Below are 42066 nucleotides of genomic sequence, written 5' to 3' on the forward strand. Positions count from 1 at the left end.
ATCACTCCGGAGGAGGCCCTCGACCTCTACCGGTCGGCGCCCCTGCACGCGCTGGGCGCGGCCGCCGACGCCGTGCGCCGACGCCGCTACGCCGGCACCCGGGTGCCTCGGTCCGCCGCCCCGGGTCAGACCGCTATGTCGGGGCCCGCGTCCTTGCCCTCCAAGGCGGGGAGTTCCTCGTTCGGGACGGCGCCACCGAAGCGGCGGTCCCGCTGGGCGTACTCCAGGCAGGCCCGCCACAGGTCACGGCGGTCGAAGTCCGGCCACAACACATCCTGGAAGACCATCTCGGCGTACGCGCTCTGCCAGATCAGGTAGTTGGAGGTGCGCTGCTCGCCGCTGGGGCGCAGGAAGAGGTCGACGTCCGGCATGTCCGGGTAGTAGATGTACTTCGCGAAGGTCTTCTCGTTGACCTTCGCGGGGTCCAGCTTTCCGGCCGCGACGTCCTGCGCGATGCGCTGCGCGGCGTCGGCGATCTCGGCCCGGCCGCCGTAGTTGACGCAGAAGTACAGCGTCATCCTGTCGTTGTCCTTGGTCTGCTCCTGGGCGACCTGGAGCTCCTGGACGACGGACTTCCACAGCTTCGGCATCCGGCCCACCCAGCGGATGCGGATGCCCAGTTCGTCCATCTCGTCGCGGCGGCGGCGGATGACGTCCCGGTTGAAGTTCATCAGGAACTTCACTTCTTCCGGGGAGCGCTTCCAGTTCTCGGTGGAGAAGGCGTACAGGGAGAGGTTCTTGACGCCCATCTCGATGCAGCCCTTGAGGACGTCCATGACGACACCCTCGCCGACCCTGTGGCCCTCGGTGCGCGGGAGACCCCGTTCCTTGGCCCAGCGACCGTTCCCGTCCATGACGACGGCGACGTGCTTGGGCACCAGCTCGCCGGGAATCTTCGGGGGTGTGGCCCCGGAGGGGTGCGGCTCGGGGGTCTTGTATGTACGCCTGTTACGGCCACCGAGGATCCCGCGTACTGCCATGAGCTGTCTCGTCTCCCTGTGCCTGCTGTGCCTGTGTTACTTCTCTACGTATCGCAGCGAGCGCAGTCCGCGCTCCAGGTGCCAGTGCAGATAGGCGGACACCAGCCCGCTCCCCTCCCTGACATGCCGCGCCTCGCACGCGTCGGCCGCCTCCCAGTCGCCGGTGAGCAGCGCGCTCAGCAGGGCGACGGCCTCAGCTGAGGGTACGACGCTGCCGGGCACCCGGCAGTCGCCGCATACGACGCCGCCGGCCGCGACGGAGAAAAACCGGTTCGGACCGGGCATTCCGCACCTGGCGCAGTCCTCGAAACTGGGTGCGTAGCCGTTGACCGCGAGGGAACGCAGCAGGAAGGCGTCGAGGATCAGGTTCGGGGCGTGCTCCCCGCGGGCGAGGGTGCGGAGCCCTCCGATGAGCAGCAGGTACTGCTGGACCGCGGGCTCGCCCTCGTGGTCAGTGAAGCGCTCGGCGGTCTCCAGCATCGCGGTGCCGGCGGTGTACCGGGCGTAGTCGGTGACGATGCCGCCCCCGTACGGCGCGATGGTCTCGCTCTGGGTGCAGAGAGGCAGTCCGCGGCCGATCAGCTCGCTGCCACGGGCGAAGAACTGCACGTCCACATGGGAGAACGGTTCGAGGCGGGCGCCGAACTTGGACTTCGTACGCCGCACCCCGCGCGCGACGGCCCGCACCCGGCCGTGGCCGCGGGTCAGGATCGTGATGATCCGGTCGGCCTCGCCCAGTTTCTGCGTGCGCAGCACCACGCCGTCGTCCCGGAACAAGCTCATGCACCCATTGTCCTGTACCCAGCCGGCGGAGCGGGCCCGCCCCGGAAGACCGCCCGCGACGGGCGCCCCCGTTCAGCCTCCGTCAGCCGCGCCGCCGGCCGGTACCGCGAGCCCCGACTCGTACGCAACGATGACCAGCTGCGCCCGGTCCCGGGCGCCCAGCTTGCCCATGATCCGGCTGACGTGGGTCTTGGCGGTGAGCGGGCTGAGGCCCAGGGTCTCGGCGCCGCCGCCACACGATCGGTACGGCGCTCGCGATCAGCAGCACCCAGCCGAGCGCGTCCGGCGTCCGCGCCTGGTCGGTGGTGAGGGCGAGGACGGTGGAGAGCGCACCGGCGCCCCCCGCGACGAGGGCGTCGGTGCGCGTCTTGTGCGGTGCATGCAGGGGGTCGCGGTTGACGACCGCCAGGATGCGTTCGCGTCGGCGCGTGGATCGGGACACCCCGCCATCCTGCGGTACGCGCGCCGACACCGTCACCGGTTCCGTACGAGTTCGGGCGCGCGCGGCCCAAGGGTGACGGGAGTCCGGCTGAGCTTCCCCGGCCACCAGATGGTGCGCTGGAGTGCCACGCTCGCCGAGGTCACCAGGTAGGTGCGGACCAGGAAGGTGTCGAGGAGTACGCCGACCGCGATGACGAAGCCCATCTCGACCAGGCTGACCATCGGCATGTTCGTCAGGACGGCGAAGGTGGCCGCGAGCACCAGTCCGGCCGAGGCGATCACGCCGCCGGTGGTGCGCAGGGCGGTGAGTGCGGCGGCGGTCGGTTCGGCGCCGTGGAGCGCCTCCTCGCGGACCCGGTGCATCAGGAAGATGCCGTAGTCGACGCCGAGCGCCACCAGGAAGACGAAGGAGAGCAACGGCAGTCCGGGGTCGGCGCCCTTCAGTCCGAGGACCGGTTCGAAGACCAGCCCCCCGATGCCGAGGGCGGCGCCCCAGACGGCGACGACTGCGGCGACGAGCAGCAGCGGGGCGACGAGGCTGCGCAGCAGCGCGATCAGGATCAGCAGGACGGAGAGGAGGACGAGCGGGACGACGAGCTTCAGGTCCCGGGCGTCGGCCGTCTCCAGGTCCATCTGCTGGGCGCTGGGACCGCCGACATGGCTGCCGTCCAGTCCGTCGCGCAGGGCCTCGATGGTGGCCTGTTCGCCCGCGGACTCGGGGGCGTCGGTGGCGGCGACGGAGAGTTCGGTCCAGCCGCCGCCGCTGCGGCCGCGTTCGACGGCCGCGACACCGTCGGTGGCGCGGGCCTTCGCCATGGTCTCGGCCACCCGGTCGGTGGGGGCGATCACGGTGATCGGCTGGGTGGACCGCTCGGGGTAGGCGGCGGCGAGTGTCTCCATCGCGGTGATCGAGTCCGGCTTGCTGGTGAAGGAGTCCTCCTGCTTCAGGTCTCCGGGCATGTTGAACGCGCCGAGCGCCAGCGCCCCCAGCAGCACACCGCCGCTGGCGAGTACGGCGACGGGCCGGCGTCCGGCCGAGCTGCCCATCGCGGCGAACAGTGAACGCCGTTGCCCGGGTGTGCTGCCGTACGCGGGGACGAGTGGCCAGAACACCCGGCGGCCGAGCAGGACCAAAAGCGCGGGCAGCAGCGTCAGCATGGCGAGCAGCGCACAGAGCACGCCGACAGCGGCGATGGGGCCCATGCCGCGGCTGCTGGTGAGGTCGGCGGCGAGCAGGCACAGGAGGCCCGCGGCGACGGTGCCGGAGGAGGCGAGGACAGCGGGTCCGCAGCCGCGCAGGGCGGCGGCCATGGCGTCGTACGGCCGTGCGACGCGGCTCAGTTCCTCGCGGTAGCGGGAGACGAGCAGCAGCGCGTAGTCGGTGCCCGCGCCGAAGACGAGGATGGTCATCACGGCGGAGCTCTGGCCGGTGACGGTGACGTCGAAGCCCCGGTTGAGCCCGTAGACGACGGCCATGGACAGCGCGTCGGCGACGCCCGCGACGACGAGCGGCACCAGCCACAGCAGCGGACTGCGGTAGATGACGATCAACAGGATCGCCACGACCGCGACGGTCGTGTAGAGCAGCGGTCCGCCCAGTGACGTGTAGACCTCCTGGGAGTCGACGACCAGCGCCCCGGGGCCGCCCACCTCGACGCTCAGCCCGCCGCCGCCCTTCGCGACGTCTCGCACCTCGTCGACGAACGCCTTCCTGGCCTCGTCGTCCTGGCCGGGCTCGGTCGAGGAGACCGGGTACATCAGCGTCGTACCGTCCTTGGCGGGGACGCCCCTGGGGGTGCCGGTCAGGGTGTGGCCGCGCGCGAGCGCGGCGGCCTGCCGGTCCGCCGTGGCCCGGTCGGCGGCGGTCAGACCGCCGTCGCGGTGGTAGACGAGGACGAGATCGGTGGACTCCCCGCCGGGCAGCGCGTCCTGGATCTTCGCCACCTGCGTGGAGTCGGCGCTCGCCGGCAGGTAGTCGACGGCCCGGTTGGTCTGTACGTCGGCGAGCTTGCCCGCCAGGGGCCCGGCGAGCGCGATCACGGCGACCCAGAGCGCGAGGACCGCCCACGGCAGCATGCGTCTTGAGCTTCCCGCCCGGGGCGGTGTGCCGCTGTCTTCTGTTACGGCCCTCATCACGGGCCCCCCTTCAGCCGGTTGTCCGGTACGTGTCCAGACTCCCGGCCGCCGGGGGCCGATTCGTCGCACCGGGGGCCGACTTCGCGGCTACCGCCGGGGTGGGCGAAGGAGCGCCCGTACTCCCGCGGGAGTACGGGCGCGGTGCGCAGCGGTGTATGTCACGAGGGGGTGCGCGCCGCCGCGGCGAGCAGCCAGGCCGTGTCCTGCGGGCAGAGCTGCAGCGCGGCGCCGACCGTGGTCAGCACCTCGCGCTCCGCCGGGCTGTACGGGCCGTCGGCGAGCGCGATCCTGGCGCCCTGCAGGAGGATCGACTCGCGTCCACCGGGCGCCAGGTGCGGGGCGAGGGGTTCCAGCGCCTCGTGGAGCTCGATGGCGAGGGCGGCGCCGCACGCCTCGGCGGCGGCGTCGAACGCGGAGCCGTGTCCGATGTCGGCGGCGAGGACCTCGACCACGGTGGAGAGCTGGTCCTCGGTGCAGTCGTCGACCCCGGCGCCGCGCACGGTGGCCGCCGCCGTCTCCAACGCGGTGCGGGAGGCGGTGCCACCGGCGGCGAGGATGCCGAGCGCGACGATGTGGACGGCGTCCCGGAGCATCGCGGAGAACCGGGTGGTGGTGGGGTGGTCGAGCGCGTCGGTGCCGAAGTGGGTCCGGCAGGCGGCGCATTCGACGACGGGGCCCACGGTGCCGCGACGCAGCAGTGGCACGCCGAGCACGGCGAAGCGCCGACGGCCGGTGAGACGGCGGTAGTTGCGGTCACCGCCGCAGCCGGGGCAGAAGAACTCGCCGTCACCGACGGCGTCCCAGATGGTGCGGATGCCGCAGATGCGCAGCTTTATGGCGCGTTGTCCCAGGACTGACCGCACGTCGCACACCTCCGTAACTCCCCCGTGGCCCCAAGGGCACGGGAGGCGCCCCCTTCGGCAACATTGCCGTGTCGACGTGATGTTAACCACAGTCGCGATGTGACGTCAGCACCTCGCTCGTCACAACCGTCGGGAGATGGCCGAACCCCGCCTCCCTGGAGCGGGTGGGCGGGGTCCTTCGGCCGTACGGTTCTACGCCCTTTCGGGCGCGGGGTCAGCGGGTCGCGCGGTTGACCGCGGAGACGACCGCCTTCAGCGAGGCCCGTGTGGTGTTGGCGTCGATGCCGATGCCCCACAGAACCTTTCCGTCGATCGCGCACTCGATGTACGAGGCGGCCTGGGCGCTCGCGCCCTCGCTCATGGTGTGCTCGGTGTAGTCCAGCAGACGGGCGTCGATGCCGATGGCCTGCAGCGCTTCGAAGAACGCGGAGATCGGACCGTTGCCGGTACCGGTCAGCACGGTGTCCGCGCCGTCCACGGTCGCGTCGACCGTGATCGTGTCCTGGCCGTCGGAACCGGTCGTGGTCTGACCGGAGCGGATCTGTACGCGCCCCCAGGCGTTCTCCGGGTTGGGCAGGTACTCGTCCTGGAACGTGGACCAGATCTGCGCCGGCGTGACCTCGCCGCCCTCGGCGTCGGTCTTGGCCTGAATGATCCGGGAGAACTCGATCTGCATCCGGCGCGGCAGGTCCAGCTTGTGGTCGTTCTTGAGGACGTAGGCGATTCCGCCCTTGCCCGACTGCGAGTTGACCCGGATGACCGCCTCGTACGAGCGGCCGACGTCCTTCGGGTCGATCGGCAGGTACGGCACCGCCCACTCGATGTCGTCGACGGTCTTGCCCTGGGCGGCCGCGTCGGCCTCCATGGCGTCGAAGCCCTTCTTGATGGCGTCCTGATGGGAGCCGGAGAAGGCGGTGTAGACCAGGTCGCCCGCGTAGGGGTGGCGCGGGTGGACCTCCATCTGGTTGCAGTACTCGCTGGTGCGGCGGATCTCGTCGATCTGCGAGAAGTCGATCTGCGGGTCGACGCCCTGCGAGAACAGGTTCATCCCCAGCGTCACCAGGTCGACGTTGCCGGTGCGCTCGCCCTGGCCGAACAGGCAGCCTTCGATCCGGTCCGCACCGGCCATGATCGCCAGTTCGGCGGCGGCGACGGCGGTGCCGCGGTCGTTGTGGGGGTGGACCGACAGGCAGATGTGCTCGCGGCGCGACAGGTTGCGCGACATCCACTCGAACCGGTCCGCGTGGGTGGACGGCGTCGAACGCTCCACAGTGGCAGGCAGGTTGAGGATGATCTCGCGGCCCTCCTCGGGCTGCCAGACGCCGCAGACGGCCTCGCAGACCTCCAGGGCGAAGTCCAGTTCGGTGTCGGTGAAGATCTCCGGGCTGTACTGGTAGCCGAAGATCGTCTCGTCGCCGAGGATCTTCTCCGCGTACTCCATGACCAGCCGGGTGCCGTCCACCGCGATCTGCTTGACCTGCTCCTTCGAACCGCGGAAGACCACGCGGCGGAAGGTGGGAGCGGTGGCGTTGTACAGGTGCACCGTGGCGCGCCGCGCACCGACCAGTGATTCAACAGTTCGCTCGATCAGCTCCTCGCGGGCCTGGGTCAGGACGGAGATCGTCACGTCCTCGGGGATCGCACCCTCTTCGATGATGGAGCGCACGAACGCGAAGTCGGTCTCGCCGGACGACGGGAAGCCGACCTCGATCTCCTTGTACCCCATGCGTACGAGCAGGTCGAACATCTCGCGCTTGCGGGCCGGTGACATCGGGTCGATCAGTGCCTGGTTGCCGTCACGCAGGTCGGTGGACAGCCAGCGGGGCGCCACGGTGATCCGGTTGTCCGGCCAGGTGCGGTCGGGGATCTCGACGGCCTCGTACCGGCCGTACTTGTGGAACGGCATCCCGGACGGCTTCTGCAGCTGAGTGGCGTTGGTGATCGGCGTTGGCCGGCCGACGGCGTTCTCGGCGGGGGTCTGAGCGGGATTCGCGACGGTCATGACGTACGGCTCCTCGGGGTCCAGCGTTGGGACGGCCGACTGTGTCGCTGCAACACCAGACTCCGCGGGGAGGGGGTCGGCCTACGACTACAGGCCCTCGCCGCGGCAGCTAAGAAGAAGCAGCCCGAAACGCATGATGCGACGAGACTAACCGAGAGGCGCCCGAGACGTCGGTCGTGTATCAGTATGCGGGACCGGACCTCGGTAACGGGTAAACAGTGATCGATCACTCCATTTGTCCAATCCTTATGGCAAACAGTGACATCACGATGACGCAGTGCCACAGTCGAACTCATGCAGCCTCGACCTCAGCACGGGTTCCAGCCCGTCTTCTGCACGATCGTGCCGCCCCACGTACTCGACAAGCTGTCACAAGCCGACGACCCCGATCTGGCCGGTCCGGCCCGCCGCACCCTGGAGGGCGACGCCGCCCGGCGCACCCGCCGCCAGATGGCCACCCTCGTCACCCCCGCACCCGGCCCCGCGACGACGGACCAGCTGTCCGACAAGCCTGAGCGCACGCTCTACGACTGCCGCCACGGCACGCAGCTGCCGGGCTTCAAGGTCCGGGGCGAGGGCGAGGAACCGACGAGGGACGCGAGCGTCAACCGCGCGTTCGCGGGACTCGGCGCCACCTTCGAACTGCTGCTCACGGCATACGGCCGCCATTCGATCGACGGCAACGGGCTGCCGCTGATCGGCTCCGTCCACTACGACGAGAAGTACAACAACGCCTTCTTCGACGGCGAGCAGATGGTCTTCGGCGACGGGGACGGGGAGATCTTCCTCGACTTCACCGTCGCCATCGACGTGATCGCCCACGAGCTGACGCACGGGCTGACCCAGCACACGGCCAACCTGAGCTATTTCGGCCAGTCCGGCGCGCTCAACGAGTCCATGTCGGACGTCTTCGGTTCCCTGGTGAAGCAGTACTCACTGGGCCAGACCGCCGACCAGGCGGACTGGCTGATCGGCGCAGGTCTACTGGCCCCGCGGGTGCAGGGCGAGGCGCTGCGCTCGATGAAGGCGCCCGGTACGGCGTACGACGACGACGTGCTCGGCAAGGACCCGCAGCCCGCGTCGATGGAGGACTACATCCACACCACCGAGGACAATGGCGGTGTACACCTCAACTCTGGCATCCCGAACCGCGCCTTCTGTCTGTTGGCCACGGCACTCGGCGGCAACGCGTGGGAGCGGGCGGGACAGCTCTGGTTCGACGTCCTCACGGGCCGCCGCCTGGCCGCGGACGCGGAGTTCACGGATTTCGCACGCCTGACGGTCGAGGCGGCGAGGGACCGCTTCGGCGAGGGCGACGAGTTGGAAGCGGTACGGAAGGCATGGTCGGAGGTGGGCGTGCCGTCCGCGTAGGCCCGGTCACGGTTCCTGTCCTCGATCGCCGGAGCTCGGAGAAAAACAAGCCGCTCCGGCGATTGAGGAGCGGGGTCCTGGGCAGAGCCCCGGAAACAACCCGAGAGGAGTCGAACCATGCGGATCCAGGTCACCCGCACCGGCGGCTTCACCGGAATCGCCCGCCACCGCGAGATCGACACCTCGGATCGCACCGACGCCGCGGAGTGGGAAGCCCTGGCCGAATCCGCACTCGCGGCGGGCCACGACACCCCACCGCTTGGGGTGCCGGACGGCTTCCGGTACCGGATCACGGTCGACGACCGCACTGCGCACTGCGCGGATCCGCACCTGACCGACGCCCAGCGCGCACTGATCTCACGCGTCCTCAAGGAGGGCGCGTGAGATCGACGCACAACTGACCCGCCGCCGGACTCCGCCGGCGCTCAGAACCCCAGCTTGCGCAGCTGCTTCGGATCGCGCTGCCAGTCCTTGGCGACCTTCACATGCAGGTCCAGGAAGACCGGCGTGCCGAGCAGCGCCTCGATGTGCTTGCGCGACTTCGTGCCGACCTCTTTCAGCCGCTTGCCCTTCGGGCCGATGATGATGCCCTTCTGGCTGGGCCGCTCGATGTACACGTTCGCGTGGATGTCGAGCAGCGGCTTGTCCGCGGGCCGGTCCTCGCGCGGCAGCATCTCCTCGACGACGACCGCGATCGAGTGCGGCAGCTCGTCACGTACGCCTTCGAGCGCGGCCTCCCGGATCAGCTCCGCGACCATCACCATCTCGGGCTCGTCGGTGAGGTCGCCCTCCGGGTAGAGCGGCGGGCTCTCGGGGAGCAGCGGCGCGATCAGGTCGGCGAGAAGGTCGACCTGGCTGTCCTTCACGGCGGAGACCGGAATGATCTCTGCCCATGCGAAGCCGAGCTCCTCGCCGAGACGGGAGACGGCGATCAGCTGTTCGGCGAGCTGCTTGGAGTCGACCAGGTCGGTCTTGGTGATGACCGCGATCTTCGGGGTCTTCTTGATCCCCGCGAGCTCCTTGACGATGAACTTGTCACCGGGGCCGAGCTTCTGGTCGGCGGGCAGGCAGAAACCGATGACGTCGACCTCGGCCCAGGTGGTCCGCACGACGTCGTTCAGCCGCTCGCCGAGCAGCGTGCGCGGCTTGTGGAGGCCGGGGGTGTCGACCAGGATCAGCTGTGCGTCCTCGCGGTGCACGATGCCGCGCACCGTGTGGCGGGTCGTCTGGGGCCGGTTGGAGGTGATCGCCACCTTCTGGCCGACCAGAGCGTTCGTAAGGGTGGACTTGCCCGCGTTGGGGCGGCCCACGAAGCAGGCGAAGCCGGCCCGGTGGGGGGCGTTGTTCTCAGCCTGCTGCGCAGCAGCTTCTGGGTTCGGTCGAGCGCTCATGGCGCCCATTGTCCCCGATCCCGGCGGTCCCGCCGCACAGCGGGCGGCCTGCTGCCGTCTCAGGCCCTGCGGATGCGGCTCCGCCGGGCCCGTATCCACATCCCCGTACCGCCGCCGACGATCACCAGCAGGACCGCGGCCATCAGCCAGGGCAGTGCGATGTACCGGGCGGCGGCGGACTCGTGGGTGTCGCGGGCGCTCGCGGTCAGTTTGATCTCGCCCCATTCCAGCTGCGGCGCGTCGGCCCATTGCTCGGTCAGCCGGACCTCCTGGCGGGGCAGCAGCTCGGACGGGATCTTCTTCAGGTCGCGGGCGAGCAGGGTGCGGCCGAAGAGCCCCTGGGCCTTGAGGGCGACCTTGGGGTTGAGGGTGACATTCCCGCGGTTGTGGAGGGTGTACGAGATGACGGCCCGGCTCTCTCCGGTGCCCGGGACGAGCGGCTGGGTGTGCTTGACGGTGACGTCGTCGACGGACAGCGCGGACATCGCCGGTCCGTTCACCCGGAGATAGATCCGGGCGCCGACCGCTTTCCGGATGCCGACGGCGACGGCTCCCCGGTCGGCGGGGTCGATGCGTTCGTCGAGGGCGACGATGGCACCCGGGTGGTCTCCGGGCTCGGCGGTCTCCGGGAGGGTGACGGTGACCGGCACGGTGACGGAGCCGTGCGGTTTCACGGTGACCTTGTCACGGCCGGTCCTCGCCCAGGCGCCGATGGAACGCTGCTTCTCGTCCGGGGAGCGGACGGCGAACCCGCCGTCGCGTTCGGTGTTGTAGGCGTCGGCGGCATACAGCCGGAAGGTCAGCGGCTCGGCGGTCTTGTTGGTGACGGTGACCTTGTCGGTGAGGGTGGTGCCAGGGTCGGCGGAGAGATAGAAGTACGGGCGCTGTCCGTACTTCGTCGTGGCCGGGTAGACGGACCAGCTGCCGTTGTCCGCGGCATGGCCCTCGGGTGCGCCGAACAGCAGCAGAACGGCGGCCAGGAGGAGTACGTACAGCTTGCGCACGGTGCGGAACCCCCAGGGTGCTCGGTATGGACGAGGTGGGCCGGCCGGGTTCGCCGCCCGGCCCACCGGTCGGTCGGGGACCGACGCTCAGGTGAGGGTGAGCGTCAGCACGCCGGAGTACGTGCCGGTCGCGGTGTACGCCGGTACGTCCAGGGCGAGCCGGGCGTCGACGGTGAACTCACCGCCGGTGAACGCTCCGTTCGGGGTGGACGCCAGGGTGGCGCCCGCGCTGCCGACCGAACCCTCGGAACCTGCGGCGCAGGTGCTCGGGCTCCCGGGCTTTGTCGCGCAGGCCGGGGTCCAGCTGAGCGCGGAGGCGCCGATCCTCGCACCACCGGGGCCGCTGAAGTCGGTGATCTTGCCGGTCAGGGACCAGCCCGCGGGACCACCACGGAAGTCCTTGACCGTCACCGTCTGCAGGGAGCCGCGGGAGGCGCCGCCCGTGCCGAAGTCGACCGCCGACATCTCGACGGTGTCGCCGGCCTGGGTCATGGACAGGGTGCCCGCCTTGACGGACGAGGTGAGTCGCTGGCTGTCGCCGGGGATCTCCCCGCCGCCACCGGTGACGGTGTACGCCTGCGGGCCCGCGCCCTTGTCGGCGTCCCAGCCGGAGCCCTCGTACGCGACGATGCCGGTGGTCGCCGGATCGTTGACGGTGAGCTGTCCTGTGAAACCGCCGTGGCTGTCGGCCGTCACCATGATCGTGTCCGCGGTCTGGGTGCCACCGGCCCGGCCCGCCAGGGTGACGTTCGCACCCGCGGTGAACTTCGACCCGGTCACGGTGACCGGGTCGCCCGCCTTGCCGGAGGCCGTACCGAGCTGGATGGCACGCTCGTTGACCTGGCCGCCGCCGTTCGTCGCGATGACCGTCTGGGAGACGGGGGCGGGCGGGTTCGTCACCGTGCAAGGGGTGTCCAGCTCCATGATGTAGCTGGTGTGGATGTTGTAGTCGCCGGGTGAGAGCGTGATCTCACCGGGTGCGGTGACCGTGAAGGCGCCCGTCATGGAGAAGGACGGGAAGCTGCCCTTGCCGGGTACGGGGTCGTTCTTCTTGGGACCGGCGACGGTGACGCTGCCGCTCTGGGCGCCGCCGACGGTGACCTTGCCGGTCGGCGTCATGATGTCGGCGGGCAGGGCCAGATCGACCGGGTTGCTCGCGGCCGGCTTGACCACGGTGTACGTGATGTTGACCGTGTCGCCCACCTTCGGGGCGGCGTTGTCGACGCTGATCTGCGCCGTCGTCGTCCCGTCGATCGGCGGAATGCCCGCCATGGCCGGCGGGATGCAGTGCGTCGGGAAGTCCACCGCGACGGAGGCCGTCGCCAGGGCCTGCGCGGGGCCTGCGAGTCCTCCTCCCCCGGCGACGACGAGCGCGGTGACGCCGAGCGCGGCGGCCCAGCGGCGCCTGCGGTCCGGGTGTCTTCGGGTGGCGGATCTATGAATGGTCGGATGCGTGGTCGGACGCATGGAGCCCCCTCCTGCGGGACGCGGCGCAGAGGCTCTTCTGCGCCGGCAGGGGGCCATTGATGACGTCGGCCGAAAAGAAGTCAATGGCAGCGAAATGCCATGACTGATGGGCCATCAGATACTGTCAAGATCCCTGCTCCCAGGGATCCTGACGACATCCGAGGTCAGCCTGCCGTCACACTGACGCGCACCGCGCCGTCCGGTCCGGCCAGCAGCACCGGGGTCTGCGGCCCGCCGAGGTCCCGCACCGCCGCGCGGTCCGCGTCCGACGGGGTCTCCGCCTCGGAGACGATCGCGGCCGCCTCCAGAGAAGTGGCGCCGCTGGCCACCGCCATCGCGACGGCGGTCTGCAGGGCGCTCAGCTTCAGCGACTCCAGCTGTACGGTGCCCGCGACGTACGTCCGTCCGGTCTCGTCCCGTACGGCCGCGCCTTCCGGCACACCGTTGCGGACGCGGGCGCTGCGCGCCAGCGTGACGATCTTGCGGTCCTCGGGGCCGAGGTCGGTGCTCTCAGTCATGTGCCGAGCATACGAAGCGGACGGCCGGGACCGGCACGCGGGCGGTCACCCGGCACATCGAGCCGCGGCGGCCCTCAGGGGCGGCGGGCCTCCGCCGCGCGTGACGGGCCGCGGCCGGCCCCCGCGGCGGTGGAGGGGCGGGTCCGGAGCGGCGCCCCGGACCCGGTCCCGCTCTACCCCCGGTCCAGCCGCAGCCGCTCCGCCCGCGGCAACCCCGCCACCACCAAGTCGTACGAGTCCTCGATCAGCTCCCGCAGCAGCCGCCCCGGCACCCCCGACACCGTCACCGTGTTCCAGTGCCGTTTGTTCATGTGCCACCCCGGGGCGATCGCCGCGTGCTCCTCCCTCAGCCGCACCGCGTCATCCGGATCGCACTTCAGGTTGACCGTGAGCGGCCGTGCGTCCAGCGCGCTGAGCGCGAACATCTTGCCGAGCACCTTGAAGACCGACGTCTCCGGTCCGAACGGAAACTCCTCGACGCTCGCGTTGAACGCCAGGCAGAACGCCCTCAACTCCTGCGGGGTCATTCCGCTGCTGCCTCCTCCGGCGCCACCGGCTCCACCAGTACCGTGACGATCTTGTTCCGGCGCCCTGCCGGGGACTCCGCGGTCAGCCGCAGCCGACGCCCGTCGGGCAGATCGACGACTGAGGAAGCCCCGGCGATCGGCACCCGGCCGAGCGCCTTCGCCAGGAGTCCGCCGACCGTCTCCACGTCCTCGTCGTCGAAGGCGTCGACCCCGAACAGCTCGCCCAGGTCGCCGATGTCGAGCCGGGCGGTCACCCGGAAGCAGCCGTTCTCCAACTCCTGGACGGGCGGGAGCTCACGGTCGTACTCGTCGGTGATCTCACCGACGATCTCCTCCAGGATGTCCTCGATCGTGACGATGCCCGCCGTGCCGCCGTACTCGTCGATGACGACGGCGACGTGGCTGCGTTCCTGCTGCATCTCGCGCAGCAGATCACCGGCGTTCTTGGTGTCCGGCACGAACGCCGCGGGACGCATCGCCGTGGAGACCGGATCGGCCTCCGACTCCCGGTTGATGTGCGTCTTGCGGACCAGGTCCTTGAGGTAGACGATCCCGACGACGTCGTCCTCGTTCTCCCCGGTGACCGGGATCCGGGAGAACCCGGAGCGCAGGGCCAGGGTCAGCGCCTGCCGGATCGTCTTGTACCGCTCGATGCAGACCAGGTCCGTCCGCGGCACCATCACCTCGCGCACCAGCGTGTCGCCGAGCTCGAAGACGGAGTGCACCATGCGCCGCTCCTCGTCCTCGATCAGCGACTCCTGCTCGGCGAGGTCGACCATCGCCCGCAGTTCCGCCTCGCTGGCGAACGGACCCTTGCGGAACCCCTTGCCGGGGGTGAGCGCGTTGCCGAGGAGGATCAGCAGCTGCGGGATCGGGCCCATGATCCTGGCGAGCGGCAGCAGCACGTACGCCGCGGCCGTCGCCGTGTTCAGCGGGTGCTGCCGCCCGATGGTGCGCGGCGAGACGCCGATGGCGACGTACGACACGAGGACCATCACGCCCATCGCGACGGCCAGCGCCTCCCAGGTCTCCGGGAACTCCTTCAGGCAGACGTAGGTGACGAGCACACCGGCCGACGTCTCACAGGCGACCCGCACGAGCAGGGCGACATTGAGATAGCGGGTCGGGTCGGCCGCGACCTGTTCCAGCTTGTCGCTGCCACGCCGCCCGGAGCGCACCGCCTCAGCCGCCCGGAAGCTCGACGTGCGGGCGATGCCCGCCTCGGCACAGGCCGCCAGCCAGCCGAACACGACCAGCAGAACGGCACCCAGGACGAGAGGGACGCTCACGAGACGGTGGGGGCGGGCGAAGGACCGGTCAGGCCGTGCTCGGCACGCCAGCCGTCCACGATCGCCGCCTGGAGACCGAACATCTCGGCCTTCTCGTCCGGCTCCTCGTGGTCGTACCCCAGCAGATGCAGCACCCCGTGGACGGTGAGGAGCTGGAGCTCCTCGTCCATGGAATGCCGGGTCTCCGCGTCCTCGCCCTGCTTCTTCGCGACCTCCGGGCAGAGCACGATGTCACCGAGGAGCCCCTGCGGGGGCTCCTCGTCGTCCTTCGACGGCGGACGCAGTTCGTCCATCGGGAAGGACATGACATCCGTCGGACCCGGCAGGTCCATCCACTGGATGTGGAGCTGCTCCATGGCGTCGGTGTCCACCACGATCACCGAGAGTTCGGAAAGCGGGTGGATCCGCATCCGTGCGAGCGCATAGCGGGCGATATCGAGGATCGCCTGCTCGTCGACCTCGGTTCCGGACTCGTTGTTGACGTCGATCGACATGGTGCGCTGCGACTACTTCCGTTTGTGGCTGTCTCGGTTGTCGTACTTCTCGTACGCGTCGACGATACGGCCGACGAGCTTGTGCCGGACGACATCCTGGGAGGTGAGCCGGGAGAAATGCACGTCCTGCACGCCGTCCAGGATCTCCTGGACCTGACGCAGACCGCTCTTGGTCCCGTTCGGCAGGTCGACCTGGGTGACGTCACCGGTGACGACGATCTTCGAGTCGAAACCGAGCCGCGTCAGGAACATCTTCATCTGCTCCGCGCTGCTGTTCTGCGCCTCGTCGAGAATGATGAACGCGTCATTGAGCGTCCTTCCGCGCATGTACGCCAGTGGCGCCACCTCGATCGTGCCCGCCGCCATCAGCCGCGGGATCGAGTCGGGGTCGAGCATGTCGTGCAGCGCGTCGTAGAGCGGGCGCAGATACGGGTCGATCTTGTCGAAGAGCGTGCCGGGCAGGAACCCGAGCCGCTCCCCCGCCTCGACGGCGGGCCTGGTCAGAATGATCCGGCTGACCTGCTTGGACTGCAGGGCCTGGACCGCCTTCGCCATGGCCAGATACGTCTTGCCGGTACCGGCGGGTCCGATACCGAAGACGATCGTGTGCTTGTCGATGGCGTCGACGTAGCGCTTCTGGTTGAGCGTCTTGGGGCGGATCGTGCGACCGCGATTGGAGAGGATGTTCTGCGTGAGCACCTCTGCGGGCGTCTCGCCCTGCGGCTCCCCCTGCCCGTTGCCGCTCGCCCGGAGCATGGCGATCGAGCGTTCCACTGCGTCCTCCGTCATCGGCTGCCCGGTGCGGAGCACGAGCATCATCTCGTCGAACAAGCGCTGAATCAGGGCGACATCGGCTGCGTCACCCGTGGCTCGGATTTCGTTGCCCCGGACATGAATATCGGCCGCCGGGAACGCCGTTTCGATCACGCGCAGCAGCGAGTCGCCCGACCCCAGGAGCATCACCATGGGGTGTGCAGCCGGAATCATGATCTGGGCACGCGCCTGCGGCTGTGTGGGTGTCTGAGTCATGGGCCGGCCCTCGGGCCTGCACATACCTCCCGTTGCAGGGTTCTCGCCGCTCGACAACCTCTCGACTACCAAGCCTACGACTCCACACGGACAACACCGAGCGCTTTTTCGCACATGGTGCGAACATCTGTGCCCGCGTCACGCGGGGTGGCGGAAGCCGATCGTCGGTACGGCCCGGCGCAGCGGCCACGGCCGGGCGGCGGCGGGAAGCAGATGCTCCAGGAACGCGTACCGCTGGAGGGCCGCCGGATCCTGCCCGTCACAGGTGCGGACCCGCTGCCACCAGGCGGCGATCTCCGCCCAGCCCGGCGCCGACAGGGACCCGCCGAACTCCTGGACGGAGAGCGCCGCGGTCAGTCCGGCGAAGGCCAGCCGGTCGGCCAGCGGCCAGTCCGCCAGGGTGCCGGTGACGAATCCGGCGACGAAGACATCGCCCGCGCCGGTCGGGTCGAGGGCCTCGACCTCGATCGCGGGCACCTCGGCGGTGACACCGGTCGCCGCGTCCACCGCGTAGGCGCCCTCCGAGCCCAGCGTGACGACGGCGAGCGGCACCCGTTCGGCGAGGGCGCGGGCGGCGGCACGGGGGCAGTCGGTACGGGTGTAGCGCATCGCCTCCTCCGCGTTGGGCAGGAACGCCTGGCAGTGCTGCAGGTCGGGCAGTGCGTCCAGGTCCCAGCAGCCGGTTTCGTCCCAGCCGACGTCGGCGAAGATCCGGGCGCCGTGCCGGGCCGCGGCGGCGACCCACGGCTCGCTGCGGCCGGGGGTCAGCGAGGCGACGGCGGCTCGGGCGCGCGGCGGGCAGCGCGGGAAGGCCCGGTCCGCGCGCGAGGGGGCGGCGGGGGGCGGGGCCTCGTGTCCGTGCGAGACCATCGTCCGCTCGCCCTCGTACGCCATGGAGACGGTCACCGGCGAGTGCCAGCCGGGGACGGTGTGCGACATCGAGAGGTCGATTCCCTCGCCCTGTTCGAGGGCGTCCCAGCAGTACTCCCCGTAGTGGTCGTCGCCGAACGCGGCAGCGAGCGAGGTGTGCAGTCCGAGCCGGGCCAGCGCGGTGGCCATGTTGGCGACGCCGCCGGGGCTGGAGCCCATACCGCGGGCCCAGGACTCGGTGCCTCGGACCGGGGCGCTGTCCAGGCCGGTGAAGACGATGTCGAGGAAGACCGTGCCGGTGAGGAACACATCGCAGTCCGGGTCCTGCGGGGCACGCAGCCCGTCCAGCGGGTCGATGCCCGGATTGTCTGTGCTCACCTTGCACTCCCCGGTCGTGGCAGATCCGGCCAGTGTGCCCGATTCACCCCGGCATCCGGGGTGGGTCCGCGCCGTCGCGCCGGACGGGCGTGAGCCGGACCGGCACCTGACGCGCCCCGGGTCCGCGCACACCAACACTGACCTGCGCAAATATGCGCTGCTACCCGCTTCGTAAGGTAGCAAACACCCGTGTGGCCCAGATCACTCAGGGGCGCCTTTCGGTCGACTGTGCGCACTTGATACAAATTGGCCCGCACGCACCGTCGCCGATCGATACCGACGAGTGCCACGCCCCCCTGCTGCACCCCTCCCCGCCTTCCCTGCCTCCTTCGGCATGTCTTCAGGAACGCCCATGTCCCCGCGCCCTCGCGCCGCGTGGCCCCTGGTCGCCGTGTTCACCGCCGGTTACCTCGCCGCCTATCTGCTCCCCACCATCGTCGGCCGGCTCTCCACCTATCTGGGCCTCAGCGCGGCCCAGGCGGGTCTGGTCGGCAGCGCGCTCCTGCTGAGTTCGGCCACCGCCGGATTCACACTGGCGGGCCGGGTCGAGCGGTACGGGTCGCGGAGACCGGCGCGGGCCGGACTGGCGCTGGCCGTGGTGGGCTACGGGTGCGCCGCGCTGGCCGGTTCCGTGCCCCTCGTGGTCATGGGCGCGATGATCGGCGGGCTCGGCTCGGGTACGGCGACGGCAGTGGCCGCGGCCGGTATCGCCACGCAGCGCGACCCGCACCGGACCTCGTCCCTGGGCCTGCTGAGCGTCTCCGCGACCGCGGGCGCCCTCTATCTGACGATCCCTCACCTGGGTGGCGGCCACCGGCTGCCGTTCGCCTCGATCGCCCTGGTCGCCCTGCTCGTCTGGCCCGCCACCGCGCGGCTCGGCGGCTCGACGCCCACCGGTTCGACGGCACCGGTGGGCGGCCGGCTGCCGCACCGCCGCTCCGGTCTGGTGCTGGCGGGCGGCATGCTCGTCTGGTCGATGGCGCAGAACGCCCTGTGGGGGGTCAGCAGCCGGATCGGCGTGTCCCAGGCCGGGCTCTCCGAGGTCACCATCGGCGCGGTGTTCGCCGCCGCGCTCGGCGCCGGCCTGCTCGGCGTGATGGGCGCCGGAGTGCTGGGCGCCAGACTCGGCCGGGCCGTCCCGATCGGTCTCGGGACCGTGATCATCGCGGGCAGCATCGTGCTCAGCTCGTCGGCCGCCGGGCTCGGCTCGTTCGCCACCGGCGAGATCACGTGGAACACCGTCTACCCGGTGGTCCTGTCGTATCTGATCGGTCTGGCCGCGTCACTGGATGTACGGGGCCGCTGGGCGGTCCTCGCGGGCTCCGCGTCGTCCGTCGGCGTGGCCTGCGGCCCGGTCCTCGGCAGTGTGCTGTCCGAGACGGCCGGCTACCCGGTGATGGGCCTGATCCTGGGCGCCATGACCCTGCTGGTCGCCGCCCCGGTCACGGCCGTCGCGCTGCACACCGGCGGCCGTCCGCTGGTGCCCGGCTCCGTCCGCCGCCGGGGCGGCGCCCCCGCGGCGCTGCTCGCCGCGACCACCGGCACGCTGCCCGGCGCGGTGCCCAGGATGGGCGCGCCCGAACAGGCCGTCACGGAAATCAGCATGCCTGCGCTGCGCCGCAGGCGCCTCGGCAGGAACGCGTTCCGGACAGCCGGTCCGTCGGGCGCGGACGGTCAGAGCCTGCCGGGTGGCCTCTGATCGGGCGGCCACGCCCTGGCAGGCTCTCAGTCGAACGCGTACGCCTCGACCTCCGACAGATAGCGCGACCTGCGCTCCTCGTCGTGGTCGAGGAAGGCCGCCTCGAAGGAGTTCCGGGCCAGGGTGCGCAGCTGCTCACGCTCCAGCCCGAGCGCCTCGTGGACGGCATGGAAGGTGTCTCCGACGTATCCGCCGAAGTACGCGGGGTCGTCGGAGTTCACCGTGCAGAGCAGCCCGGCGTCCAGCATCGCCCGCAGCGGGTGCTGCTCCAGGGTGTCGACGGCGCGCAGCCGTACGTTGGACAGCGGGCAGAGGGTGAGCGGCACCCGGTCGGCTGCGAGCCGCTTCACCAGGCCCGGGTCCTCCATGCAGCGCAGACCGTGGTCGATGCGTTCGACCCCGAGGACGTCGAGCGCCTCCCGGATGTACTCCGGCGGACCCTCCTCCCCGGCGTGTGCGACCTTCCGCAGCCCGAGCGCCCCGGCCGCCTCGTACACCTCACGGAACTTCGCGGGCGGATGCCCGACCTCCGCCGAGTCCAGGCCGACGGCGCTGATCCGGTGCAGGTACGGCTTCGCGGCGTCGAGGGTCTCCAGGGCCGATTCGGCGGACTGGTCGCGCAGGAAGCACATGATCAGCTGGGTGGAGATGCCATGGGTCTCCTCGCTGCGGTCGAGCGCCCGGCCGAGTCCTTCGACGACGGTGCCGATCGGGATGCCTCGGGCGGTGTGCGCCTGCGGGTCGAAGAAGATCTCCGCGTGGCGGACGCCCTGGGCGGCCGCGCGGGTGAGGTAGGCGTCGGCGAGCTGCTCGAAGTCCTCCTCGGTGCGCAGGACGGCCATCAGCGCGTAATAGAGGTCCAGGAAGGACTGCAGGTCGTCGAAGAGGTAGGCGGTGCGCAGCTCTTCGGTGTTCGCGTAGGGCAGCTCCACGCCATTGCGTTCGGCGAGGGCGAAGGCCAGCTCGGGTTCGAGGGTTCCTTCGATGTGGAGGTGGAGTTCTGCCTTGGGGAGATGCACGGATTGCTCGCTCATTCTTGCTGCTGTTGATGCCGACTCGGGACGGGAACGCTGATCAGGTCCTGGGCGATGGTCAGTTCGCCCTCGAACCCGGCGGCGCGGGCCTGGGAGGCGAAGACACCCGGATCTCCGTACCGCTGCGAGAAGTGCGTCAGCACGAGATGCCGTACGCCCGCCTGGCGGGCCACCCGGGCCGCCTGTCCGGCGGTGAGATGACCGTGGTCGACGGCGAGCCGTTCGTCCTCGTCGAGGAAGGTCGACTCGATGACCAGCAGGTCGCACCCTTCGGCAAGCGTGTACACGCCGTCGCAGAGCCGCGTGTCCATGATGAACGCGAAGCGCTGGCCGCGCCTGCGCTCGGAGACCTCGTCGAGGCCGACGCCGCCCAGCGAGCCCTCGCGCTGGATCCGCCCGACGTCCGGCCCGGTGATCCCGTGCTCGGCGAGCCGGTCGGGCAGCATGCGCTGCCGGTCGGGCTCGACGAGGCGGTAGCCGTACGACTCGACGGGGTGGGAGAGCCGGTGGGCGTGCAGGGTGTACGCGCCGGTCTCGGCGAGGACCCCGTCGGCTGTGACCGGGGCCTCGGTCAGCTCGACGGATTCGTGGTAGGCGGTCGCGTACCGCAGCCGCTCGAAGAAGCGCTGCCCGCTCGCCGGGTAGTGCGCGCTCACAGGGTGCGGGACCTGGTCGAGATTGATGCGCTGGATCACCCCGGCAAGGCCGAGGGAATGGTCGCCGTGGAAGTGCGTGACGCAGATCCGGTTGATGTCGTGCGCGGCGACTCCGGCGCGCAGCATCTGGCGCTGGGTGCCCTCGCCGGGGTCGAAGAGGATGCCCTCGCCGTCCCAGCGCAGCAGATAGCCGTTGTGGTTGCGGTGCCGGGTGGGGACCTGGCTGGCGGTGCCGAGGACGACGAGTTCGCGTACGGACATGGGTGCGGCCTGCGATTCGGGGGATTCGGCGTTATCCGGGCGGCCACTGCATTCCGCGGCCGCCCAGGACGTGGGCATGCGCGTGGAAGACGGTCTGCCCGGCACCGGTGCCGGTGTTGAAGACGACCCGGTAACCGGTGTCGGTGATCTTCTCGTCGGCGGCGACGTTCGCGGCCTCGAGCAGTATGTCGGCGGCGATCTGCGGCTCGGCAGCGGCAAGGGTGGCGGCGTCGCGGTGGTGGACGCGGGGGATGACGAGGATGTGGGTGGGGGCCTGGGGGTTGATGTCGCGGAAGGCGACGGTCGTCTCGGTCTCGCGGACGATGGTTGCCGGGACGTCTCCCGAGACGATCTTGCAGAACAGGCAGTCGGGCTGCGGTTCTCCCGCCATGGCCGGGCTCCTCGGTCGCGTGGTTGATCCGTACACGGGCATGCTATCGGGCGCGGTTGCCCGGCTCCCGAAACCGGGGGCGGAGCCCCGGTCCCGGGAACGGGCGGGCAGGGGAACGAGGGCCTATCTTCCGGATCAGGCCGGATCCGGAAGAAAGGCCCCGGCCCCCTATCCCGGCAGACCCGGTGCCGACTTCGCCGGGCTCTGCGCGAGTCCGTCCAGCGCGATCCGGATCGCGGCGTCCAGCTGCGGATCCCGTCCCGCCGCATGGTCCTGCGGCGCCATCACGACCTCCACATCCGGGTCCACCCCGTGGTTCTCCACGCCCCAGCCGTACCCCTCAAGCCAGAACGCGTACTTGGGCTGCGTGACCAGCGTGCCGTCGACGAGCCGGTACCGGCTGTCGATGCCGACCACGCCGCCCCACGTCCGCGTACCGACCACCGGCCCGATCCCGAGCGCCTTGATCGCCGCGTTCACGATGTCGCCGTCCGAGCCGGAGAACTCGTTCGCCACGGCCACCACCGGACCGCGCGGCGCGTCCCCGGGGTAGCTGTACGGCTGCATGCCGCGCGGCAGGTCCCAGCCGACGATGCGGCGGGCCAGCTTCTCCACGACCAGCTGCGACGTGTGACCGCCGCGGTTCTCCCGTACGTCCACCACCAGCCCCTCACGGGCCACTTCGACCCGCAGGTCCCGGTGGAGCTGCGCCCAGCCGGAGCCGACCATGTCGGGGACGTGGAGGTAGCCCAGGCGTCCGCCGGACTGCTCGTGCACGTACGCCCGCCGGTCCGCCACCCACGCGTGGTACCGCAGCGCCTCCTCGTCCGCGGTCGGCACGACGACGACATGCCGCAGGTTGCCGCCGTCCACCGGCGAGACGGTCAGCTCGACCGGCTTGCCCGCCGAACCGGTGAGCAACGGCCCGGGCCCGGTCAGGGAGTCGATCTCCTGACCGTCGACGGCGAGGATCGCGTCCCCGGCGCGGACCGCGACGCCGGGCGCGGCGAGCGGCGAACGGGCCGCCGGGTCGGACGTCTCGGACGGCAGGATCCGGTCGATACGCCAATGGCCTTCGTCCGTGCGGGAGATGTCGGCCCCGAGCAGCCCCTGCCGGCTCGCGTCGTCGTTCCGGCCGCCCGGCGGCGTCACATACGCGTGCGAGGTGCCGAGCTCCCCCTGCACCTCCCAGAGCAGGTCGACGAGGTCGTCATGGGTGGCGACGCGCGCCAGCACCGGCCGGTAGCGGTCGAGGACGCCGTCCCAGTCGACGCCGCCCATGTCGGGCCGCCAGAAGTTGTCGCGCATGATGCGGCCGGCCTCGTCGTACATCTGGCGCCATTCGGCGGCCGGTTCGACGGTCCGGCGGATCCGGGAGAGGTCGACGGTGACACTGTTGTCGCTGCCGCCGTCGTGGTCGTCGTCGGAGCCCGCCGGGACACGGCTGTCGGCGGGTACGACGCGCAGCTTGCCCCGGGTGTGCAGGACCAGCCGCTTGCCGTCGCCGCTCACGGCGAACCGGCTGACGTCGGAGGCGAGTTCGTCGCTGTGCAGCCTCTCCAGGTCGTACCGCTCCAGGACGGTCTCCGGCCCCTGGGAGTCCGGCGTCGCCCCTGCCGTGCCGAGCACGCCCGTCACCGGGTGCCGCAGCCACAGCAGTCCGTCCTTCGCCGCGCGCAGCGAGGAGTAGCGGGCGGCCTCGACGGGCAGCGGCACGATCCGGTCGGCAAGCCCGTCGAGGTCGATCCGGGTGACGGGCAGCGCGGTGGGGTTGTCCTGGTCGCCGTCGCCGGAGCTCTTCTCCTTCTCGGTCGGGCGGCCGTGGCGCTGCGGCCCGAACGGGGAGGGCGTGGTGGCGGCGAGCGTCAGCAGGTGCGGGCGGCAGGCGCCGACGAAGGCCAGGTCGAAGACGTGCGCGTCGTAGACCGGGTCGAAGGTCCGCTCGGAGAGGAAGGCGAGGTGCTTGCCGTCGACGGTGAACGCGGGGGCGTAGTCCCGGAAGCGGAGCGGCGTGGCCTCGGCGACCGACAGATCGGCGAGGTGCGCGAGCTTGAGCTGGCGCAGCGGCCCGGGCCCGGGGTGGGACCAGGCGAGCCAAGCCGAGTCCGGCGAGAAGACGAGTCCGGAGGCGTCGCCGTGTTCGCTGCGGTCGACCTCGTGGACCTCGCCGCTCTCCCGCTCGACGATCAGGATCCTGCCGTCGTGCGAGGCGACGGCGAACCGGCTGCCGTCGGCGGCCGCCGCCAGGTCGAGCACCCTGCCGAGCCGGCCGGCGGCCAGTCGGCGCGGTGCGGTGCCCGGAGCCGTTCCGGTGGAGGGTGCGCACTCCAGGGCGTCGTCGCCCTCGGCGTCGGTGACCCAGACGACGTGCTGATCGCCGTCGGCCTGGAAGGTACGGGGCAGTCTGGCCCGCACCCCGGGTTCGACGGCCAGCGCGCGGGCCGGGCCCTCGCGGTGGGTGACCCAGTGGACGGCGCCGCGCGTCCCGACGGCACTGCCGCGGCCGGTACGGTCCGGGGACGCCGAGTCGAGGTAGCTCCCGGCGTGCACGGAGTGCGGCTGGAGGTCGGCACGCTGGCCGCCGAGGCGGATGTCGAGACGCCGGGGTCCGGCGCCTTCCAGGTCGTCGAGCAGCCACAGCTCACCGGCCGAGGCGTAGCTGACGCGGGTGCCGTCGGTCGTCGCGTGGCGGGCGTAGAAGCCCTCGGCCTCGGTGTGCCGACGCAGGTCGGAGCCGTCGGGGAGCGAGGAGTAGAGCGCGCCGACGCCTTCATGGTCGGAGAGGAAGGCGAGACGGTCGCCGACCCACATCGGGCATTCGATGTTGCCGTCGAGGCCCTCGTGGATCCGTACGAAGTCCGCGACGCCGTCCGGCCCCTGGCCTTCCGCGGGTGCTTGTGCGAGCCACAACTTGCCCGCCGTGCCGCCCCGGTAGCGCTTCCAGGTGGCGGCCTCGCGCCCCATGGTGGCGGAGAGCAGCAGGACCCGTCCGCCGGGTCCGTACGCGAGGGAGCCGACCGGTCCGTACGGGAGGGTCCGCGCGGGCCCGCCGTCGACCGGGACGGCCCGGGCCCAGCTGCGGCGCAGCGACACCTGCCCCTGGGTGCTGGTGACCAGGACGTCCCCCTCGGGGGTCCAGCCGCGCACGGTGGTCCGCGCGTCGCCCCAGTAGGTCAGCCGCTTCGAAGGGCCGCCGTCGACGGGGGCGAGGTGCACCTCGGGGGCGCCGTCCCGGGTGGATGTCCAGGCGACGTGGGTGCCGTCGGGCGATATGTGTGGCTGGCCGACGGGCCGGTTGTCGGCGCTGACCCGCCAGGCCCGGCCACCGTCGAGCGGCGCCAGCCAGACATCGTCCTCGGCGGTGAAGGCGATCAAGTCGCCCTGGACATGGGGGTACCTGAGATAGGCAGGCTGTGTCACATCGATCACCCTAGGCTGCGGTCGTGCTCCGGGGAACGGAGTTGGCCGGAGTCCGCCCCCGCCGTCGTGTCGGACCCACTCACTTGCCCTGCGGATATCCGGTCACCGTGACGGTCACCGTGACGGTCGGCCGGACGCGGCCGCCACCACCGCCGTTTCCACCGCCTGTCGGCGGTGTCACGCCGGTCGAGGGGGCGGCGTGACAGTTGCCGAGTACATCGGCCCGCAGGACGGTCCTGCCGCCGACCTTCCCGGTCAAGTCCCCCCGGACACAGAGCCCGCTGACCTCCTTCGTGACCTTGCCGACGAGTGTGACGTCCTTGCCGTCCGCGGTCCGGCCGCGGCAGTCGACGTGCGCCACCTGCCGCGCGGACGCGGAGCGCGAGGTCGAGGACGGCGTCTTACCGCCGCCCTCGACCTCGGCCGTGCAGTTCAGCCACTGCACATCGACCCCTTTGCGCTCCAGCGCCCCGGTGCCGGTCCGGTCGGCGGTCAGGGCGACGGACGCGGAGTTCAGCCCGTCGATCGGCTCGCAGGCGACGGCCCCCGCAACGGCCGCACCGACGAGGCACAGTACGGCCGGAATGCGATGGGCCCGGCCGCGACCCCATGAACTCGATGCCCTCAATGTCCCCATACGTGGCAGGGTCCCACCACTCGCCCGCGGTGCGGTAGACCGCTTGCAGCCACACCGGACGTGTTGTATACGGCGGTTACGCCCAGCGGCCGGTGCGCCCCAGCAACAGTGCCGTCGCCGCGGTGCCCGCCGTCGAGGTGCGCAGGACGCTCCGGCCGAGCCGGCAGGTCCGGGCGCCCGCCTCGGCGAAGGCCGCCAGCTCCTCGGGCGACACACCGCCCTCGGGGCCCACGACCAGGACGATCTCGCCCCCTGCGGGCAGTCCGACGGTGGCCAGCGGCTCGCTGTCGTACCCCCGGTCCTCGTGCAGGACGGCCGCGAAGTCGGCTGTGGCCAGAAGTGCGGCAACCTGTTTGGTCGTCAGTGCGTCCGTCACCTCCGGGAAACGCACCCGGCGCGACTGCTTGCCCGCCTCGCGGGCCGTGTTCCGCCACTTCGCGAGGGCCTTGAGACCGCGGTCGCCCTTCCACTGGGTGATGCAGCGCGAAGCCTGCCACGGCACGATCGCGTCGACGCCCGTCTCCGTCATCGTCTCGACGGCGACCTCGCCGCGGTCACCCTTGGGGAGCGCCTGGACCACGGTGATGCGGGGTGTGGGACGGGGCTCCTCGTGGACCGTGCAGAGGTCCGTCACCACCAGCCGGTCCTTGCCCTCGGCGGCCCGCACGACCCCTTCCGTCCACCGGCCGTGCCCGTCCGTCAGCACGACGTCCTCACCGGCCCGCAGGCGCTTGACCGAAACGGCGTGCCGCCCCTCGGGACCGTCCAGGACGAACTCGGGCCCGGCGGGGACCTGTTCGACGACGAAGACCGGTGCGGTCACTGCGTGCTCCTTGTGCTCGGTGCCGCGTGCGCGGCGTCCAGTTCTTCGGCGAGCAGCCCGACCAGCCGGCCGGCCGGCAACTCGCGTGCCATGCGGTGGCCCTGGCCCGCCCACAGGGCCATGCCCTGCGCGTCCCCGGCCCTGGCCGCGGCCTTGCGCAGCCCGCTGGTGACATGGTGCACCTGCGGGTAGGCGGCGGGGGTGTACGGGCCGTGCTCGCGCACGAAGCGGTTGACGAGGCCGCGGGCGGGGCGTCCGGAGAACGCCCGGGTCAGGGCCGTCCGTGCGAACAGCGGGTTGGTCAGCGCCTGCTTGTGCAGCAGATGGGCGCCGGACTCGGGGCAGACCAGGAATGCCGTGCCGAGCTGCGCCGCCTCCGCGCCCGCCGCGACGACCGCCGCGATCTGGGAGCCGCGCATGATGCCGCCGGACGCGATGAGCGGCAGCTGGACGGTCTCACGGACCAGGGCCACCAGGGAGAGCAGCCCGATGCCGGCGTCGTCGGCCTGCGGGTCGTCGCGGTGGGTGCACCGATGGCCGCCCGCCTCGACGCCCTGGACACAGATCGCGTTGGCGCCCGCCCACTCGGCGGCCTGGGCCTCCTCGGGCGAGGTGACCGTCACGACGGTGTACGTGCCGACTCCGGCGAGCGCGTCGAGGGCGCCGCGGGTGGGGCAGCCGAACGTGAAGGAGACCACCGGAACGGGGTCCTCCAGGAGAATCGCGAGCTTGGCCTCGTAGCCGTCGTCACCACTGGAGTCCGGGTCGCCGAGCGGGGTCTCGTACCAGGCGGCCTCACCGGCGAGCTGGTGCATGTACACCTCGACGGCGCTCGGGTCGGCGAGGTTCGGCTGCGGCATGAAGAGGTTGACGCCGAACGGCTGACCGGTCATTCCGCGCAGCTGTTTGATCTCGTTGTACATGCCGTCCGCCGTCTTGTACCCGGCGGCCAGGAAGCCGAGCCCACCGGCTTCGGCAACGGCCGACACGAGCTGCGGACAGGACACACCGCCCGCCATGGGGGCCTGCACGATCGGATACCGGCAGAGATCGGTCAACGCGGATGACATGACCGCATCGTGTCACGTCCGGTGCACCCTGCCGAATCAGCCACTGTATGGCCGGAGCGGTATACGCGGAACGCCGTAGCGCCCGCCGGTCCGGGGACGGGCGGGCGCTACGGCGCAAGGGAACAGCGGGGTGCGGACGGTCCTCAGCGGCCGTTGAACGCATCCTTCAGGCGGGAGAAGAGTCCCTGTTGCCCTGGCTGGAACTGACCGGTGGGCCGCTCCTCGCCACGCAGCTTCGCGAGCTCCCGCAGCAGTCGCTCCTGCTCCGGGTCCAGCTTCGACGGGGTCGTCACCTCGACGTGCACGATCAGGTCGCCGCGCCCGCCGCCCCGCAGATGCGTGATGCCGCGGCCGTGCAGCGGGACCGACTGGCCGGACTGGGTGCCCGGCCGGATGTCGACCTCCTCCAGGCCGTCGAGCGTCTCCAGCGGCACCTTCGTGCCGAGCGCGCCCGCCGTCATGGGGATGGTGACCGTGCAGTGCATGTCGTCGCCGCGGCGCTGGAACACCGGGTGCGGCAGCTCATGGATCTCGACGTACAGGTCGCCGGCCGGGCCGCCGCCGGGGCCGACCTCGCCCTCGCCCGCGAGCTGGATGCGGGTGCCGTTGTCGACACCGGCGGGGATCTTCACGGTGAGCGTGCGCCGCGAACGGATACGGCCGTCACCGGCGCACTCCGGGCACGGGGTCGGAACGACCGTACCGAAGCCCTGGCACTGCGGGCAGGGCCGCGAGGTCATGACCTGGCCGAGGAACGACCGGGTGACCTGGGAGACCTCGCCGCGGCCGCGGCACATGTCACAGGTCTGGGCGGAGGTGCCGGGTGCGGCGCCCTCGCCGCTGCAGGTCGTACAGACGACGGCCGTGTCGACCTGGATGTCCTTCGTGGTACCGAATGCCGCCTCGGCGAGATCGATCTCCAGCCGGATCATCGCGTCCTGGCCGCGCCGGGTGCGCGACCGCGGTCCGCGCTGCGACGCCGTGCCGAAGAACGCGTCCATGATGTCGGAGAAGTTGCCGAAGCCACCCTGTCCGAATCCGCCCGCGCCACCGCCGCCGGAGGCGGACAGCGGGTCGCCGCCGAGGTCGTAGACCTGCTTCTTCTGCGGGTCCGACAACACCTCGTAGGCGGCGTTGATCTCCTTGAACCGCTCCTGGGTCTTCGGATCGGGGTTGACGTCCGGATGCAGCTCGCGTGCGAGCCGCCGGAAGGCCTTCTTGATCTCGTCCTGAGAGGCGTCGCGGCGCACACCGAGAACGGCGTAGTAGTCGGTGGCCACTTACGACTCCGCCAGGATCTGTCCGACGTAACGTGCCACTGCGCGTACCGCTCCCATCGTTCCGGGGTAGTCCATGCGGGTCGGTCCGACCACGCCGAGTTTGGCGACAGCCTCGTCGCCCGAACCGTAGCCGACCGCGACGACGGACGTGGAGTTGAGCCCCTCGTGGGCGTTCTCGTGCCCGATACGTACGGTCATGCCCGAGTCCTTGGCCTCGCCGAGCAGCTTCAGCAGCACGACCTGCTCCTCCAGCGCCTCCAGCACCGGCCGGATCATCAGAGGGAAGTCGTGCCCGAAGCGGGTGAGGTTGGAGGTGCCGCCGATCATCAGCCGCTCCTCCGTCTCCTCGACGAGGGTTTCGAGCAGGGTGGAGAGCACAGTGGACACGGTTCCCCGGTCCTCGCTCTCGAAGGATTCCGGCAGGTCCTGCACCAGCTGCGGGACGTCCGAGAACCGGCGCCCCACGACCCGGCTGTTGAGCCGGGCCCGCAGATCGGCGAGAGAGGTCTCACCGAACGGCGCGGGACAGTCGATCATGCGCTGTTCGACCCGGCCGGTGTCCGTGATCAGCACAAGCATCAGCCGGGCGGGCGCCAGCGACAGCAGTTCCACATGCCGCACTGTGGAACGGGTCAGCGAGGGGTACTGCACGACGGCGACCTGCCGGGTCAACTGCGCGAGCAGCCGTACGGTGCGGCCCACGACATCGTCGAGGTCGACCGCGCCGTCGAGGAAGTTCTGGATGGCCCTGCGCTCCGGCGACGACAGGGGCTTGACCCCCGCGAGCTTGTCGACGAAGAGTCGGTAGCCCTTGTCCGTCGGGATGCGACCCGCGCTGGTGTGGGGCTGGGCGATGAAACCCTCGTCCTCCAGCACAGCCATGTCGTTGCGGACGGTGGCCGGGGAGACCCCCAGCTTGTGCCGCTCGGTGAGCGCCTTGGAGCCGACGGGCTCCTCGGTGCCGACATAGTCCTGGACGATGGCGCGCAGCACCTCGAGTCTGCGTTCGCTGAGCATGGCGCACACCTCCAGCTGTGTTTCCTCGGTGGTTCTGGTCGATCTCCGGTGATTCCTGGCACTCGATGCGTACGAGTGCCAGCGACCCCCGCCAGTGTACGGCGGTCGGGTGGGGCCCTAGCAAGGGCGACCGGCCATGCCACCCCGAGACTGCGCAGGTCGTTGCCGATAGCGTCTCCGCATGGACGCGACATGGGAAGAGTTCGGCTGGGAGCGACTGGGCAACGGTGTGGGCCGCCGGAGGCTCCCCGGGTGGGATGCCACGGTCGCACTGGTGGTCGGAGCGGAGGCGGCCCTGCTCTTCGACACGGGATCGACGCTGCGCGAAGGTGTGGAGATACGGACCCAGGTGCAGGCCATGACCGGCCGGAGGGTGACGCATATCGCACTCAGCCACCCTCATTTCGACCATGTGCTCGGCACCGCGGCATTCGCCGGGGCGGAGGTGTACGGCGCCATCGGTACGGCCGCTCTCCTCACCGCCGGTGCGGACGAGCTGTACGCCGACGCGGTACGCCACGGGGTGCCCGAGGAGGACGCGGCGCAGGCGGCGGACGTCCTGGTGGCGCCGCACCACCAGGTGTGCGGCGAATGGACACTCGACCTGGGCGGCGGCCGCCAGGTGCTGCTGGCGAACGTGGGCCCCGCCCACAGCGGCCACGACCTCGTCGCCCTCGTGCCCGACTCCCCGGCCGTGGTCCTCTGCGGCGACCTGGTCGAGGAATCGGGCGAACCGCAGGCGGGCCCGGACGCGATCCCGTCGCGCTGGCCGGCCGCGCTGGACCGGCTGCTGGCGCTGGGCGGCGAGGACGCGGTGTATGTGCCGGGACACGGGGCCGTCGTGGACGCGGCGTTCGTACGGGCCCAGCGTGACCGGCTGTCCGCCGCCTTCGGCGTGTCGTGACCGGTTTCCGTCCTATCGTCGTCCGATGCGCAGCTACCACCCGGACCTGACCCCGCCCTGGAAGAAGTCCGCTCCCGTGCCCGAGGTCCCCGCCGAGCCCGATCTGGTCGTGGAGGAGGTCTCCACCGGCTTCTGCGGTGCGGTGATCCGCTGCGAGAAGACGGCGCAGGGCCCGACGGTGACTCTGGAGGACCGTTTCGGCAAGCACCGGGTGTTCCCGATGGAACCGCGTGGCTTCCTCCTGGAGGGCCGCGTCATCACTCTCGTACGCCCCTCGGCTACCGGCCCGGCCCGGCCCGCCCGCACGGCCTCCGGTTCCGTGGCGGTTCCCGGGGCGCGGGCCCGGGTGGCGCGGGCGGGCCGGATCTACGTGGAGGGCCGGCACGACGCGGAGTTGGTCGAACGGGTCTGGGGCGACGACCTGCGCATCGAGGGTGTGGTGGTGGAGTACCTGGAAGGCATCGACGACCTTCCGTCCATCGTCCGTTCGTTCGCCCCCGGCCCGGATGCGCGACTGGGCGTCCTGGTCGACCACCTGGTCCCCGGCTCCAAGGAGTCGAGAATCGCGGCCGAGGTCACCGACGCGAACGTGCTGGTGGTGGGCCATCCGTACATCGACATCTGGGAGGCGGTGAAGCCGGCGTCGGTGGGCATCGGCTCCTGGCCGGTGGTGCCCCGCGGCCTGGACTGGAAGACGGGCGTGTGCCGGTCACTGGGCTGGCCCGAGAACACGGGCGCGGCGTGGCAGCGCATCCTGTCGACGGTCCGCTCGTACAAGGATCTGGAACCGGCGCTGCTGGGCTCAGTTGAACACCTGATCGACTTCGTGACGGCTCCGGCGTAGGGCGTGTTTCGAAAGGAGCGTCGTCCGCCCATAGGGCGGGCCAGGCGGCGTCTGGTGCGTGCGATCGCACGGCGGAGGCTCGCCCCGGTACTGGGCGTATGGGGGGCGAGCCCGACAACGCAGCGAGCGTGCGTGCCCAACCTCACGGGTCAGTACACCTAGGGCGTGACCGGCGGCCCGGGGCCGGGGCCCGAAGAGGAAGCCTCCGGTTCCGGGGGAGGGGGCGGGCAGGGGAACAGGCCCGCTGCCGACGCACCCGTACCTCCCGCGCCCCTCAGTCCACCAGGTCCCTGACCACCGCATCAGCGAGCAACCGCCCGCGCAGAGTCAGCACCGCCCGCCCCGCCGCATACGCCGCCGCCTCCAGCAGCCCGTCCTCCACCGCGCGCCCCGCCGCTGCCAGTCCGGCGGGCGCCAGCAGTGACAGCGGACATCCGTCGACCAGCCGCAGCTCCAGCAGAATCCGCTCGACCCGCCGGTCCTCCGCCGACAGGATCTCCCGTCCCGCGCCCGGTGACCGCCCCTCCGCGAGCGCCTGCGCGTACGCGCCGGGATGCTTCACGTTCCACCAGCGCACCCCGCCCACATGGCTGTGCGCCCCCGGCCCGGCCCCCCACCAGTCGGCGCCCCGCCAGTACAGCTCGTTGTGCAGGCACCGCCCGTCCACCGTCCGGGCCCAGTTCGACACCTCGTACCAGGAGAAGCCCGCCGCGGTCATGGCCTCGTCGGCGATCAGATACCGGTCGGCATGGACGTCGTCGTCCGTCATCGGAACCTCGCCACGCCGGATCCGCCGCGCCAGCTGCGTGCCCTCCTCGACGATCAGCGCGTACGCGGACACATGGTCCGGCCCCGCTCCGATCGCCGCGTCCAGCGAGGCCCGCCAGTCGTCGTCGGACTCCCCGGGCGTGCCGTAGATCAGGTCGAGATTGACGTGCTCGAAGCCCGCCTCCCGGGCCTCGGCGACACACGCCTCAGGCCGCCCCGGCGTATGCGTACGGTCGAGGATCTTCAGCACGTGCTGCCGGGCACTCTGCATCCCGAACGAGATCCGGTTGAAGCCGCCTTCCCGCAGCTCCGCCAGATACGCCGGGTCGACCGACTCCGGATTGGCCTCGGTGGTGATCTCGGCGTCGTCGGCGAGCCCGAACTCGTCACGGATCGCCGCCAGCATCCGGACGAGATCCCCTGCGGGCAGCAGCGTGGGCGTACCGCCGCCGACGAACACCGTACGGGCCGGTCGCGAGTCGTCGCCGAGCACCTTGCGGGCCTGACGGACCTCGCCGATCAGATGGGCGGCGTAGTTGTCCCGGGAGGCCAGCGCACCGCCCGACCCCCGCAGCTCGGTCGCCGTGTACGTGTTGAAGTCGCAGTACCCGCAGCGCGTGGCGCAGTACGGCACATGCAGGTAGAAGCCGAGCGGCCGGTCCGCGGCGCCTTCCAGGGCATGGCGGGGCAGCGCCCCGTCGTCGGGCACGGGCTCACCATCGGGCAGTACGGAAGGCATACCGTCCATTGTCACTCGTCGCCGGTCCTGCCCCGCCCGCGCTCACCGGGCCTGCAGGACCACCAGCGCCAGATCGTCGTCCGGCGGGCGCTCGGCGAACTCGTGAACGGCGCGTTTGATCCGGTCCGCGATCCCCTCCGCGGTCAGCCCGGCGCACCCGGCCAGTACCCGGGCGAGACCGTCGCCGTCGTCGAACATCGCCGGCCCGGAGCGCCGCTCCGTGACCCCGTCCGTGACGCAGAGCAGGCTGTCCCCCGGCGCCAGGTCGAAGCTCTGGCTCTCGTACGCGACGTCCTCGACGACTCCGAGCAGCACCTGCGGCTCGGCGGCGGCCCGCACGGTGCCGTCGGGCCGCAGCAGCAGCGGCAGCGGATGGCCCGCGCTGGCGAGCGTGCAGCGCACTCCGCCACCGGGCAGCGGCACCATCTCCCCGTACAGCAGGGAGAGGAACCGGGGCTGCCCGCCGTCCGGCAGCTGCGGACCGTCCTCGCGCAGGTGCCGGCCGCCCTCCGCCAGGTGCTGCCCGCCCGCGGCCGCGACCATGAGCGCGGCGGCCTCGGCGGTCTCCATCGCGTCGTCGAGGAGCAGCCGGTTGAGCCGGTCCAGCACCTCGCCGACGCGGAACCCCTCCCGGGCCAGCAGCCGCAGCCAGGGCCGGGCGAGACCGGTGACGACCGCGGCCTCGGGCCCGCTGCCCTGCACATCGCCGAGAACGAAGCACCAGCGGTCGCCGGGGCACGGAAAAATGTCGTAGAAGTCACCTCCGACGACACCGTCGTCGGAGGGCTCGTACACCAGCGAGCTGGTGACGCCGGGTATCTCCGCGACCTTGCTGGGCAGCAGACCGCGCTGCAGGACGCGGCTGATGGTGGCCTGCCGGGTGTACGCGCGAGCGGCGCCGACGGCGAGGCCGACACGGCGTACGAAATCCTCGACCAGGGCGGTCACTTCGTGCGGCACCCGGGCGGCGCCCTCCCGGCCGAGCAGAACGGCGCCGAGCGTGCGGTCCCCCGACGTCATCCGAAACCCCAGGGCCGTCCCCTCGTCCTCGCCCTCGCTCAGGGGCCACGGAACCGGAACCGGCCCGGTGCCGACCTCGTCGGACAGCAGGAGCGGCTCCTCCTCCAGGACCGTGCGCAGCTGCTCCGTGCCGTCCTCGTCGGCGTGCCAGACCCGCACCAGCCGTGGCGCGGCCGAGGGCCCGCCGCCTTCACCCTGCAGCCAGATCGCGCACCAGTCGCCGAGCCGGGGCACCAGCAGCTGCCCGGCGAGCGCCGCCACGATGTCCTCGTCGAGCTGCCCCGCGAGCAGATCCGATGCTTCGGCGAGGAACGAGAGCGCCCCGCGGCCGGCCCAGTCCGCGTCGTCGCGGACGGCGCGGCGGGCGCTGGGGGCGAGCAGCTCGGCGGCGTGCAGTTCGGGCTCGGCTGCCGGATCGGGCGCGTCGGTCCAGTCGTCGACGGGCAGCCGGGCCCAGACGGTCTTCAGGCCGGTGCGGTACGTGATGCCCCAGCGCTCGGCGAGCGTGGCCACGACCTGCAGCCCACGCCCGCACTCGGCCGGTCCGTCCCGGTCCGCGGCCGATAACGGGCCGGGGCGTTCGCTGCGCACGGAACGGGCGGGGTGATGATCGGCGACCTCCAGCACCAGGGCGGCGGCCTCGTCCCCGGCCGCCTCCTCCAGCCGGAAGAGCAGCTCGACGGTGGTCCCCGCGTGCACGACGGCATTGGTGACGAGCTCACCGACGACAACCACCGCGTCGTCCGCCAGCCGGTCGCTGAACCCCACGGCCGCGGGCAGCCCCAGTCCGGTCCACTCGGCCAGCGCGGCCCGGACGAACCGGCGGGCGGCGGCCGGCGCGAGGAGATTCCCGGGCAGACTCGTCCGGGCGACCGGCTGCGCTTCCGCCTGGCCGACGTACGTACCGGGACGCTGAACGGTGTCCCGCTGCAAAGGAATGGGCCGCATGGCGCAGCTCCTGACGTGTTCTCGCACGGCCTGTCTCGTGCCGTGTGCCGCTGACGACACCGACAGAGTGACAGACCGGCCCTGTCCATAAGCACCGAGTTACCGAAGTGAACAGAGAACGACGCCGGACCGTTTGTCAGAAACGGCGACGCGAAACAACGGGCGGACGGGGCAGCTCACCCCGTCCGCACCGCACGCGCTTCGTGACGCCTCGCGTCAGGCCTCGCGGGCCCCCACGTACATCTCGTCGATGAGGTTCTTGTACTCGCGCTCGACGACCGGCCGCTTGAGCTTGAGGCTCGGCGTGAGCTCGCCGTGCTCGACGTCGAGGTCGCGCGGCAGCAGCCGGAACTGCTTGATGGTCTGCCAGCGCTGCAGCCCCGCGTTGAGACGCTTCACATAACCGTCGATGAGTTCCACGGTCTGCGGGGACGCGACCACATCGGCGTACGGCCTGCCCGCCAGGCCGTTCTCGGCGGCCCAGCCGAGGATGGTCGGCTCGTCGAGGGCGATCAGGGCGGTGCAGTAGTTGCGGTCCGCGCCGTGCACCAGGATGTTGGAGACGAACGGGCACACCGCCTTGAACTGTCCCTCGACCTCCGCCGGGGCGACGTACTTGCCGCCCGACGTCTTGATCAGGTCCTTCTTGCGGTCGGTGATCCGCAGGTAGCCGTCCACCGAGAGCTCGCCGATGTCACCGCTGTGCAGCCAGCCGTCGGGCTCCAGCACCTCGGCGGTCTTCTCCGGCTGGCGGTGGTAGCCCTGCATGATGCCGGGGCCCCGCAGCATGATCTCGCCGTCGTCCGCGATCCGTACCTCGGTGCCGGGGAGCGGCTTGCCGACCGTACCCGTGCGGTAGGCCTCGCCCGGGTTGACGAAGGAGGCGGCGCTGGACTCGGTGAGCCCGTAGCCCTCCAGGATGTGAATGCCGGCGCCGGCGAAGAAGTAGCCGATCTCGGGGGCGAGCGCGGCGGAGCCGGAGACACAGGCGCGGAGCCGGCCGCCGAAGGCCTCGCGGATCTTGGCGAAGACGAGCGCGTCGGCGACCTTGTGCTTGGCGCCGAGTGCGAACGGTACGGAGGCTGTGCCGGTGCGCCGGAAGTTGTCCTGGGACACCTTGGCGTACTCGCGGGCGACCCCGGCCGCCCACTGGAAGATCTTGTACTTGGCGCCGCCACCGGCCCGTGCCTTGGACGCGACCCCGTTGTAGACCTTCTCGAAGATCCGGGGCACGGCGGCCATGTATGTCGGCTGGACGACCGGCAGGTTCTCGATGATCTTGTCGACCCGGCCGTCGACCGCGGTCACGTGACCGACCTCGATCTGGCCGGAGGTGAGGACCTTGCCGAAGACGTGCGCGAGCGGCAGCCAGAGGTACTGGACGTCGTCCTCGGTGATCAGGCCGGTCGCCACGGTGGCCTTGGCCATGTACGACCAGTTGTCGTGCGGCAGTCGCACACCCTTGGGGCGGCCGGTGGTGCCCGAGGTGTAGATCAGGGTGGCCAGCTGGTCGGCGGAGATCGCGCCGACCCGCTCCTGGACCACGGACGGGTTCTTCGTCAGGAGCTCGGCGCCGCGGGCCTCCAGGTCGGCCAGCGAGAGCACCCAGCCCTCGGGGTCGGCCGCGTCGGGCTCGACGCCCTGCGGGTCGATGACGACGACATGGGCGAGCTCCGGCAGGTCGGCGCGGCGCTCACGGGCCTTGGCCAGCTGGCCGGCGTCCTCCGCGATCAGCACCCGGCTCTCCGAGTCGGCGAGGACGAACGCCGACTCCTCGGCGTTCGTCGACGGGTAGATCGTGGTCGTCGCGGCGCCCGCGCACATCACACCGAGGTCGGCGAAGATCCACTCGATGCGGGTGGTGGAGGACAGCGCGATCCGCTGCTCGGGCTCCACACCCAGACCGATGAGTCCGGCGGCGATCGCGTACACACGTTCCGCGGCCTGTGCCCAGCTCACCGACTTCCACTCATCGGGGCCCTGGCCGGTGGCCGACGGGACCGGGAAGCGGTAGGCCTCCCCGTCCGGAGTGGCCGCCACGCGCTCGATGAAGAGGCCCGCCACGGAGGGCGGTCGGTTATCGATCATGGTCTGTGTGTCGCTCACGACATCCTCCGGGCCTGCGGCAGTGCTTCACGACCGATTGGTGGTTGCTGCGTGCTGCTGCTTGTTCCTGCTTGGGTACGTCCGTCTGTGTGCTTGTCCTGCGTGCTTGTCCGCGCGGATGGTTCCGCTTGTTTAACTGGCGAGTAACCACGAAGCCGTGATCAGGGTAGAGCGCCCGCGTCCGCCGCGTAAGAGGCAATCGCACGCCGCTTCATAACGAACGGGCCCCCACGCCGCAGCATGCTGCGGTACAGGGGCCCGTTGGGCTACCACCCAGTAGCGGGTACGGAAGCCGGAGCCTGCCCGGAAGCGGGAATCCGCCGGGAACTACTTCTTGCCCTTGCCCTCGCCGCCCGACTCGTCCGTCGACAGCACGGCGATGAAGGCCTCCTGAGGCACCTCCACATTGCCGACCATCTTCATCCGCTTCTTGCCTTCCTTCTGCTTCTCCAGCAGCTTCCGCTTACGGGAGATGTCACCGCCGTAGCACTTGGCGAGGACGTCCTTGCGGATGGCGCGGACGGTCTCACGGGCAATGACCCGGGAGCCGATGGCGGCCTGGATCGGCACCTCGAAGTTCTGCCGCGGGATGAGCTCGCGCAGCTTGGCGACGAGTCGCACGCCGTACGCGTACGCCTTGTCCTTGTGCGTGACCGCGGAGAACGCGTCGACCTTGTCGCCGTGCAGCAGGATGTCGACCTTGACGAGCTGGGCGGTCTGCTCGCCGGTGGGCTCGTAGTCGAGCGAGGCGTACCCGCGGGTCTTGGACTTCAGCTGGTCGAAGAAGTCGAAGACGATCTCGGCGAGCGGCAGGGTGTACCGGATCTCGACCCGGTCCTCGGAGAGGTAGTCCATGCCGATCAGGGTGCCGCGCCGGTTCTGGCAGAGCTCCATGATCGCGCCGATGAACTCGCTGGGGGCGAGGACGGTGGCGCGCACGACCGGCTCGTGCACCTTGTCGATCTTACCCTCGGGGAACTCGCTCGGGTTGGTGACGATGTGCTCGCTGCCGTCCTCCATGTCCACGCGGTAGACCACGTTGGGGGCGGTGGCGATGAGGTCCAGACCGAACTCGCGCTCCAGGCGCTCGCGGATCACGTCGAGGTGCAGCAGACCGAGGAAGCCGACACGGAAGCCGAAGCCGAGGGCCGCGGAGGTCTCCGGCTCGTACACCAGGGCGGCGTCGTTGAGCTGGAGCTTGTCGAGGGCCTCGCGCAGGTCGGGATAGTCCGAGCCGTCCAGCGGGTACAGCCCCGAGAACACCATCGGCTTGGGGTCCTTGTAGCCGCCCAGCGCCTCGGTCGCGCCCTTGTTCAGGGAGGTGATCGTGTCACCGACCTTGGACTGCCGGACGTCCTTCACACCGGTGATGATGTAGCCCACTTCACCCACACCGAGACCGTCGGCCGGGGTCATCTCCGGGGAGGAGACACCGATCTCCAGCAGCTCGTGGGTGGCGCCGGTGGACATCATCTTGATGCGCTCGCGCTTGTTGAGCTGGCCGTCGACGACACGGACGTACGTGACGACGCCGCGGTACGAGTCGTAGACCGAGTCGAAGATCATCGCGCGGGCCGGTGCGTCGGCCTTGCCGACGGGCGCCGGGACGTCCCTGACCACCCGGTCCAGCAGGGCGTCCACACCGATGCCGGTCTTCGCGGAGACCTTGAGGACGTCCTCGGGCTGGCAGCCGATGAGGTTGGCCAGCTCCTCGGAGAACTTCTCCGGCTGCGCGGCCGGGAGGTCGATCTTGTTGAGCACCGGAACGATGGTGAGGTCGTTCTCCATCGCCAGGTAGAGGTTGGCCAGCGTCTGGGCCTCGATGCCCTGCGCGGCGTCGACCAGCAGGACCGTGCCCTCGCAGGCGGCGAGCGAGCGGGAGACCTCGTACGTGAAGTCCACGTGGCCCGGAGTGTCGATCATGTTGAGGACATGGGTGCTCCCCTGGCCCTCGCCCGTGGTGGGCGCCCAGGGCAGACGTACCGCCTGGGACTTGATGGTGATGCCGCGCTCGCGCTCGATGTCCATCCGGTCGAGGTACTGAGCGCGCATCTGCCGCTGGTCGACCACACCCGTCAGCTGAAGCATCCGGTCGGCAAGGGTCGACTTGCCGTGGTCGATGTGCGCGATGATGCAGAAGTTGCGGATCAGCGCCGGGTCGGTACGGCTCGGCTCGGGCACGTGGATAGGAGTCGCGGGCACGCAGGGTCCTGATTCTTGAGACGCCGAACGCCGTGTCTCGGGTCGATGTCGGGTCGGTCGGATCGATACGTAGCTTCCATCGTCCCACGCCCGCGGGGCTGAGACCGGTTTGGGCCGGTCGGAGCGCGGCTGGTACCGTTGACAGCTGTGCTTCGTGGCCCTTTCGGGCGGCGGGGCACACATCGAAGATCCAACGAACCTGAAAAGGCTCTTTCGTGGCGAACATCAAGTCCCAGATCAAGCGGAACAAGACGAACGAGAAGGCGCGCCTGCGCAACAAGGCCGTCAAGTCCTCGCTCAAGACCGCGATCCGCAAGGCCCGTGAGGCTGCCGCTGCGGGCGACGTCGAGAAGGCCACCACGGCCGTTCGCGACGCCTCGCGCGCGCTCGACAAGGCTGTCTCGAAGGGTGTCATCCACAAGAACGCCGCCGCCAACAAGAAGTCGGCGCTGGCCTCCAAGGTGGCCGCCCTCCAGGGCTGAGCTTTCTGATGTAACCGCCGGAACGGACCAGCGGGCCCTCTCTCCCGCCCCTGCCCGGCCCCCGCGCCGCACACCGAACCTGCGTTCGCCACGCGGGTGCGGCGCACCAAGCGTGAAACCGAGGCCCCGGCCATCGTTCTCCCCAGAGCGACAGCCGGGGCCTTCGGCGTGCCCGGACATGCCGGTCCCGTCAAGCCCGCCCGTCGGTCGAGGGCAACACGCCAACCGCCCGGCACCCGCCCTGCCTCACCGCTCCAGGGGGTGTCCGGCGGGGCCAGGGCCCGGCCACGGGCCACTAGGGCCTGTCGTCACACGCCCGTCGTCGCCCGAAGTGCGGCCCTGCGGCGTCTGGTGCGTACTCTCGGCGTGCCGGGCGGAAGTCCTCGTACTGGACGTGGACGTACTTGGGCTGTCGCCCGATGCGGCGAGAGTGCCTGCCAGGCGTCGCGGGGCAGACGGGAATGTGACGACAGGTCCTAGCGCCGCCCAGCCCGCGCCGCCCACGCAACAGCGACCACGGCCTTCTCCAGGGCGTACTCGGGGTCGTCCCCACCGCCCTTCACGCCCGCATCCGCATCCGCGACCGCCCGCAGAGCCGCCGCCACCCCGTCCGGCGTCCACCCCCGCATCTGCTGCCGCACCCGGTCGATCTTCCACGGCGGCATACCCAGTTCGCGCGCAAGATCCGCAGGCCGGCCCCCGCGCGCCGAGGACAGCTTGCCGATCGCCCGCACGCCCTGCGCCAGCGCACTGGTGATCAGCACCGGCGCCACCCCGGTCGACAGCGACCAGCGCAATGCCTCCAGCGCCTCCGCGGCCCGCCCTTCCACTGCCCGGTCGGCGACCACGAAGCTGGACGCCTCCGCACGACCGGTGTAGTAGCGCCCGACGACCGCCTCGTCGATCGTGCCCTCGACATCCGCGACCAGCTGGGACACCGCGCTCGCCAGCTCCCGCAACTCGCTGCCGATGGAGTCGACGAGCGCCTGGCACGCCTCGGGGCTCGCGGAACGCCCCAGCGCCCGGAACTCCGACCGGACGAACGAGAGCCGCTCGGCAGGCTTCGTGGTCTTCGGGCAGGCGACCTCCCGCGCACCCGCCTTGCGCGCGGCGTCCAGCAGCCCTTTGCCCTTGGCGCCGCCCGCGTGCAGCAGGACGAGCGTGATCTCCTCGGCCGGTGCGTCGAGGTACGCCTTGACGTCCTTGATCGTGTCGGCGGAGAGATCCTGCGCATTGCGCACGATCACCACCTTGCGCTCGGCGAAGAGCGACGGGCTCGTGAGCTCGGCAAGGGTGCCCGGCTGGAGCTGGTCGGAGGTGAGGTCGCGGACGTCCGTGTCGGCGTCGGACGCGCGGGCCGCCGCCACCACCTGCTGCACCGCACGGTCGAGGAGGAGGTCCTCCTGGCCCACGGCGAGCGTGAGGGGGGCGAGCGGATCGTCGGTGGAATTCCTTCTGGTGGCCATCGCCGTCCAGCATCCCACGCCCCTCTGACAGCCCGGCTTCGACGCCTCTCCGCGCACCCGTCGCCGTACCGGAGAATGGGCAGGTGAGCGATGTGAGACATGTACTGGTGCTGCCCGACCGCGATACCGCGGAGGAGGTGGCCGGGGAGCTCGCCGACCGTTTCGGAGTCGCCGAGGAACCTCAACTCGTACGCGACGCGCTGGCCGGCGAGGACGACGCGGAGGACGCCCAGTGGCTGGTGGTCGTAGAGGACGCGGACGGCCGGCTCGACCCCTCGGCACTCGACGAGCTGGCGGCGGAGTACGAGGGCTGGCTGGAGGCGCCCTAGGACTGTCCGACCGTTCCTAGCCAGTGTGCATAAGTGAGTCCTGGACCCACTGCTGCGCACTGGGCGCATCCCGAACGGTGTTGGATGCGCTGGGTTCCCGCTTTCGCGTCCCGTTCGGTGACGGCTCTCCAGGGGGCCGGTCCGTTGTGGGTGGGCGGGTTCCCTCACGCCCCCGGTCACCTGGTCTGGCCTGGACGGTCCGATGCCCCGCACGATCGCTCTGGTCGTGTGGGGGCGGTGCCGTCCTTCCCCAAGCTCTCAATTCCGTTCGAGCAGGGGATACCCCATCCCGGACCGGGTGCCCGAGGGCGCGTCGTCCGATCGCGATGCCCGCGGCATCGTGACGGGACATGGTGCGACGTGGAGTGGCCAGTGGCTTCTGCCAGTGCTGGGCACCCCACTGGGAGGTGTAGGCGGGATCGACTGC

Annotated in this window: 35 protein-coding genes and 2 pseudogenes; 7 read left to right on the forward strand and 30 right to left on the reverse strand. The window is 70.8% G+C overall.

Translation table 11 applies throughout. The features are described from left to right. Positions 1 to 125: 125 nt before the first annotated feature. The 6 genes and pseudogenes from AB0N06_RS28360 to leuA all read right to left on the reverse strand — a co-directional run bounded on the left by AB0N06_RS28360 (position 126) and on the right by leuA (position 7205). Positions 126 to 980, reverse strand: coding sequence for an isoprenyl transferase (locus tag AB0N06_RS28360; protein ID WP_366137525.1), 855 nt, complete (start codon positions 978 to 980; stop codon positions 126 to 128). 36 nt (positions 981 to 1016) lie between these two features. Further along, positions 1017 to 1763, reverse strand: a complete 747-nt coding sequence (gene recO / locus AB0N06_RS28365; RefSeq protein ID WP_366137527.1) for a DNA repair protein RecO — start codon at positions 1761 to 1763, stop codon at positions 1017 to 1019. Positions 1764 to 1835: 72 nt separating this feature from the next. Further along, positions 1836 to 1988 (reverse strand): annotated as a pseudogene (locus tag AB0N06_RS28370) (helix-turn-helix transcriptional regulator); the annotation flags it as partial. A gap of 249 nt (positions 1989 to 2237) precedes the next feature. Continuing rightward, on the reverse strand, positions 2238 to 4280 hold the full coding sequence (locus AB0N06_RS28375; protein WP_366137528.1) for an MMPL family transporter: 2043 nt from the start codon (positions 4278 to 4280) through the stop codon (positions 2238 to 2240). Positions 4281 to 4498: 218 nt separating this feature from the next. Then, positions 4499 to 5203, reverse strand: a complete 705-nt coding sequence (locus AB0N06_RS28380) for a TerB family tellurite resistance protein (RefSeq protein WP_366137529.1) — start codon at positions 5201 to 5203, stop codon at positions 4499 to 4501. A 214-nt stretch (positions 5204 to 5417) separates the two neighbouring features. Next, positions 5418 to 7205, reverse strand: a complete 1788-nt coding sequence (leuA, locus tag AB0N06_RS28385; protein WP_366137530.1) for a 2-isopropylmalate synthase — start codon at positions 7203 to 7205, stop codon at positions 5418 to 5420. Positions 7206 to 7499: 294 nt separating this feature from the next. On the opposite strand from leuA, the gene AB0N06_RS28390 reads away from it, so the two are divergent. Together AB0N06_RS28390 and AB0N06_RS28395 are read left to right on the forward strand one after the other, a co-directional pair. Beyond that, positions 7500 to 8576, forward strand: a complete 1077-nt coding sequence (locus AB0N06_RS28390) for a M4 family metallopeptidase (protein ID WP_358858993.1) — start codon at positions 7500 to 7502, stop codon at positions 8574 to 8576. 117 nt (positions 8577 to 8693) lie between these two features. Continuing rightward, a complete protein-coding gene (locus AB0N06_RS28395) occupies positions 8694 to 8960 on the forward strand; it encodes a protealysin inhibitor emfourin (protein WP_366137531.1) in 267 nt (88 codons plus the stop codon). Between the two features lie 41 nt (positions 8961 to 9001). Here the strand turns inward: AB0N06_RS28395 and era are convergent, their stop codons facing one another. The 9 genes from era to AB0N06_RS28440 form a co-directional block, all read right to left on the reverse strand. Continuing rightward, the gene (gene era / locus AB0N06_RS28400) at positions 9002 to 9976 is read right to left on the reverse strand and encodes a GTPase Era (protein ID WP_366137533.1); all 975 of its coding nucleotides are present in this window, start codon (positions 9974 to 9976) and stop codon (positions 9002 to 9004) included. Positions 9977 to 10026: 50 nt separating this feature from the next. Further along, positions 10027 to 10971 carry a DUF916 domain-containing protein gene (locus AB0N06_RS28405; protein WP_366137534.1) on the reverse strand — a complete coding sequence of 315 codons (945 nt, stop codon included), beginning with the start codon at positions 10969 to 10971 and terminating at the stop codon, positions 10027 to 10029. Positions 10972 to 11058: 87 nt separating this feature from the next. Continuing rightward, a complete protein-coding gene (locus tag AB0N06_RS28410) occupies positions 11059 to 12438 on the reverse strand; it encodes a beta-xylosidase (RefSeq protein WP_366137535.1) in 1380 nt (459 codons plus the stop codon). Positions 12439 to 12602: 164 nt separating this feature from the next. After that, complete coding sequence (locus AB0N06_RS28415) at positions 12603 to 12956, reverse strand: cytidine deaminase (protein WP_366137536.1); 354 nt, start codon at positions 12954 to 12956, stop codon at positions 12603 to 12605. A gap of 173 nt (positions 12957 to 13129) precedes the next feature. Then, complete coding sequence (locus tag AB0N06_RS28420) at positions 13130 to 13483, reverse strand: MmcQ/YjbR family DNA-binding protein (protein WP_366137537.1); 354 nt, start codon at positions 13481 to 13483, stop codon at positions 13130 to 13132. Then, positions 13480 to 14772: a hemolysin family protein gene (locus tag AB0N06_RS28425; RefSeq protein ID WP_366137538.1), complete on the reverse strand. Its 1293-nt coding sequence runs from the start codon at positions 14770 to 14772 to the stop codon at positions 13480 to 13482. Before AB0N06_RS28425 ends, AB0N06_RS28420 begins: the two co-directional genes overlap by 4 nt. Continuing rightward, the gene (gene ybeY / locus AB0N06_RS28430; RefSeq protein WP_356481747.1) at positions 14769 to 15266 is read right to left on the reverse strand and encodes an rRNA maturation RNase YbeY; all 498 of its coding nucleotides are present in this window, start codon (positions 15264 to 15266) and stop codon (positions 14769 to 14771) included. Before ybeY ends, AB0N06_RS28425 begins: the two co-directional genes overlap by 4 nt. A 12-nt stretch (positions 15267 to 15278) precedes the next feature. Beyond that, on the reverse strand, positions 15279 to 16295 hold the full coding sequence (locus AB0N06_RS28435) for a PhoH family protein (RefSeq protein WP_366137539.1): 1017 nt from the start codon (positions 16293 to 16295) through the stop codon (positions 15279 to 15281). Between the two features lie 138 nt (positions 16296 to 16433). Beyond that, a complete protein-coding gene (locus AB0N06_RS28440) occupies positions 16434 to 17543 on the reverse strand; it encodes a PfkB family carbohydrate kinase (protein ID WP_366137540.1) in 1110 nt (369 codons plus the stop codon). Positions 17544 to 17895: 352 nt separating this feature from the next. On the opposite strand from AB0N06_RS28440, the gene AB0N06_RS28445 reads away from it, so the two are divergent. Beyond that, on the forward strand, positions 17896 to 19242 hold the full coding sequence (locus tag AB0N06_RS28445; RefSeq protein WP_366137541.1) for an MFS transporter: 1347 nt from the start codon (positions 17896 to 17898) through the stop codon (positions 19240 to 19242). Positions 19243 to 19268: 26 nt separating this feature from the next. On the opposite strand, the gene AB0N06_RS28450 is transcribed toward AB0N06_RS28445, so the two are convergent. The 9 genes from AB0N06_RS28450 to hrcA all read right to left on the reverse strand — a co-directional run bounded on the left by AB0N06_RS28450 (position 19269) and on the right by hrcA (position 29831). Then, on the reverse strand, positions 19269 to 20261 hold the full coding sequence (locus AB0N06_RS28450) for an adenosine deaminase (protein ID WP_366137554.1): 993 nt from the start codon (positions 20259 to 20261) through the stop codon (positions 19269 to 19271). A gap of 11 nt (positions 20262 to 20272) precedes the next feature. Continuing rightward, positions 20273 to 21193, reverse strand: a complete 921-nt coding sequence (locus AB0N06_RS28455) for a ribonuclease Z (RefSeq protein ID WP_366137542.1) — start codon at positions 21191 to 21193, stop codon at positions 20273 to 20275. Between the two features lie 31 nt (positions 21194 to 21224). Further along, on the reverse strand, positions 21225 to 21584 hold the full coding sequence (locus AB0N06_RS28460) for a histidine triad nucleotide-binding protein (RefSeq protein WP_358859004.1): 360 nt from the start codon (positions 21582 to 21584) through the stop codon (positions 21225 to 21227). A 168-nt stretch (positions 21585 to 21752) separates the two neighbouring features. Next, positions 21753 to 25004 carry a S41 family peptidase gene (locus AB0N06_RS28465; protein ID WP_366137543.1) on the reverse strand — a complete coding sequence of 1084 codons (3252 nt, stop codon included), beginning with the start codon at positions 25002 to 25004 and terminating at the stop codon, positions 21753 to 21755. A gap of 79 nt (positions 25005 to 25083) precedes the next feature. Then, positions 25084 to 25641 carry a hypothetical protein gene (locus AB0N06_RS28470; protein WP_366137544.1) on the reverse strand — a complete coding sequence of 186 codons (558 nt, stop codon included), beginning with the start codon at positions 25639 to 25641 and terminating at the stop codon, positions 25084 to 25086. Between the two features lie 76 nt (positions 25642 to 25717). After that, positions 25718 to 26464 (reverse strand): 16S rRNA (uracil(1498)-N(3))-methyltransferase, encoded by a 747-nt coding sequence (locus tag AB0N06_RS28475; RefSeq protein ID WP_366137545.1) that lies wholly within the window; start codon positions 26462 to 26464, stop codon positions 25718 to 25720. Then, positions 26461 to 27534 (reverse strand): nitronate monooxygenase, encoded by a 1074-nt coding sequence (locus tag AB0N06_RS28480; RefSeq protein ID WP_366137546.1) that lies wholly within the window; start codon positions 27532 to 27534, stop codon positions 26461 to 26463. The genes AB0N06_RS28475 and AB0N06_RS28480 overlap by 4 nt, the downstream gene beginning before the upstream one ends. A 143-nt stretch (positions 27535 to 27677) precedes the next feature. Further along, the gene (gene dnaJ / locus AB0N06_RS28485; protein ID WP_358859083.1) at positions 27678 to 28814 is read right to left on the reverse strand and encodes a molecular chaperone DnaJ; all 1137 of its coding nucleotides are present in this window, start codon (positions 28812 to 28814) and stop codon (positions 27678 to 27680) included. Then, positions 28815 to 29831 carry a heat-inducible transcriptional repressor HrcA gene (gene hrcA / locus AB0N06_RS28490; RefSeq protein ID WP_266985805.1) on the reverse strand — a complete coding sequence of 339 codons (1017 nt, stop codon included), beginning with the start codon at positions 29829 to 29831 and terminating at the stop codon, positions 28815 to 28817. Positions 29832 to 30012: 181 nt separating this feature from the next. Between hrcA and AB0N06_RS28495 the strand changes: the two genes are divergently transcribed. Together AB0N06_RS28495 and AB0N06_RS28500 are read left to right on the forward strand one after the other, a co-directional pair. Continuing rightward, positions 30013 to 30735 (forward strand): MBL fold metallo-hydrolase, encoded by a 723-nt coding sequence (locus AB0N06_RS28495; protein ID WP_366137547.1) that lies wholly within the window; start codon positions 30013 to 30015, stop codon positions 30733 to 30735. 25 nt (positions 30736 to 30760) lie between these two features. Then, positions 30761 to 31579 (forward strand): DUF3097 domain-containing protein, encoded by an 819-nt coding sequence (locus tag AB0N06_RS28500; RefSeq protein WP_366137548.1) that lies wholly within the window; start codon positions 30761 to 30763, stop codon positions 31577 to 31579. 274 nt (positions 31580 to 31853) lie between these two features. On the opposite strand, the gene hemW is transcribed toward AB0N06_RS28500, so the two are convergent. The 4 genes from hemW to lepA all read right to left on the reverse strand — a co-directional run bounded on the left by hemW (position 31854) and on the right by lepA (position 39362). Continuing rightward, positions 31854 to 33086 carry a radical SAM family heme chaperone HemW gene (gene hemW, locus AB0N06_RS28505; protein WP_366137549.1) on the reverse strand — a complete coding sequence of 411 codons (1233 nt, stop codon included), beginning with the start codon at positions 33084 to 33086 and terminating at the stop codon, positions 31854 to 31856. Between the two features lie 42 nt (positions 33087 to 33128). Beyond that, positions 33129 to 35054 carry an ATP-binding SpoIIE family protein phosphatase gene (locus tag AB0N06_RS28510; protein WP_366137550.1) on the reverse strand — a complete coding sequence of 642 codons (1926 nt, stop codon included), beginning with the start codon at positions 35052 to 35054 and terminating at the stop codon, positions 33129 to 33131. Between the two features lie 216 nt (positions 35055 to 35270). After that, positions 35271 to 37160 carry an AMP-binding protein gene (locus AB0N06_RS28515; protein WP_366137551.1) on the reverse strand — a complete coding sequence of 630 codons (1890 nt, stop codon included), beginning with the start codon at positions 37158 to 37160 and terminating at the stop codon, positions 35271 to 35273. Positions 37161 to 37487: 327 nt separating this feature from the next. Beyond that, positions 37488 to 39362, reverse strand: coding sequence for a translation elongation factor 4 (gene lepA, locus AB0N06_RS28520; RefSeq protein WP_366137552.1), 1875 nt, complete (start codon positions 39360 to 39362; stop codon positions 37488 to 37490). 215 nt (positions 39363 to 39577) lie between these two features. Here lepA and rpsT point away from each other — a divergent pair, with 215 nt between their 5' ends. Next, positions 39578 to 39844 (forward strand): 30S ribosomal protein S20, encoded by a 267-nt coding sequence (rpsT, locus tag AB0N06_RS28525; protein ID WP_030921110.1) that lies wholly within the window; start codon positions 39578 to 39580, stop codon positions 39842 to 39844. Positions 39845 to 40320: 476 nt separating this feature from the next. Here rpsT and holA read toward each other — a convergent pair whose 3' ends face one another. Further along, on the reverse strand, positions 40321 to 41310 hold the full coding sequence (gene holA / locus AB0N06_RS28530; protein WP_366137553.1) for a DNA polymerase III subunit delta: 990 nt from the start codon (positions 41308 to 41310) through the stop codon (positions 40321 to 40323). A gap of 83 nt (positions 41311 to 41393) precedes the next feature. On the opposite strand from holA, the gene AB0N06_RS28535 reads away from it, so the two are divergent. Continuing rightward, positions 41394 to 41639 carry a hypothetical protein gene (locus tag AB0N06_RS28535; protein WP_266985787.1) on the forward strand — a complete coding sequence of 82 codons (246 nt, stop codon included), beginning with the start codon at positions 41394 to 41396 and terminating at the stop codon, positions 41637 to 41639. Between the two features lie 16 nt (positions 41640 to 41655). On the opposite strand, the pseudogene AB0N06_RS28540 reads toward AB0N06_RS28535, so the two are convergent. Next, positions 41656 to 42066: pseudogene (locus AB0N06_RS28540) on the reverse strand (hypothetical protein); the annotation flags it as partial.

Origin of the sequence: Streptomyces sp. NPDC051020 (genome assembly GCF_040683105.1) — a bacterium.
GTDB lineage: Bacteria > Actinomycetota > Actinomycetes > Streptomycetales > Streptomycetaceae > Streptomyces.

What these genes read in the sequence shown, in the direction of transcription:
- AB0N06_RS28360 (WP_366137525.1), bottom strand. Translation starts at nt 980, where the DNA reads ATGGCAGTACGCGGGATCCTCGGTGGCCGTAACAGGCGTACATACAAG.
- recO (WP_366137527.1), bottom strand. Translation starts at nt 1,763, where the DNA reads ATGAGCTTGTTCCGGGACGACGGCGTGGTGCTGCGCACGCAGAAACTG.
- AB0N06_RS28375 (WP_366137528.1), bottom strand. Translation starts at nt 4,280, where the DNA reads ATGCTGCCGTGGGCGGTCCTCGCGCTCTGGGTCGCCGTGATCGCGCTC.
- leuA (WP_366137530.1), bottom strand. Translation starts at nt 7,205, where the DNA reads ATGACCGTCGCGAATCCCGCTCAGACCCCCGCCGAGAACGCCGTCGGC.
- AB0N06_RS28390 (WP_358858993.1), top strand. Translation starts at nt 7,500, where the DNA reads ATGCAGCCTCGACCTCAGCACGGGTTCCAGCCCGTCTTCTGCACGATC.
- AB0N06_RS28395 (WP_366137531.1), top strand. Translation starts at nt 8,694, where the DNA reads ATGCGGATCCAGGTCACCCGCACCGGCGGCTTCACCGGAATCGCCCGC.
- era (WP_366137533.1), bottom strand. Translation starts at nt 9,976, where the DNA reads ATGGGCGCCATGAGCGCTCGACCGAACCCAGAAGCTGCTGCGCAGCAG.
- AB0N06_RS28410 (WP_366137535.1), bottom strand. Translation starts at nt 12,438, where the DNA reads ATGCGTCCGACCACGCATCCGACCATTCATAGATCCGCCACCCGAAGA.
- AB0N06_RS28415 (WP_366137536.1), bottom strand. Translation starts at nt 12,956, where the DNA reads ATGACTGAGAGCACCGACCTCGGCCCCGAGGACCGCAAGATCGTCACG.
- AB0N06_RS28420 (WP_366137537.1), bottom strand. Translation starts at nt 13,483, where the DNA reads ATGACCCCGCAGGAGTTGAGGGCGTTCTGCCTGGCGTTCAACGCGAGC.
- ybeY (WP_356481747.1), bottom strand. Translation starts at nt 15,266, where the DNA reads ATGTCGATCGACGTCAACAACGAGTCCGGAACCGAGGTCGACGAGCAG.
- AB0N06_RS28435 (WP_366137539.1), bottom strand. Translation starts at nt 16,295, where the DNA reads ATGACTCAGACACCCACACAGCCGCAGGCGCGTGCCCAGATCATGATT.
- AB0N06_RS28445 (WP_366137541.1), top strand. Translation starts at nt 17,896, where the DNA reads ATGTCCCCGCGCCCTCGCGCCGCGTGGCCCCTGGTCGCCGTGTTCACC.
- AB0N06_RS28455 (WP_366137542.1), bottom strand. Translation starts at nt 21,193, where the DNA reads ATGTCCGTACGCGAACTCGTCGTCCTCGGCACCGCCAGCCAGGTCCCC.
- AB0N06_RS28460 (WP_358859004.1), bottom strand. Translation starts at nt 21,584, where the DNA reads ATGGCGGGAGAACCGCAGCCCGACTGCCTGTTCTGCAAGATCGTCTCG.
- AB0N06_RS28470 (WP_366137544.1), bottom strand. Translation starts at nt 25,641, where the DNA reads ATGGGGACATTGAGGGCATCGAGTTCATGGGGTCGCGGCCGGGCCCAT.
- AB0N06_RS28480 (WP_366137546.1), bottom strand. Translation starts at nt 27,534, where the DNA reads ATGTCATCCGCGTTGACCGATCTCTGCCGGTATCCGATCGTGCAGGCC.
- hrcA (WP_266985805.1), bottom strand. Translation starts at nt 29,831, where the DNA reads ATGCTCAGCGAACGCAGACTCGAGGTGCTGCGCGCCATCGTCCAGGAC.
- AB0N06_RS28495 (WP_366137547.1), top strand. Translation starts at nt 30,013, where the DNA reads ATGGACGCGACATGGGAAGAGTTCGGCTGGGAGCGACTGGGCAACGGT.
- AB0N06_RS28500 (WP_366137548.1), top strand. Translation starts at nt 30,761, where the DNA reads ATGCGCAGCTACCACCCGGACCTGACCCCGCCCTGGAAGAAGTCCGCT.
- hemW (WP_366137549.1), bottom strand. Translation starts at nt 33,086, where the DNA reads ATGCCTTCCGTACTGCCCGATGGTGAGCCCGTGCCCGACGACGGGGCG.
- AB0N06_RS28510 (WP_366137550.1), bottom strand. Translation starts at nt 35,054, where the DNA reads ATGCGGCCCATTCCTTTGCAGCGGGACACCGTTCAGCGTCCCGGTACG.
- holA (WP_366137553.1), bottom strand. Translation starts at nt 41,310, where the DNA reads ATGGCCACCAGAAGGAATTCCACCGACGATCCGCTCGCCCCCCTCACG.